We start from the raw sequence: 57,671 nt of genomic DNA, 5'->3' as shown, positions 1-57,671 counted from the left end.
ACACGACGGCCTGGCCGACGCCGGGCAGGTCGGCGAGGGCCACCTCGATCTCGCCGGGCTCCACTCGATACCCGCGGATCTTGACCTGGTCATCGGCACGTCCGGCGAATGCCAGCGCACCCTGGTCCGTCCAGTACGCCAGGTCCCCGGTCCGGTACATGCGCTCGCCTGTCACCCGGCCACCGTCCCCCGCGGAGGCGCTGTGCGCCGCCGCGTCGCGGGGGACGAACGGATCAGCGACGAACCGCTCCGACGTCAAGACCGCACGGCCGAGATAGCCCTGCGCCACACCGGCTCCAGCGACATACAGCTCGCCCACCACGCCCGGAGGCACCGGTCGCAGGAACGCGTCGAGGACGTAGGTCCGTCGCCCCGAAAGCGGTCGTCCGATCGGCAGCACTGATCCCGCCGCGTCGCCGGGTTCGAGCAGCCACCACGTGGCACACAGCGTGGTCTCCGTCGGGCCGTAGAGATGCCGCACCCGCACGTCAGGGCTGCTGCGCCGCACCCGCTCCACCGCCGCGGGCGGCACGGCGTCGCCACCGGTCAGGACCTCGCGCAGACCGGCGAGCGACTCCGGTGACTCCTCGGCCACCACCCGGAAGGTCCCCGCGGTCAGATGGGCGACCGTGACACCGCCCGCCACATATCCGGCCAGAGCCTCGCCGTCCACCGCGCCCGATCCGGCCAGCACCACCCTGGCGCCCGACAGCAGCGGCACCCACAGCTCGAACAGGGATATGTCGAAGGCGTGCGAGGCGTGCATCAACACGGCGTCATCAGGGCCGATCGTCCATCCCGGGTCCCCGGCCAGCGCCGCGACGTTGCCGTGCGACACCGCGACGCCCTTCGGTGTTCCCGTCGACCCCGACGTGTACATCACGTATGCGAGGTCGTCAGCGTGTACGTCGACGGACAGACGGGTGCACTCCGCGACCGCCTGCCGTGTCCGGGCGTCGTCCAGGACGATCGGGTCGAGCCCTCCGTCCAGCACGACATCTCGGTACGCTTCCGCGCACACCACTGCGGTCGGTTCCGCGTCCGCGAGCATGAACTTCACGCGTTCCGCCGGGTAGGCGGGGTCCACGGGGACGTACGCCGCTCCTGCCTTCCACACCGCGAGCAACGTCGCGACCAGCTCGGGTGACCGGTCCATCACCACGGCCACCCGGTCCCCGCGCTCAACTCCCCTGCCGCGCAGATAGTCGGCGAGGCGCTCCGCGTGCTCGGCCAGTTCCCCGTACGACATCGCCCGCTCGCCGTCGACGACCGCTGCCTTGTCGCGGCGGCGCTCCACCTGGCGGTCGAACAGCTCCGGGGCCGGTCGGCCCGGCGCCATGGCGGCGGTCGTACCCCATTCATTGACCACCACATCGCGCTCGGCCGCACTCGTCACATCGACTTCGGCCACCGTCAGGTCGCCCGCGTCCGTCAGCTGACGCAGAACCTCCTTCAACCGCTCGACGATGGAGAATGCTGTGGCCCGGTCGAAGATTTCCGTCAGATAGTCGAGTTTGAAGAGCATTGACGCGCCGGGGACGCAGACCAGCGTCAGCGGATAGTGGGCGGCTACCCGGCCCTGATGTATTCGAATGCCAAAGTTTCCCTCGGAGTCCGATTCGGCGGGCTTGTTGGGGAACTTTTCGAAGACGATCAAGGTGTCGAAGACCGCGCCGGGGCCAGCCGCCTGCTGTATGTCCACAAGCCCCACGAACTGGTCAGGTATGAGCGCCGACTGCCGCCTCTGCAATTCCGCAAGGAGTTCCATGACCGGCGTCGAGCCGCACAGTTGCACGCGTACCGGGACGGTGTTGAGGAACAGCCCCGCCATCTCCTCGACGCCGGGCAGGTCCGGCGGGCGCGCCGACACCGCCGCCCCGAACACCACGTCCGTCCGGCCCGCAAGGCGTGACAGGACCATCGCCCACGCGCCTTGCACCACGGTGTTCAGCGTCAGCCCATGGCCACGGGCCAGCTCGTCCAGCGAGCGCGTGAGGGCCTCGGACAGCTCGACCTCGACGCTGTCCGGCACGCCGGGGGCTCGCCCCGGATCGGCGGGCGCCACCAGCGTCGGCTCCTCGGCACCGCGCAGCCGCGCCACCCATGCCGCCAGTGCCCTTTCCTTGTCCTGCCTGCTCAGCCACGCGAGGTAGTCCCGATACGAGGTCACCGCGGGCAGGGCCAGCGGGTCGCCGCCTGCCGGGTACAGCTTCGACAGCTCGTTGACCACGACCGGCAACGACCAGCCGTCCATGATCGTGTGATGGCAGGTCATCACCAGTCGGTGCGTACGGTCGTCGAGGCGGATCAAGGTCAGCCGCAGCAACGGCGCCTGTGCGAGGTCGAATCGTTTCGTCCGATCCTCCTCGGCCAGCGCCCGCACGGCCTCGTCGGGGTCATCGAGGTGGGAGAGGTCGACCTCCCGCCACGGCAGCTCCACGTCCTTGACGACGATCTGCACCGTCTCACCCGATTTACGCTGCCGGAAGCAGGCCCGGAGCGGAGCGTGCCGGGTCAGCAGCGCCTCCCATGCCGCGCGCAGCCTGGCCGCGTCCACCGGCCCGTCAAGCTCCAGGATCCAATGGCCTATGTAGACGTCGGGCCCTTCTCCGTCGTAAACCGCGTGGAAGAGCAACCCAGCCTGTAGTGGCGACAGCGGCCAAATGTCTTCGATCCGCGACTGGGCCATCAATGTCTCCCTTAATCAGCTGTGGGCTTGACGTTGGTCGTCGAACTAAACCGTGAATTCCTCAAACTCGCCCTGAAGCAGGCCGAGGAGGTCGACGTCGAATGCGGAACGTGCCGCACGGAAGAATCATCCGCCTGATGGGTAAGCCCAGACAACATGTCCAGTCACACCAGAGGCGGTCGCTCGATCGCCGTCGCTCAATACACGCGCGCCAAACGGCGCCCGGCCGTCATACTCCACGTCGAAGGGGTCACCGGCAACGTGACTAAGTCCTGCCGGTACTTCGGGATCAGTCGGCAGGCGTACGACGGCTTGTACCGCCGCTACCAGGCCGAGGCGTCGAGGCCCTGCGGACCCGCTCGGCGGATCCTGAACCGGCGGAACACGGGCCGCGGCGGGCGCTCAGCGCTCGTGCCAGCCGCCGGCCCGCAGGGCTTCCCGCAGCGGTGCCGACATGCCGGGAGCGACGCTGACATGGACCAGGCCTGCCTGTCGGCCGGTGGCATGCTCGATGCGGATGTCCTCGATGTTGACGTCGGCGCGGCCCGCATCGGTCAGCAGACGTGCCAGTTCGCCCTGCTGGTCGCCGATCATCACGGTCACCGATTCGAACCGTTCAGGCCGCGGCCCGTGCTTACCGGAGATGCGGCTGCGGCCCGACACCCCCCTGCGCAGCATGGTCCCGACCGTCTTCATGCCACTGCTGCGCTTGGCTTCGTCCGTCGCTGCCATGGCGCGCAGCCCGGCGACCATCTCGCTCAGATCGGCGCCCAGTTCGTCCAGGAGGTCCGCCACGACCGCGGCGTTGCCGCCCAGGATGTCGAGCCAGAGCTGGGGGTCGGCTTCCGCGATCCGGGTCAGGTCCCGCAGCCCCGGGCCCGCCAGGCTCACCTCACGTTCCTCGGCGCCTTCCAGGCGCATCGCGACCAGGCTCGCCACCACGTGGGGCGCGTGGGACACCAGCGCCACCGCGCGGTCGTGCGCCGCCGCCTCCATCAGGACGGGAACAGCGCCACACAGCGTCACCAGCTCCAGTGCCGTGTTGAGCGTTTCGGTATCGGTGTCCGCCGTGGGCGTCAGCGCCCAGGTGCGGCCCTCGAAGAGATCGCCGCGAGCCTTCAGTGGACCGCTGCGCGACGCGCCCGCCATGGGGTGCCCGCCGACGTAGCACGAGGTGTCGCAGTCGAGGGCGATGACGTCGTGCTGCATCTCCGCCTTCACGCTCGCCACGTCCGTGTAGTGCCGGGCCAGGTGCCCACCCTGTGCGTCCGCCAGCACCTTGCCGACGAGCGGCGGCGGCACGGCGACGATCGCCAGGTCGACGGTTTCCGTGGGCGGCTGCACCGTACCGGCGCCCAGCGACGCGGCCGTCCGGGCAGCCGCCGAGTCGACGTCCCTGAGGTACACGGTCAGGCCACGCGCCCGCAGCGCCAGCGCCACCGACGTACCCATCAGACCTGTGCCGATCACCAGTGCGGAGTGCATCACGGCCACATCCATTCCTTCGGTTGACCAATATGAGCGGGGGTCCGGGACCGGGCATCGGACCTCCGCCGACGCAGGGTGGTAGCGCCCGCCGGGCGCGGCCGCCCACCCGTACAGAGGTGAGGGCCGCGCACAGCGTCTCGTCAGATGAGTAGGACAGGTCTCACTGGTGGTCGAACTCGGCCTCGAATGCGTCGATCTCCTCCTGGTCCAGGTCGAGGAGGTCGACGCTGGAGGGGATCTCACCGCCCGCGGCAGGGTCATCCGCGCCCAGCTCCACGATCGTCGCGATGCCCGCTGGCGTCCGGTGCTCGAACACCTCCCGCGGGCCGAAGGCCATGCCGTCGCGGTGGGCCCGCGCCGCTAGTTGCATCGAGAGGAGCGAATCCCCGCCCAGCTCGAAGAAGCTGTCGTCCGCACCGACCCGCGGCAGCCCGAGCACCTCGGCGAACAGATCACACAGCATCCGTTCGACCTCGGTGACCGGCTCCCTGTCCGAGACGCGGCCGCTGAAGTCGGGCTCCGGCAACGCCTTGCGGTCGACCTTCCCGTTCGCTGTCACGGGCAGCGCGTCGAGCACCACCACCGCCGCCGGCACCATGTACTCCGGCAACCGGGCCGCCACGCCCTCGCGCACGGCGACGGCGTCCACCGCGGCCTCCCCGGCAGGGGTCACATATCCCACCAGCCGTTCACCGGCATGGCTGGCGCGGACCACCGCCACCGCCTGCCCCACCGACTCCTGCGCAAGCAGCGCAGCCTCGACCTCACCAGGCTCGATCCGGAAGCCCCGTACCTTCACCTGGTCGTCGACACGACCGACGAAGACCAACTCCCCTTCCGGGTTCCACCAGACCAGGTCCCCAGTCCGATACATCCGCTCACCCGAGCCGAACGGATCGGCTACGAACCGAGCCGCGGTCAACCCCGCTCGGCCCAGATACCCCCGCGCCACACCCACACCGGCGATGTACAACTCGCCCACCGCACCCGGTGGCACCAACCTCATCCACGCATCCAGGACGAGCGCCCGGGTATTCGCGGTCGGATACCCGATCGGCGGAATCTCATCACCGTCCGGAATGTCCCGGCCGATCGTCATGGCGATCGTGGCTTCGGTCGGCCCATAGGTGTTGATCATCTGGCGCCCGGGCGACCATCGGTGCACGAGTTCAGGAGGACACGCCGCCACGCCCAGTACCAGGCAGGGCAGTACCGAGTCGGGTGCTGCGGGAACGGTGGCCAGCACGGGGGGCGGGATCAGCGCATGGCTGATCTCCCGGCTCGCCAGCACCTCAGCCAGCTCTCCACCGGCCACCACACCCTCGGGCGGAACCACCAGGGCCGCGCCGCCACCGACAGCCATCAGCAGTTCCAGCACCGAGACGTCGAAACTCGGCGATGCCAACGCCAGGACCCGGCTCCGTGTGGTCAGGTCGAGGCGCTCGACCAAGCTGCTGGCCAGACTGGCCAGACCGGTGTGGGTGACCACAACGCCCTTGGGCTTTCCGGTGGAGCCGGAGGTATAGATGAGGTAAGCCGCATTTTCGGGCTCTGCCCGCGACCGCACCGGGTCGGTGGGGTATCCGCTGACCGCACGCACCACCGACTCGTCCACCACGACCGCCGGTCGCGCGTCGGCGAGGATGTAGTCGATGCGCGCCTGGGGGTAGTTCGCGTCGATGGGCAGCCAGGCGGCGCCGACCTTGGTGACACCAAGGACGGCGATCACCAGTTCCAGACAGCGGGGCAACATGATCGCGACCCGGTCCTCGGTTCCGACGCCGTGGTCGATGAGCCAGTGGGCGAACTGGTTGGCCCGGACGTCGAGCTGGGCGTAGGTCAGCGACTGGTTCTCGAAGATCGCCGCGGTCGCCTCAGGGGTGGCGGCGACCCGCGCGGCGAACATCTCCGGCAGCGTCTGGGCCGGCACCTCCACCGCGGTGTCATTGAACGCCCGCAGCTGTCGCCGCTCGGCATCGGTCAGGATCGGCACCGTGGACAGCGGCACCTGCGGAGCAGCGACCAGGGCTTTCAGCACCTGCGTGAACCGATCCAGTACGGCATCGGCCTGCGCGGCGGTGACCAGCTCCGGCTGGCGTTCCAGGCGCAGTTGCAGGCCGTCGGCCGGGATGGCGGTCAGTGCCAGGGGATAGTGGGTGGAGTCGGCATCAGTCACACCCCGCACACGCAGCCGATCCGGTTCCGCGTCGGCAGCCGCGTCATCGGTCGCAGCGGGCTTGGGGTAGTTCTCGTAGACGAAGAGGGTGTCGAAGAGCTGCCCGAGCCCGACGGCCTGCTGGATGTCGGCGAGCCCGAGGTGGTGATGAGCCAGCAGCGCTGTCTGCTCGCTCTGCAGTCGCCGCACCAGCTCGGTGAAGGTGTGCTGCGGCTCCATCCGTACCCGGACCGGGACGGTGTTGATGAAGAGTCCGACCATGGTCTCGATCCCGGGAAGCTCGGCCGAGCGCCCGGACACCACCGACCCGAACACCACGTCGTCGCGACCGGTCATCGCCGCGAGGACCACTCCCCACACCGCCTGTAGCAGTGTGCTGACCGTGACGCCGAGCTCGCGGGCCTTCGCCACCACAGCCTCGAAGGACGCCTCGTCCAGCGCACCCCATATCTGTTCGGACATCTGGACCGGCACCGGCCGGTCCGCCGCGATCAGAGTCGGCTCCGGCAAGCCGGCCAAGGCGTCGCGCCATACGGTGATCGCAGCGTCTCGATCGGTTCTGCTCAACCAGGCCAGGTACTGGCCGTACGGTGTCACCGGCGCCAGCGTGAGCGGATCTGCTCCGTTGTCGTACAGCTTGAACAGTTCATCCAGCAGCAGGTGTATCGACCAGCCGTCGAGCAGGATGTGATGGGAGGTCAGCACCAGCTGGTATTGGTCCGGCCCCACCACGATCACCGCGAACCGCAGCAGCGGGGGCCGGGCGAGCTCGAACGGCCTCGCCCGTTCGGCCGCGGCCACCACCACCGCCTCGGCCTGCGGATCGGCCGATTCCGTCACGTCCACCTGGGTCAACGGCACCTCCACGGTGCCGGCGATCACCTGGTAGGGGACCCCGGCGGCGCTGTGCCGGAAGCCGGCGCGGAGGTTGGCGTGCCGGTCCAGCAGCTCGCGCACCGACTTCCGCAGCAGCCGCATGTCCAGCGGGCCGGTCAGGTCCAGCACCGCCTGTGCGGTGTAGACGTCGACGCCGTCGCCTACGTAGCCGGCGTGGAAGGCCAGGCCGTGCTGCAACGGGGAGAGCGGCAGCACCTCGGCCAAGCCACCGGCACCCGAGTGTTCGGCCTCAAGGGCCTCGATCTCGTGCTGCTCCAGGTCGACGAGAGCGAAGTCGGATGCGGTGTGTCCGCCTGCGGCAGGGTCAGCCGCCTGGCGGGCCAACCCGGACAACATGTCCAACCATTCCTGGCCCAGTCGTTCGATCTCGGCTTCGTCGAGCAGGTCGTCCGGCCATTCCAGTGTGAGCGTCAGCCGCGGACCGTCCGGCAGGTCCTGGACGATCGCGTTGGCGTCCACCGCGTGCGGCAGATCCGTGCTCGCGTCCATCGCACTGCCGATGTCCCCGGCCAGCTGCCACGCCCGGCCATCGTTCTGGTCCCCCACAGCGAACCGGCCCAGGTAGTTGAACCCGATCTGGGGCGACGGCAATGCCGCGAGGACCGGTCCGGTCTCACCGTTGAGATGGCGCAGCAACCCGTAGCCGAGCCCATCGCCGGGCACGGCCCGAGACTGCTCCTTGACCGCCTTCAGCAGGCGCCCGGCCGCCGAACCACCGGAAAGCGCATCTGCCAGGTCGATCCCCGCCACATCAAGGCGCACCGGATGCACGCTGGTGAACCAGCCCACCGTCCTGGACAAGTCCATCCCGTCGACGGGGTGACGGCCATGGCTTTCCACATCCACCAACAGCGCGTCCACGCCGTGCCACCGGGCCACCGCGCCGGCAAGACCGGCCAGCAGGACTTCATTCGCCCCGCAGTGGTACACCCCCGGAGCCCGTCCCACCAGGACCGACGTCTCCGCCTTCGGCGCGACCCACGACCGCGAGCGCACCACGCCGCCCGTGCCCCGGCCCGGGGTCAGCTCGCGCGCACCTGCCGGTTGGTCCTCCTGACCGACGATCGCCTTCCACGCCGACAACTCGCCGATCCGCTCCTCGGAGACCGCCCACTCCTGCAACAGACCTGCCCACTGCCTGAACGACACCCCCACGGGTTCCACCACCGGATCCCGCCCGGCGGCCACCGCCTCGCAGGCGGCCCGCAGATCCGGCAGCAGGACCCGCCACGACACCCCGTCGACCGCCAGGTGATGCACCACCAGCACCAGGCGGCCCAGCCGATCCGGCCCCCTGTCCACCCATACCGCCTGCACCACCACACCCGCCGCGGGGTCGAGCCGCTCCACCGCCTTGCGCGCGGCGTTCTCCACGACCTCATCCAGCGAGCGTCCAGCGGCCTCCACGCGCGTCACCAGCCCGGCCGGATCCACCGACCCGGGCTCACCCACCACCAACCGCCCCGGCTCCACCCGCAGCCGCAACATGTCATGGGAGTCCACCAGCGCCGCGAGACCGGCCGCCAGCACGTCCTCCGCCAGATCCGGCGGCGCGCCCACCACCGCCCACTGGGCGAACCCCGCTCCCACGACCCCATCCCCGAGCATCCGCATGACCGGCGTCCACTCGACACCACCCACACCGTCGGCCGCGGGGACATGGTCACTGTGCGGCAGCGGCGATTTGGCCGTCAGCCGCGCGAGCCGCTCCGGCGTCCTGCACTCGAAGACATCCCGTGAGGTGAACGTCAAACCGGCATGCCGCGCCCGCGACGCCAGCTGCATCGAGAGGATCGAATCCCCACCCAGTTCGAAGAAGCTGTCGTCCGCACCGACCCGCGGCAGTCCGAGCACCTCGGCGAAGAGGCCGCACAACACCCGCTCGGCCTCCGTGACCGGCTCCCGCCCCGCGGTCGCGGCGGCGAAGTCGGGATCAGGCAGCGCGCCCCGGTCGATCTTCCCGTTCGCCGTCACCGGCAGCGCGTCCAGCGCTATCACCGCCGCGGGCACCATGTGCTGAGGCAGCCGAGAGGCAAGCCCCTCGCGCACCGCGTGCGGATCGATGTCGCTGGGTGCGACATAGGCCAGCAGTCGGTCCGCTCGGACGGTCACCGCGGCTTGGGAGACCCGTGGGTGGTCGGCCAGAGCAGACTCGATCTCGCCGGGTTCGATCCGGAACCCCCGGACCTTGACCTGGTCATCGGCCCGTCCGGCGAACACGAGGTCGCCCTGGCTCGTCCAGTACGCCAGATCCCCTGTCCGGTACATCCGCTCGCCAGGCGCGGACGGATCAGCCACGAACCGCTCCGCCGTCAGCCCCGCGCGACCCAGATAGCCGCGGGCCAACCCGATTCCGGCCACGTACAGCTCACCGACGACCCCCGGCGGCAACGGCAGCAAGAACGCGTCCAGCACATAGCAACGGCCCCCCGCGATCGGCGTCCCGATCGGGACCACGTCCCGGCCCGCCGCCAACGGCGTACTCATCGCCGCGCACACCGTGGCCTCGGCAGGACCATAGGCGTCGATCAGCCGCAGCCCCTGCGACCAGCGATCCACCAGGCTCGGCGGGCAGGCCTCCCCCGCCACCACCACCGTCTGCAGCTCGTCCGGCAAGACGTCGACTGTGCCAAGGACCGACGGCGGAACCGTCACGTGCGTGACCCGCCACCGTTCCAGCGCCTCGGTCAACGACACCTGCGGCGGCAGATCCCGCGCCGGCGCCATGACCAGCGTCGCCCCCGACAACAACGTCATCAACACCTCGGACACCATGGCGTCGAAGCCCAGCGCCGCGAACTGCAGGACCCGTGACGACGGCGACACAGCGAACCGATCGATCTGCGCCGCCGCCAGGTTGCCGAGCCCGGCGTGGGAGACGACGACCCCCTTCGGAGCGCCTGTCGACCCCGACGTATACATCACGTACGCCGCGTCACCCGGACCCACCTGCGGCAATCCCGCGTCCGAGCCCTCCGTCAGATCGGCCTCGCCGACCACTACCAGTCGATCCGCGAACTCCTCCGGCACGGCCGACCGGGTGGTTCCGACACACACCACCGACACCGGATCGGCGTCATCCAGAATCCACTTCACGCGTTCGGCCGGATAGGCCGGATCCACCGGAACGAACGCGCCGCCCGCCAAGGAGACGCCCAGTATCCCGACCAGCCACCACGATGACCGCTCCACCACCACGCCCACCCGGTGCTCAGGACCGACCCCGCGGGCCCGCAGCACGGCGGCCAATCCCACCGCCCGGTCCCACAACTGCCCGAACGACAGCTCACCTTCAGCGTCCACCACCGCGACGTCATTCGAGCGCTCCCTCACCACCCGCCTCACCAAGGCAGGCAAGGACTCCCCCGCCGCCAACGCCGGGGCCGGCTCAGGCGTCCCGCCCTCGGCCATACCGACCCGCCCCACCAGTCCGGACGGATCAGCGACCAGTGCGGCGAGCGCGTCGACGAACCACTGGAGAGCCGACTCCGCGACGCTCTCGCGGATCTGCCCGCGCCAGTAGCTGAGCTGGATCCGGAAGTGATCTCCCGGGATGATGCCGAGAGTCAGCGGATAGTGGGTCCCCTCGACCGTGCCCAGATACGTGAACTGGCCTGCGAACTCGCGTGGATAGTTCTCGAACACCAGCAACGTGTCGAAGGTCGCGCCGGCGCCGGCCGACTTCTGGATCTCCGGCAGCCCCAGGTGCTGATGCGGGATCAGGGCCGCCTGTCGGCGCTGCACCTCGGTGAGCATGTCGATGACTGATTGCCCGCCGTCCAGAGGCACCCGGACCGGCACCGTGTTCATCATGAGGCCCGGCATCGACTCCACACCCGGGAGCTCCGCGGGACGGCAGGCGACCGTGGCGCCGAAGACCACGTCGGTCCGGCGCAGAAGCCGCGCCAGAACCATCGCCCACGCACCCTGCACCACCGTGTTCAGCGTCAGGCCGTGGTCGCGGGCCAACCGCGTCAGCCGGGTGTGGAGATCCGTCGGCAGGTGGACGACGTGGTGGTCGTAGTCCGCCACGGGGGCCGCTGTCGCGACCAGCGCCGGCTCGCCCAGACCGGACAGCTCCGCCCGCCAGGCCGCACGGGCCGCGTCCTTGTCCTGCCGGTCGAGCCAGGCCAGGTAATCCCGGTAGGAGGCCGAGCCAGCCCGTTCCGGGGGCTGCCCGCCGGCCGCGTACGCCTCGGCGGCCTCGTTGAGGATGACCGCCACCGACCAGCCATCGATGAGCGTGTGGTGAATGACGACCAGCAGGCGGTGCCGGTCCTCCGCGACGCGCATCAGCACCAGCCGGGCCAGCGGGGCCTCGGCGAGGTCGAACCGTGTCTTCTGTTCCCGTTCGACCAGGGCGTCGACGGCCGCGTCGACATCGCTCGCACCCGTCAGATCCACCTCCTGCCACGGCAAGGTGACGTGCCGGTGGACGATCTGCACCGCCTTGCCCGACGGGAGCCGATGGAAGCTGGGCCGAAGCTGGGGGTGCCGAGCGAAAACCGCTTCCCACGTGGCCCGCAGCAGGGGTACGTCCAGCGGTCCGCTCAGCTCCACGAGCCAGTGCACCTGGTAGATGTCGCGGCCCTGGTCACCGAGACCCTGGTCATCGAGGGTCGACTGGAAGAGCAACCCCTCCTGGAGCGGTGCCAGCGGCCAGACCTCCTCCGCCTCCGCATGGGCGATCGCCAGGTCGGCCTCGTCTTCCGCGGTCAGGGCGATGAGCGGCTGGTCGGCGGGGCGATCAGCAGGGACGGCGCGCGCCACGGCCGCCAGGCGTGCGGGCGTCTGCTCCTCCAGGATCTGGGCGGGTGTCAGCAGCAGGCCTGCTTTGACCGCGCGTGCCGCCATGCGCATCGCGACGATCGAGTCTCCGCCCAGCTGGATCAAGCCGTCGTCGACCCCCACTCGTTCCAGGCCGAGCAGCTCGGCGAAGAGATCGCACAGAACACGCTCCGGCTCGGTCACCGGTTCACGGCCGGTCGCGTTCGCCGCGAACTCGGGCGCGGGCAGTGCCGCTCGGTCCACCTTGCCGTTGGCGGTCAGAGGGAGTGCGTCCAGCACGATGACAGCGGCCGGAATCATGTACTCCGGCAGTTCGGCGCCGAGACGCTCGCGGATGAGGTCGGGATCGGCGTCCCTGTCCGCCACCACGTAACCGATCGGGCGTCCGTCGACCGCCACCAGCACGGCGTCGTCGACGCCCGGCTGAGCTGTCAGCGCGGCCTCGATCTCGCCGGGCTCGATCCGGTATCCGCGGATCTTCACCTGGTGATCGACCCGGCCCGCGAACAGCAGCTCGCCGTCCTCGGTCCACTGGGCGAGGTCCCCTGTCCGGTACATCCGTCCACCCGGCACCTGACCGCCGCCGCCCTCGGCAGCGCTGTCGGGTGCGTACGGATCCGCCACGAACCGCTCCGCCGTCAGACCCGGCCGGTTCAGATAGCCGTCCGCCAGACCGGCACCGGAGAGGTACAGCTCACCGACCACACCCGGGCCCACGGGCCGCAGCGACTCGTCGAGCACGTGAGCCCGGCGGCCCGGCAGCGACCGTCCGATCGGCAACGTCGGACCCATCGCGTCACCTGGCTCGAGCACATGCCACGTCGCCCACACAGTCGCTTCGGTCGGGCCGTACAGGTGCCGGATCCGCGCTCGGGGACAGGCCTCCCGCACTCGTCGCACCGCGTGCGCGGGCACCAGGTCACCACCGGTCTGCACCTCATGGAGCCCCGCGAAGGACTCCGGCGACTCCTCCGCCACCGCGCGGAAGTTCCCGGCGGTCAGATACGCCCTCGTCAACCCGGCCGCGACCAACTCCCGTAGGCGCTGAGCATCCACCGGCCCGGGCCCTGCGATCATCACACGGGCGCCCCACGCCAGCGGCACCCAGATCTCGAACATGGACGCGTCGAACGCGTACGGCGCGTGCATGAGGACCGCGTCGCCGGGTTCCATCGCCCAGCCGGGACTCTCCACCAGCTCCACAAGGCTCCGGTGCGGGATGGCCACCCCCTTCGGGGCGCCCGTCGAGCCGGAGGTGTACATCACGTAGGCCAGGTCGCCCGGGTGCACCGTGACCGCCGCCGCGTCGCACGCGCCTTCGTCCGTGGCGGCGTCCACCTCGATCGACTCGATCCCGTCCGGTACGCCGCCGCGCGCCGCGGCCGAACACACCATCAGGGACACCCTGGCATCCGCCACCATGAACGCCACCCGCCTCGATGGATAGGCGGCGTCCACCGGGACGTACACGGCCCCCGCCTTCCATACGGCGAGCAGCGCCACGAGTAGGTCGGGCGAGCGGTCCATCATGACCGCGACGCGGTCGCCGCGGCGGATGCCCCCATTGATCAGGCGTCCGGCCAGTCGGCCCGCTCGCTCATCGAGTTGCCGATACGTCAGGACCTGATCACCGGCTACGACGGCCACCGCGTCGGGCGCCCGGTCGACATGCGAGGCGAACAGCTCCAACACCGTCGGTGTGGCTTGCGCTGTGGAATTCATCGTTCTCCTTCACGGACCACCTGATGCACCGACCGGAGGGCCATGTCCGGCCCGAGCCCGGTGCCGAATTCGTCGGGCTCGGTGCCGTTGTCTCCCGGCTTGACGAACTGCGTGTGATAGAGCTCGGCGTAGAGGCCACCCTCGGCCAGCAACTCCTCGTGCGTCCCGCGCTCGCGGACCTGTCCGCCGTCGATCACGAGAATCTGGTCGGCCTCGCGGATCGTGGACAACCGGTGGGCGATCACCAGCGAGGTACGGCTGCGCAGGGCGGTCTTGAGTGCCCGCTGGACTGCGGCCTCCGACTCGGAGTCCAGATGCGCGGTGGCTTCGTCAAGGACGACGACCGAGGGCGCCTTCAACAGCAGCCGGGCGATGGCCAGTCGTTGCTTCTCCCCGCCCGACATGCGGTAGCCGCGGTCGCCCGAGACGGTGTCGAGCCCACTGGGGAGGGACTCGATCAGATCCCAGATCTGGGCCCCTTTGCACGCCTCGATCAGCTCGTCCTCGGTGGCGTCCGGGCGAGCGTAGAGGAGGTTCTCCCGGATCGTGTCGTGGAAGAGGTAGGTGTCCTGGCTGACCACCCCTACCGTCTCGCGGAGCGAGTCGAAGGTGAGGTCCCGCAGGTCGTGTCCGCCGACGCGAACCGTCCCTGAGTTCGCGTCGTACAGCCGGGACACCAGGTGGGTGAGGGTGCTCTTCCCCGCGCCGGACGGGCCGACGAGCGCGGTGAGGGTTCCGGCCCGCACGTGGAAGCTCACGTCGCGCAGGACGTCCGGCGTCACCTTCCCGCGTTCGCGATCGGACCGCAGATGCTCCAGAGACGCCAGTGAGACCTCGTCCGCGGTGGGATAGCGGAACGACACGTGCTCGAACTCGATGTCCGGCGCCACGTTCTTCGCGAGCGCGACCGCGTCGGGGCGTTCCTGGATCAACGGCTTCAGATCGAGCAGTTCGAAGACCCGGGAGAAGCTCACCACGACGGTCTGCGCGACCTGCTGCATCCCGGACAGCTGGGTGATCGGCCCGAACAGCCGCTGGAGCAGGGTGGCGATGGCGATCAACGTGCCGAGCTGGAAGGCCCCGTCGAGTACGAGTCCGCCACCGATCCCGTAGACGATCGCCGTGGCGAGCGAGGCCATCAGCGTCATCATCACGAAGGCCATCCGGCCCCAGACGGACAGGTTCACCCCGATCTTGCGGATCCTGTCGGCACGATCCGTGAGTTCGGCCATCTCCTCGTCCGGGCGGCCGAAGAGCTTGGAGAGCATCGCCCCCTGCACGTTGAACCGCTCCTGAAGCCGTCCGCCGAGGCCGGTGTTCTCGTCCATCTGCTGTCCGGTGCGCCGCTGTATCACCCGCCCCACGTGGACCCAGGGCACGATGAACAGCGGAACCAGCGCCAGCGTGATGAGCCCGACGAGCCAGGACAGGTAGAACAGCTCGGCCAGCACCACCACGACCATGACCGCACTGGTGGCCGCCATCAGCAAGCCGCTGAACTGCTGCTGAGCCATGATCAGTTCGGTGTGCAGCCGACCGACCAGCACCCCCGTCTGGGTACGCGTGAAGAACGCGAGCGGCAGCCGCCGGACGTGGTCGAGCGCCTGAACCCGCAGGTCGTAGGTGATCACCTGCCCGATCCGCCCGGAGATGTAGGCGGACACCAGCGACAACCCCGCGCCAAGGACGGCGAGGCCGGCGGCCAGGCATGCCATCAACACCACGACCCCGCGGTCGTTCTTGACGATGCCGTTGTCGACCAGCTCCCTCAGCAGCAAGGGAGTCGCGGCGACGGTAAGCGCCTCCATCGTGGCGACCACACCGAAGAGCGCCACGGTGCGGAGGTGCGGGCGAAAGTAGGCGAGCACGCGGCGCACCGTCCCCGGGTGGATCGTGGTCTGCCAGGGATCGGGATCGTCATCGCTCTTCCTCACCCCCTGGTAGCGCAACACCATTTCCACGCGGGTGCCCCTCTCAGACGACTCACGAAGTCAGCGAAGCCCCATCGTGCTGAATCACGTCGATGTCCACGAGTGAGTCCAACTGAACACTTCTGGCACTTGGACGCATCCGCCGGTGTCTGTGCCGCACGGCTGCCGCGGCACGGCTGACCACCACGGTCACCCTCCTGACCTGGGCCTCGTCGGCTTGCCGCCGCAGGGCGCAGGGGGAAAGGAGCAGCCCCGGAATTCCTGCTCGGTCATTTCTGGGGCCGCGGGCAGCGCGAGGTCCACCGGAATCCGGGCGGGTAGGTCCGCATCCGGATGGGAAGGGCCCGCGGGCACTCGCCGTCGGCTCACCGAGCCGTTTCAACCGGGCGCCGCGCGGATGCGGCCCGCCCAGGTGAGGGTGGGCCTTGGCCAAGCGATCGTCAAGGGCGTCGCCGGGCACGCGAGGGAACTCTCGCCCTCAGCCCGGGGCTGTCGGCGGGCTCTGCGTCGCGAGGTAACTGCCCGCCGCTCGGTGATCGTGATCGCACGCCGTCGGCGACGGCCTGACGCGGTAACGGGGTGGGTTCACGCCGAAGCCGCGGGCTGGACCGAGCATGTGGTCCAGGCCGCGGACGGTGGAGAAGGCGGTGGTCTCCGTCGAGGGCTCCTTCCCGACGCGTCGCGTCGGGAAGGTTCATCGTGGGCTCCGTGCACCCCGCCGAGTGGCCGCCGGTGGCGACCCGCGCGGTGCCGGTTCACCTGGGCTCACGGTCCCGCGCTGACCAGGATTCCTCGTCCTGCGTAGAACCGCTCGAAGACGCGTATGGGCAGCGACGCGGATTCTGCGTTGTGGGAGTAGCCCGACGGGTTATGGAACCGTACGATCCCGCCGCGGACCGCGTGAATCAGCACGAGGTGCCCTCCCCGTCGCGGTGCGGGGGTTCTCGGGTCGCGAATCTCAGGAGACACCGAAGCGATCAGGACCTGCCCGGGGTGCACCGCTCGGGCGGACGCTTGAAGCGGTGTCCGCTCGACCAGTTGGCATGTGAAGCCGAATTGTGAGCCGACCCAGGCCATGAACGGCCGGTATATCAGTCCGTGGACCTTGCCCTGGGGTTCCACCACGTAGCAGCCCCAGTCGAGGGCCTGCGCGAGGAGTTCGCGCATCGGCAGTCGGACATCCGTCCAGCCATGGAGCAGGGACTGCAGGCAGGCCAAGCCGCAGATTTTGCGGGACCAGAACAGGTACTCCTCGCGCGAGTGGTACCCGTCGGAGGCCCAGTCGTGCAGTTGCGACGGATCGGTGCGCCTCAGGAAGACGTCGATGCCCGAGGGGGCGGCACGCTGGATGACGACCTCGTCGTTCCGGTCCAGGCTTCCCCACTGTGAGACGTAGGGGAGGCTTCTGTCATGTGATGGGAAAGTCGAAGTAGACATCTGCATACGGCTCGCTTTCCAGCGTGTAGTGCCACCACTCGCTGTCGTAGCGAGCAAATCCACAGTCCTCCATGATGGAGCAAAGGTACTCGCGGTTTTCCGCTTCGATGGGCTTTATACCTGCTGCTCCATGATGCGAGATCGAGTCCATGAGGTCGTGGCCACCACCCATGCAAGCATTTTCTCCGGTGGCAAGGGTATAGAGCGTCAAGTCGACGGAACTACCGCGGCTGTGGCCCGACTTGGCGGCCACGTATCCCTTGTCGAAAAGCTCGGACCTCTCGATGTTGGGGTAGTGGCGCTGCTTTGTCCGACCGTCCTCCGGCTGTTCTGCCCAGCGCCGGAAGAAGTCGACGGCGCGTTGCGGACGGTATCCGTCCCAGACGAGCAGGCCGAAGCCATGGGTTGCGGCCTTTTCCTGTGCTCGTCCCAGGGCCGCGCACAAGGCTCTGGTGCCGACTATCCGATTCACCAGGTATCCGTCCACCGGCTGCCCGGTGAAGTTGTCCCAGGTGGCGTACTTGGCGTCCCAGCGGATGCCGGGCACCAGCTCGTCCAGGTACCCGAAGTCACCATTCATCGCTTTTCCCGGTCCAGTGTCATTGACACGAGCCGATCGAGGACGTCGGAAAGCGGCATTCCTGCGGCGGCCATCATCCGGGGGTAGCGACTGTAGGAGGTCATGCCGGGAAACGTGTTGACTTCGTTGAGTACCACCCGGCCGTCGTCCTGGAGGAACAGGTCCACGCGGGCGAGCCCCCGGCAGCCCAGTGTGCGGTAGACGTTCTTGGCACTCTCTTGGACGAGCTGACGCGATTCTTCGGAGATGTCGGCGGGAACGATGAACGTCGAGTTGTCCGAACCGGTCTCGGGTGAGGCCTCCTGGTGGATCCTGAAGAATCCGTGCGAGAGGGCTACGCGGTCCACCTCGCCCGCGATCAGGGCGGAGGAGTCCCCCAGGATCGCGCAGCCGATCTCGCTGCCGGTCACAGCCTCTTCGATCAGGACCTTCGAGTCGTACTGTCGCGCGGCGTCCAGGGCGCCTGGCAGGTCCTCCGCACCGGCAACCTTGCTGACGCCGAAGGACGAGCCCGAACGGGCCGGCTTCACGAAGACCGGGTAAGGAAGCTGGTCGGCGTCGACCTTCTCGTTCTCCGTGGTCACCCAGAAATTCGGCGTGGCGATGCCCCCGCTCTTGGCGACGGTGTAGGTCAGGGACTTGTCCATGCAAATGGCAGAGCTCTGGATATCGCAGCCGACATAGGGGACACCGGAGAGCTCCAACAGGCCCTGGATCGCACCGTCCTCGCCGAGTGTGCCGTGCAGAACGGGCAGCACGAGGTCCAGACGGACCACGTCGAATCGTTCCTGCTCCAGGACGAGCAGTCCGTGGACGCTTGGGTCGGGCGACAGCATGACCGGACGAGCCTCTGCGCTCTCCCAGCCCGCGCCAGGGGAATCACAGAGCTGCCAGGCACCGGACTGCGTGATGCCGATCCAGTACGGCTCGTATTTGTCGGCGTCGAGGTTCTTGGCGACCTCTTGGGCGGACTTGACGGAGACGGGGTGCTCCTCGGAAGAGCCCCCGAAGATGATTCCGATCCTCAGCTTGTTCATGCTTTCCCGCTTTCGAAGTCGAGGCAGTTGATGAGACTGTTCCTGATGGTGTCGCTCAGTGCGTGGTCGGTGTAATACGCCGTGTGCGGGCTGATGAGCACATTCGGCAGCTCCTGGAGCCGCAACAGCGAGCGGTTCCCGATGGGCTTGTTCCGGCAGTCGGTGTAGAAGATTCCTTCCTCACCGTCGAGGACGTCCAACGCCGCGCCGCCGAGTCTGCCGCTCTCCAACGCCCAAAGAAGAGCTTCGGTATCGATGAGTGGCCCGCGTCCCGTGTTCACGATGAACGCGCCGTGTTTCATCTGCCCGATACGTCGGCGATCGACGAGGTGGCGGGTTTCCGCGGTGAGCGGGGTGTGGAGCGTGACGATGTCGCTGTGCCGAAGCAGCTCGTCGATCGGCACGTAATCGGCAGAGGTCTTGGGGCGATTGTCGTAGGCCAGCACGCGGCAGCCGAAGCCTCGCAGCCGGTCGATGACCGCTGTGCCGATACGCCCCGTGCCGACCACTCCGACAGTCAAGTCGCGCAGCTCTTTGCCGCGTATCTCACTCAGTCGGTAGTCATGAGCATCGGTGCGACGGATGGTGGCTTTCGCGTGACGCACGGCCATGAGCATCAGCATGAGCGTGTAGTCGGCAACACTGTCGGGAGAGTACGCCACGTTCCCGACGGAGATACCGACACTTTCCGCGTGGCCCACGTCGATGTGGTTGTATCCGACGCTGCGTGTGGAGAGATACTCCACACCGACACGGCTCAGTGCGTTGAGCGTGGCACGCGTGACGCGCGTCTTGTGGCCGATGCTGATGCATCGGTTCCCGACTGCCAGGTCGATATTGGCCTCGGATACCGGCGCCTTCGTGATGGTCGGCACCACGTCAAAGCGAGGCGCTATTTCCCGGAAGAGAAGGGCCTCGTCCTGATCGCACCCATAGACGGTGATTCCCGTTGTCGAGACAGTCCGTGAGGTCGCCACCGGCGGTCGGGTGCGCAACGTCGTCGCTCGTGTCGGTCCGCTGGAACTCATGCCTACCAGTCAAGAGGACCTGGTGTTGCCAGCGCGTATGCGTTTTTTGATACGCCGACGATATGTTGCCGACCGCTCCAAGCGCAGGCCGATGCTTGACTTGTTCCGCAAGGGCGAGTGCCCAGCCCGTAGCGGGTGCCGACGAGGCGAATGCCCAGGCCAGCAGCACTGTTGTCGAGCCTGGCGCTCACACTGTCGGGGGTCAGGTCGACCCCACGGGGTGGGCCTCCGCAGCCGCCCAGCCGCGGCCATGCTCTCGCGGGTGTTGGTCGGCAACATATCGTCCGCGTATCGAAAACTGCATACGCGCTGACAACACCACGCTTCCTTGACTGGAAGGCATGAATTCCAGCGAACCAGCCTCTGCCGTCCGCTGCCTCGCCAGCCCGCCCCCGATCGCCGTCCCAGCGACCGGACGGTTGTTGACGTGCTTCACCGATCCTTGCGCGGTCCAGGCATGATCCCGCTCAGCCTCGGCGAGATCGCCACAGTAGTCGGTGGGACGGTCGAGGGCGACGACGCCGTGACAGTGACCGCCCCGGCCGTGCTCGACAGTCGGCAGGCCGAGCCGGGCGGCCTCTTCGTCGCCTTCACCGGCGAACACGTCGACGGCCACGACTACGCCGTCCAGGCCGGCCGGGCGGGCGCGGTGGCCGTGCTCGGCTCCCGGCCCACGGCGCTGCCGACCGTCGTGGTCGAGGACGCCACGGCCGCGTTGCAGGCGCTCGCCGCCCACGTCGTGGCACAGCTGCGCGACCGGCTGACCGTCGTCGGAGTGACCGGATCCCGCGGCAAGACCAGCACCAAGGACCTGCTGGCGGCCGTCCTGTCGAGTTCCGCGCCGACGATCGCCACGGTCGGCTCGCTCAACAACGAACTCGGCATGCCGCTCACCATGCTGCGTTCCGACGAGGCCACGCGGTTCCTCGTCCTTGAGATGGGTGTCCGCCGCATCGGCGACATCTCCAAGCTCACCGGCCTGGTCGCACCCGACGTCGGTGTCGTCCTCAACGTCGGCCAGGCCCACCTCAGCCATCTCGGGTCGCGCGAGGCGATCGCCCAGGCCAAGGGTGAGCTGGTGCAGGGTCTGGCACCCGGCGGCACCGCGGTCCTGAACGCCGACGACCCTCGGGTGGCCGCGATGCGCTCGCTCACCGACCGCCCGGTGCTGACGTTCGGCCAGGCGGAACACGCCGACGTTCGCGTGCTCGACGTGGTCCTTGACCGGCTCGCCCGGCCGTCCTTCACCCTGCGGACCGCCGCCACCTGGGCTCCGGTCACGCTGCCGCTCGTGGGCACTCACCAGGCGCTCAACGCGTCGGCTGCCGCGGCGGCGGGGCTGGCGGCCGGCGTCTCCCTCGATGTGGCCGCGACGGCGCTGCCCACGGTCGCGCTGTCGAAGTGGCGCTTGGAGCTACGCGACCTCGTCGGCGGCGCAACGCTGCTCGACGACTCCTTCAACGCCGACCCCGACTCGACCCGTGCCGCCCTGGACACGCTGGCGGCGATCGAGGGCAAGCGCCGCATCGCCGTCCTCGGCGAGATGCTCGAACTCGGCGACGACAGCGAGGCCCAGCACCACGCCATCGGGGAGTATGCCGCCTTCCATGCCGACGTGGTGCTCGCGGTTGGCGCGCAGCCGATCGCCGACGGTGCCGGAGAGCGGGCGGTGGCGCTGCCCGACAACGCCGCGGCCGTCGAGTGGCTGCGCGGTCGGCTCACCGCCGGCGATGTGGTGCTCGTCAAGGCTTCCCGCGGGGCGCGTCTCGACGAGGTCTCCGCCGCGCTCACGTCCGGGCCCCACCCGCGGTAGTTCCCTGCCATCCCAGCCCGGGCGTCGGTGAACAGTGAGTGGGGGGCGACGGCGGTGGCCCTCATCTCGTTGCCGCCACCGTCTGGGCCGGGTCGGAGGACACGCCTGGTACAGCTACAGCGCCTCCGCCACGGCCGAGAGGGAGATTCGTCAGGCCCGATCGCCATCTGTCCGTGCGTGCGCTACCGCGGCGGGCAGCTGCACCGTGACGCGGAGGCCGCCAGCGGGGCGCGGGGTGAGGGTGAGGGTTCCGTCATGTGCCTGGGTGATGGTCTTGACGATGGCCAGGCCGAGGCCGACACCCGCGTGGCTGTTGTGTATGCGTTCGGTGCCGCGCTGGAATGGCTCGGTAAGGGTCGCGACCAGCTGTGAGGTGAGCTTCTCGCCGGTGTTCTCGACAGTGAGCACAACCGTGTGGGGGCGGACGCTGGTATTCACCCATACGACGCCCTTTTCAGGCAGGTTGTGGCCGATCGCGTTGTGCAGAAGGTTCGTGGTCATCTGCAGCAGGAGCGCAGGTGAGCCGATGGTGGTGCCCACGTCGCCGGAGGTTTCGATGGTGACGCCCTGCTTTTCCGCCAAGGGGAGAAGCGTTTCCGTGGCTTCCTCCGCCAGGAGGGACAGGTCGACGGGTTCCCTGGCGAAGGACTGCTGGTTGGCGCGGCTGAGCAGGAGCAGTGCTTCAGTGAGGTCGATGGCTCGGGTGTTGACCACGCGGAGGCGCTCGACAAGCTCGCAGGTGTCGTAGTCCGGATCGTTGTGGGCCACGTCGAGAAGCGCCTGCGTGACCGCCAGCGGGGTGCGCAGTTCGTGAGAGGCATTGGCCGCGAATCGCTGCTGTTCGGCGACGTGGGCTTCGAGCTGCGCGAGCATGGTGTCGAAGGAGTCGGCGAGTTCGCGGAACTCGTCTCGGCGGCCCGCCAGGCGGATCCGGTAGGAGAGCGGACCGTTCGCCACCTTGCGTGTGGCGTCGGTGATGCGTATCAGCGGGGCGAGCATCCGGCCGGCCAGCACCCACCCGCCCACGAGACCGAACACCAGCAGGAACGCCAGCGCCATGATTCCCGCCGGGACGAAGACGACCGGGCCGAAGTTGCTCGGGTCGAAGACGCGGAGGAAGTCGGACCGATCGGGGACATTCAGGCTGTTCGACCTGCCCCTCAGAAGGAACACCCACGTGGCGGTGAGCAGCAAGGCGCCCGCGATCACGAGGAACCCGGCGTAGCTGAGGGTGAACTTGAGGCGGACGCTCAACCCTTGACGCCTATCCACGCACCGCTCCCCGGTCATCGTCGTCCGGTCCTGCGTCGATGCGGTAACCGACCCCGGGCACGGTCGCGATCAGCCAGGGCTCACCGAGGCGTTTGCGCAGGGCCGAGACCGTGATGCGCACGGCGTTGGTGAACGGATCGGCGTTCTCGTCCCACGCTCGCTCCAGCAACTCCTCCGCGCTGACGGCACCGCCTTCAGCGGCGACGAGGACCTCGAGCACAGCGAACTGCTTCCTGGTCAGCGCGATGTAGCGGCCATCGCGGTAGACCTCGCGGCGGAACGGATCCACACGCAAGCCCGCGATCTCTCGCACCGGGGGCCTGTTGTGGGCCCGCCTGCGGTTGAGTGCTCTGAGCCTGAGCACGAGTTCGCGAAGTTCGAAGGGCTTGGTGAGGTAGTCGTCGGCGCCGATCTCGAACCCGGTGGCCTTGTCGTCGAGCCGGTCGGCAGCGGTCAGCATGAGGATCGGCATGCCGCTGCCGGAGGCGACGATGTGTTTGGCGATTTCGTCACCGGTAGGTCCGGGGATGTCCCGGTCGAGGACGGCGATGTCGTAAGTGTTGGTACTCAGCATCTCCAGAGCAGTATCACCGTCCCCGGCGATGTCAGCCGCGATGGCTTCCAGGCGCAGCCCATCGCGGATGGCCTCTGCCATGTAGGGCTCGTCTTCGACGACTAATACACGCATAGCCTGATGCTACGAGCCGGTGCGTATCGTCGGTATATGGAAAACCGGATACGGGCTGGCAACATCACGCCCCCTTGACTGGAGGCATGAACGAGCCACACGTTATCCCGCCTCGGCCCCGTGACCGGCTGTTCGCCGTACTTGCGGTGGTGCTCGCCGTACTCCTGCTCCCCGTCGCGTTCGTCCGCGATCCCGGCCGCGCCCGTGAACTGGCCTGTGGCTGGGCGCTGGGGATCCGCTTTCCCGCCGAGGACCTCACCGGGCTCACCGACGGTGCCAGGGCGGCGTTCACCGCCGCACGCGCTGAGGCGCTCTGGCGTCACGGGCAGCTCATCGGCCTCACCTCGGGATACCGCGATCCCCTCGTCCAGCAGCGGTTGTTCGACGAGGAGGTGCGCCGCGTCGGCTCACCGGCCGCGGCCCGGATGCTCGTGCTGCCACCGGCGGAATCCAGGCACGTCAAGGGCACCGCGCTGGATGTGCGCCCGTTCGAAGGGGCGCGCTGGCTCGAGGAACACGGTGCCCGCTACGACCTCTACCGCATCTACGACAACGAGTGGTGGCACTTCGAGTACCGCCCGGACGTCGAGGTGCCACCGACGACCCGGGAGATCCGCGATGCTCTGCAAGCCCGTTGACGAGGGGCAGCGTGCCGGGCGACTGGAAGGGCGTCTCCAGGCCGCGAGACAACGTGCCTTCGTCGGGCGGAAGGAAGAGCTCGCCGTCTTCGAGGAGGCGCTGTACACCGGCGCCCGGGTGCTGTTCGTTCATGGCCCCGGCGGTGTCGGCAAGTCGGCGCTGCTGGGACGCTTCGCCCAGCGGGCCGCGGAAGCGGATCGCAACGTACTGATGCTGGACGGACGGATTCTCGAGGAGTCTCCCGCTGCCTTCGTGGCCGAGGCCGGGGCGGTGCTCGCCGACGAGCGCGCCGTGCTGCTGATCGACACCTTCGAGCGGCTGCAGGGCCTGGAGAGCTGGCTGCGCGAGCAGTTCCTGCCGGTGCTGCCGACCGGTGCGCTGGTGGTGACAGCAGGTCGCATATCCCCGGACATGATGTGGCGGGCAGACCCCGGCTGGGCCGACCTGGTGCGGATCATCGAGCTGGGTGAGCTGGGACGCGTGGACGCCACCGCGCTGCTGGACTCCCGCGGTGTGGCCGGTGAGTTGCACGAGCCGCTGCTCACCTTCGCCGGCGGGCACCCGCTCGCCCTGTCGCTCGGTGCCACGGCTGCCAGGGAGAGTGCCGCCGCCGTCAGCACCGCGGTGTCGGTCCGTGACAGCGGCGCCGGCTCGCGCTGGAGGCCTCCCCATGATGTGGTGGCCACCCTGCTCGACCAGATCGTCGGTGAAGTGCCCAGCCCGGCGCACCGGCATGCCCTGGAGGTCTGCGCGCACACGTACATGTCCACGCAGGACGTGCTGCGCGCGGCGCTGCCGGGCGAGGACGCGGCGACGCTGTTCTCCTGGCTGCGGCGGCTGCCGTTCGTCGAGCCGGGCCCGTACGGGTTGTACCCTCACGACGTCGTCCGTGAAGTCCTCGAAGCCGACCTGCGCTGGCGCGACCCGCAGGGCTACGCCGACATGCACCGGTGCCTCAAGGCGTGCCTCACCGAGCGGATCCGTGCCGCCGAGGACTCGGACGTGCTCGGGGCCGTCGGTTCGCTGTTCTACCTGCACCGCGGCGAAGGCCAAAGAGCAGAGCCGCACGTGTGGCGCGGTGCTGGCGAGGTGTATGAGGACGTCTTCCGTCCCGAGGACACCGAGGACCTGCTGCGCCTGGCCACCGAGCAGGGCGCGGGTGCCGTCGCCGCTGTCTCCCATTGGATGGCCCGGCAGCCGCAGGCGTTCCGTCTCTACCGGCGCGCTGCGGACGGCGAGCTGGCAGGCGCCAGCGCCTGGCTCCGCCTGGAGGGGGAGGAACAGGCGCAGGCGGACCCGGTCGTCGCCACGGCCTGGGCCACCGCCCGCGCCAACGCCCCACTGCGACCCGGCGAGCACCTGGCCGTCTACCGAAGCTGGGTGCGCGAGTGCCACCAGGGCTTTTCGCCGATGATGAATCTGATCCAGTGGCGGGCCGTGGCCTGGTTCCTGCGCTCGCCACACTTGGCCTGGTCGTTCATCGCCATGCGAACTGACGACCGTTCGAGCGGTCGCTACGAGTACTACGGCATGCACGATCTCGGGGATCACGCGCAGGAGAAGGACACTGAGTATGTCCTGGCCGCGCACGACTGGCGGGCCGTTCCGGCGCACGTCTGGCTCGACCGGCTGTTGGCGACGGGCGCGCAGGAGGTCCCGGCCCCGCACGAGCCGGAGCTGGTGGTGCTGTCACAGGAGGAGTTCAGAGACGCCGTCCGCCAGGCCCTGCGTCACCTGCCGATGCACGGGGAGCTGGCCGCCAACCCCCTCACCCGCACCAGGCTGCTCGCAGGCCGGGCCACCCCTGCCCGCGCGCTGCGCGAGCTGCTTGAGGACAACATCCGCGACCTGGGCCGGGATCCGTGGGCGGGCAAGCCGCACCGCGCCCTCGACGTCACCTTCCTGCGTGGCGCTCCCACCCAGGAAGCCGCCGCCGAGCGCCTCGGCCTGTCCTTGAGCACCTACCGCCGTCACCTGAACGCCGGTATCGAACGCATCTCCGACGACCTCTGGCGCCGCGAACTCCGCGGGGCGGGCTGAGCGCCCCGGACTTCATGGCCCCCATGCCCCCCATGGCCTCCCGGCTGACGCCCGCGCCGACGAGCAGCTCGCCTCCCTCGGCCCACCGGCCCGTACGTCATGGGCATGGCGGAGCGCATCAAGGCCCGGACCGTGCTGTACGGCCGGTCGCCGGGACCAGTAGGGGCCGAGGAGGCATCAACGTGCACCGGGAGACGTGGTGTTCGTCAAGCCTTCCAGCGAGTACGGGCTGGGTGGCCGCGCGCGTGAGCTGGCCGCATAGGGAGAGGCGTCGCCTGCGGCAGAACGCCGCCGAACGCGATCATTCTGTGGCCACAGTGGTCATCCAGTTCTCCAGGCGCTCGGCGAACCCAGTCCAGACCCGGGCGTGCTCTCTGGCGAACTCGGCGACCACGCTGTACAGATGCGGCGGGATGCGATGCAAGATTCTTTCCCACTCCCGCCCGTCGATGGAGTGCATGATGAGCATCCGCAACAGGATTCGGCCAGTCTCGCTCAGCCGCAACGCCGGATCGGCCTTGAGACGCTCCAGCATCGCGAGACGATCTCGTCCCACAGCGTTGCCGAAGTCCGGTTCCGTGCGAGGGAGTGGATGCGACTCGGTCTGTAACCTCATACTCCCGTCCCGGACCGGGCTCTCACCACGCTCCAGTCGGCCTCGCACATCCCGGACCGTCTCCGGGGAGATGCCGACCTGCTTGGCGACCTGGCGGAGCGAAAGGCATGGGTCACTGCGGATGAGTTCGGCGGCGAGTCTTCTCCGCCCCGAACCGTCGGCGGGACGGACACGCCCGTCCCGCCCGATCCTTGCCTCGATTCCGCTGTCTCCGGCGCGCCTGCGCAGATCGGCCACCGTGCCGGCGGAGAGTCCGGTCGCCGAGGCCACCCGCCGATCGGACCACTGCGGATGCGTCCCGATGATGTGGGCGGCCGCACGCTTGCGATCAGCGAGCGAGAGCGGCAAACCATGCCGTATGTTCGCCTCGACGGCTAGGACGAAGGCGTCCGATTCGGTGCCATCGACGAACCTTGCCAGGATTTTCGTATCGCCTCTGAGCCGCGCTGCCTTCAATCGGTGCAGGCCGTCGACCACCCGCATCGTTGGCCGGTGAACGAGGATAGGCGGAAGTTCTCCCTCTGTCGATAACAGTGTCTCGACGTGCTCCGGATCCTCACCCGAGGTGCGAGGCGAGGATCCGGAGGACAGCCGGGACAACTCGATTTCGACGACAGCGGGAGCGACTATGTCAACGCTCGTCGGATCCACCTGAACTCTCCCGTTCGAGTCTCTTCTTCTTGGTCAACGTTGCGGTGCGGTACAGGCCTCATGGCTGCCACTATTTACCTGATCGGTGTCAAGGGTGCGGACTCAGAATTTTCTCCGCCAAGGAAAATCGAGCACACCTTCAGAGGCCCCTCCAGGAACCCACCGGAAAATTCCCTGACCTCAAGGAATTCCGTTGGATACTGATGTTATGGGATCTCCCGTCCAACCGTTCGACCTCGGCAGTTGGACGCCACGGGCCCGTCCGCGTTGGTCGGCGCTGTGCGCTGAGTGCCGCCATCCGACGCTGACACCTGTCTGGCCGTGACGGTCGGCCGTCCGCACCGACAGCGGAAGGGGGAAGCCGAACTGACCATCCGGACCACCAGGAAGACCATGCATGCGGTTCTGGGCACGGAGGCCAACAACCCTTGCCGCAAGGCGGCGTTGACGGCACATCTGGCGTCCTCGCTGCGGGAGGGGCCGGTGGTGGCCGGAGCCGACGTGACCGTGCCCTCCCTGACCAGCAGTCCGCGCACACCCAGGCAGACCCGTGTCGGCGGGCGGGGGCAAGAGGGCCTGCGCAAAGTGACAGGAGGCCAGGCACTTGCACAGGCCCGGCGGGCACTGAAGCGACAGCCGCCTGACACCCGCCACCGGATCATGGAACGCAACCAGCGCGATCACCTCACTCAGGGCACTTGATGCACAAAGGAGCCATGAGCTTCGGATCACGCAGTGACCGAAGAACCGTCCAGCCCCCACCAGGTAGTCCACCAGCAGTTGAAGTTCGGGTTGCAGTTCGTCTAGTGGTCGATTCCGGAGCATGCTTTCACGGCAGCAAAGGATCGTCAACTGCCAGACGAGTGGCCGTAGTAGGCTTCGACTATCCGTCGCACGGGGGCGCATGGGGGCAGAGGCACGTACAGCCGCAGGAGGGCAGCATGACTGGGGCGTCAGGGCAGTCGACACTGGCCACACGCCTGGACAGCTTGTTTTCCAGGAGCCGCCCCCAGGGGAGGCGGTGGACCAACAACGAGGTCGCCAACGCGATCAAGGAGAGGCACCCTCAGATTCGCGTCAGCGGCGGCTATCTATCAGCGCTGCGGAACGGCTCTCGCACCCGCCCCTCACAGGAACTCCTGTCCGCGCTCGCGGAGTTCTTCGGCGTCTCACCAGCCTATTTCGTAGATCCCGACCACGCGGAGCGAGTCAACGCTCAGCTCGCGGGGTTGGAGATGCTGGGCCAAGCAGGTGTTCGCGGAGTCGCCCTGCGAGCGGTGGGCCTGCCACGGGACAGCCTTGAGGCGATCACGGCCATGCTCGATCAGGTGAGAAAGCTGCAGGGCCTACCCGCCGTGGAGGAGTGACGATGCCAGTGCCGCATCGGCAGCCCCGCAAGAGCGCTCTCGGGCTCTTACGGCGGCACAGCGGAAAGGCCCTTCCATCGGTTTGCTGGACGGTCGAGCTACGTGCATTCTCCACGAGGATCGCAGTCGAGAACGCGAACATCCCCGTCGCCTCGCTCACGGCAAGAGGTTCAAGTCGCCCCTGCGGCACGCGTGCCGCACATGCGGACAAGGCTGACGAGATCAGCTATGAGCCGACGCTCAGACCAGGATTGACTCGCCGCCCACTCCGAGCCGACGGATACGGCCAGGCAGCCCCATCAGCACAACCGAGCAGCGCACCCGGGCACGAGAAGGCAACGCTACGCATCTCGCCGCAACTTGTTGCTCCAGACGCCGGTGCGGCCACAACTTGATCAGGACGAGAGAAACGGGGGAAGAATGCTGAACCAGTACCGCGGAGTCCGTCCCCGGAGCCGGAGACGAGGTTGCCGCTTACGGGAACCCTCTGCGTCGGTAGAGAGCATGCCGTCTCCACCCAAAGCCGCTGGTCTTCCTTCCCTGAGGAGGCGTGCCTCGTGTCGCTGCTGAGGAGGCACAGTCAACGTCGCAACCTTGCGCGCCTGCGCCGCAGCTGTGAAGCCCGTCTGACCGCGTTGGCACTTCCCGCGGCACGCGACATTGCCGGGTTATGCGCTCTGCTGAGCGAGCGGCGTGGCCGACCACTCCATTTGGCGCCGATCGCCATGCGGGCCGAACAACCGTGCGGACTTTGGATAGCCGCAAACACAGTCGACTTCATCATTTACGAAGCCAAGACTACACGACCCCACCAGGAACACATCATCGCTCATGAGCTGGCCCACATCATTTGCGGCCACCGTAGCGGCTCCCCCCTGGATGACGCTACCGCTCGATTGGTGTTTCCCGACCTAAATCCTGCCCTTGTTCGTGACATGCTGGCACGTACGACGTATTCCGAAACCCAGGAACAAGAAGCCGAGATGACGGCGAGCTTGATCATCGCCACGCGGATCGGCTCCACCACTCCCCACCTCCCCTCCGAGCAAAGGGCGCTGGGCGGGGCCTTGGGAATCACTCAGACGGCAAGTCGGCTATGACGGCAAGTCAACTCCACAGCCTCGGGACCGACTTGGAGACAGCGGGCGTCGCCTGGATGTGGGTATCGCTGGGACTACGGGCTCCGGCCGTTTTGCGGTCAAGCAAGCAACGCCCTTTATGGCTTGCGGTCTTAGGGGCCGCAGCCGCACTCACGCTCCATCTGCCATGGTTCATCGACCTCCTGCACCAAGCCACCGGACCCACGCATCTGACCGCGCTGGCCCGGAACCTGTTCGGCGTCCTCACCTCTGCCGCTGTGCTGGACTTCATGCTTCTCGCGGTCCGCGGCCGTCACACATACGCGCTGTACGGTTTGGCCGGGCTCGTCATGGTCCTGCTTGTCTGGTTGGACACAGCCGCCGGGCCACACCTGCAGCATGCGATCCCCCCTGTCTCCCATCCCATGCCATCGACCTCGTACTGGGCAGTTCTCATCGCTGTCAATCTCAGTACCAACGTGGTGTGTGTGGTTGCCTGTTGGCGGTATAGCCGAGCGAGCCAAGATCGCTCCTTACGCGTCGGATTGCGGCTCTTCGGGCTCGGCGCAGCCTTTGCCGGCGTCTACTGGCTACTCAGTGCCGCATACGTCGGGGTTCGATACTCATGGATTCCGGCCCTCAGTCCGCTTCTGCTGGGTTGTTATGCCCTCGCAAGAGCGAGCGCGATCTTCGTGCCTCTGGGGACCGCGGTGGCCGTCGCGGTCAGGCGGATGAGGATTTTATGGCAACTTTGGCCGTTGTGGCGCGACTTGGTCAACGCGGTGCCCGACGTCAGCTTGACGCAGACCCACCAACGCGGCCTTGCTTTGCTGCAGCGTTCCGGCCCGCTGGACCTGCGCCTCTACCGGATAGTGATCGAGATTCGTGACGCGATTCTCGATCTGCGTGCCCACATCCCCCATGCGGTACTGACCGAGGTCCGGGACCACCTGGAACGCGAAGGCGCACCCTCCGCCGAGGAGGACGCCCGGGTGACCGCCTGTTGGTTACGCATAGCCCGAAGCATCAAGGCAGAAGGCACGCCGCCACTGCGCGGCGACCTGACCGCGCCGGTCATCGGGGGCGCGGACTTGCCCGGCGAAATCGAGTTCCTACGCAAAGTAGCCAAGGCGGATACGTCACCCCAGATCCGCCGAATCGCTGCTCACCTGAGTCACTCAACAGAGAAACACTGAGGCCGGAGACCTCGTCCTACATGGAATTACACGGCATCTGCAGCGACCAGTTCAGCGCGGTGCGGGAGACCTTCGCGGACTCTCTGCGCAGCGGATCGGACGTCGGCGCCTCCGTGGCGATCTACCTCGACGGCGAACCTGTCGTCGATCTCTGGGGTGGGTTCGCCGATCGAGAACGTACCGAACCATGGCAGCGCGACACCATCACCAACGTGTGGTCCACCACGAAGACAATGACCGCACTGTGCGCTCTCGTTCTCGCCGACCGTAACGAACTCGACCTGTTCGCACCGGTCACGAAGTACTGGCCCGAGTTCGGCGCCGCGGGAAAGAACCGCATCGAGATTCGGCACCTGCTCAGTCACACCGCCGGGCTTCCCGACTGGGACCAGCCGATGACACTCGACGACCTGTGCGACTGGGAGAAATCCACCACCTTGCTGGCACGCCAATCGCCCCGTTGGGAACCAGGCTCAGCATCCGGCTACCATCGCTTCACTCATGGATTCCTGCTCGGCGAGGTGATTCGCCGTATCTCCCAACAGTCAATCGGCACGTTCTTCGCCGAGCACCTCGCTGCCCCGTTGGACGCCGATTTCCACATCGGCCTCGCGTCTGAAGACGATCACCGTGTCTCCGAGGTCATCCCCGCACCGGGGCCCGCGCCTGCGTCCAACCCACGGGTGACCATTCCTGTCGGGGCATACGTGACGGCTCAGGACACCTGGAGCATCCAGTGGCACCGCGCCGAGATCCCGGCCGCCGCGGGTTACGGCAACGCACGATCCGTGGCCGCCGTCCAATCAGTACTCACCTCCAGCAGCCATAGCCCCCAATCGTCCCTTCTCTCCGAAGCCACTCGCCGCGCAGTGTTCGACGAGCAGCACCACGGCGTCGACCTTGTGCTCGGTATCCCCCTACGCTTTGGTATCGGCTACGCCCTCAGCTCAGACGACGCGCCAGTCCGCACAGCCAACCGCCACACCTGCTACTGGGGCGGGAGAGGAGGATCGCTGGTCGTCAACGACCTCAACGCGCGCATGACCATCGCCTATGTGATGAACCAGATGACCCACCTCGGCCTCACCGACCCTCGCGGCCAGAAGCTCCTCCAAGCCGCCTACAAGTCACTGGACCCTTCTCAGCCCGGGGCCGGGGAGTGATGACGGAGTCGACGCGAGAGGGGTCGTGAGCGGCAGGGCACACGAGGCGTCGAGCACAACAGCCAGGCGGCGAACAGGTCGAGGCGGGCTGGCCACGGGGCCGGGCTCGGCGGGCTTCTCCCACGGCCGCCGTAAGTCTGCGGCGGCCTCGGGGGTTCGCAGCTTCGGACGGGTCCACCTGAGGATCTGGTGGCAGACGACCAAAGCCAGTCAGCGTAGCCCTCGATGATGGGGAGTTCGCCGGTGTGGTCGATCCAGGCGGCGCGGGTGGTCAGTCGGGGGTGGATGCGGTCCCAGGCCATCGCGCGGGCGGTGCCGTACCGGTCGGTGACCTGCACGGTTGCCGCGTCCGGATCGCCCCAGGTCTCCGGTTTGGCGAAGCGGAACTCCTTGCCATGCTTCGGCGGCCTGCCGCCCTGGGGAGATAGGACGGGGCGTGCTCCTTGAGCGAGGGCTTCGGTCGCCACATGACGCGGTCGGAGCGCATCCGTCCCAACACCTCGACCGGGAGGCCGTCGAGGAGGTGGGCCATGCGCGGGGCGTCGTACCCGACGTCGAAGACGATGACGATGTCCCGGTCCCCGACGTGCCAGCGGCCCATCTCGATCAGGTCCGTGACCACCCTGCGGAGCTGGGCGGCAGTGACCTCGGCGACGTCGTCCGCGGGCCCGAGACGGACGGCGTCCAGCAGCTGGCACCGGGACGTCCGGCCCGATTCGAGGGCGGCGACGAACGACTACGGCCAGCCGGGCTGGCCTGAGGATCGGCCGCTGCGGCCGTAGACGTGGCAGAACAGCCGGTCCGCACTGGTCGGCGCGGCGGGACGGAGCCAGTTGCTGACGTCGACCGCCAGGACCAGGCACCCGTCGGCGGCCCGCGGCATCGGCAGCCCGCCCAGCACCTGCCGCAGCCGGGGCACGTCCACGTTTCCGTAGTTCACCGCTTCGTACATCGCGCCGGGCCCGCGCCGATACTCAGCCACCAGTGTGAGGTCCACCGGCGAGGTCACCGGGCCGCCCGCGCACAGCAACGCGTCGACAAGCTCGAACAGTTCGTCGCCGCGCGTGGTCAGGCAGTCGAATGGGTCCTCCCGGAAACGTGAAGCTTGCGCGAACGCTTCCCCGGGACCGGCGTCAGGCAGCAGGCTCACCTTCACGGCCTTCGTCTGGATCGGTGCACCTTGGTCGGAGCACATGACCAGACGAAGGCCGCCCCCGGCGTCCGGTGAACGCCCAGGTGGGCGGCCTAGTACGAGGCCCATTTCGACCTCAGACCATAAAGAACAAGCTAATGCCGAATCCTTCATCTGCCGCACATTGGTGACCCCTGGAGCTGTTGACCGCGTCGCTGGGGACAGTGCTGCGGGTGGCGGTGCGGGTGGGGTGCCGTCGGCTGTTGTCGTACCACTCGACAGCGGCTGGAGCGCGCGGCCGCTTCCTCGGTGCGGCAGCTCGCGCGGGTCCGGCACGGGCAGGGAACATCGGCGCCGCGACGGGTGTGGGTGGTGGCCCTGCACGCGGGCACCACAGCCGAGGAGCGGCAGTGGGCGCTGGCGGCGGGCACGGACCTGCAGGGGTGGCCGGTGGACCTGGCCGTGGTCTGCTCGACACGGTTGCTGAGCGAGGGTGTCGATGTCCCGGCCGTAGATTCACTTCTGATAGAGGCCCTAGGCCGTTTCCTTCGGATCATCCGATCGTTGGTTGGGTTGTGTCGTTGACTGATGCGCAGTGGGCGCGGATCGAGCCTCTGTTGCCGGACAGGACGCCGAAGCGGGGCGGGCGGTGGCGGGATCACCGGCAGGTGATCGACGCGATCGCCTTCAAGTACCGCACCGGTACGCCCTGGATGGACCTGCCCGAAGAGTTCGGCTCATGGAAGGGCACCCACAACCGGCTGCGGAAATGGGCGGCCGACGGCACGTGGGAGAAGGTCTTCACCGCTCTGCTCACGCAAGCCGACGCCCAGGGCGACCTCGATGGGGTCGTCGCCGTCGACTCCACGATGGTGCGCGCTCACCAGCACGCTGCCGGGGCCCGTCAAAAGGGGCCCCGGCCGACGAGCCGCACGACCATGCCCTGGGACGCTCCCGCGGCGGACTGACCACGAAGATCCACCTGGTGGCCGACGGCCACTGCCGCCCGCTCGCCTTCCATCTCACCGCCGGGCAGGCTGGGGACGCGCCTGCCTTCCTGCATGTCATGGCTCGCCTGCGCGTGCCCAGGCGGATCGGCCGCCCCCGCACCACGCCAGATGTGATCCTGGCCGACAAGGCGTATTCCTCACGAGCCATCCGAACTCATCTGCGCAGGCGAGGTATCCGCGCGGTCATCCCGCAGCCGGCCGACCAGATCGCCACACGCAAACGTCGGGGCCGATCCGGCGGCCGACCGCCGGCCTTTGACCGCGCCACCTACAAACAGCGCAACACGGTCGAGCGGGGCATCAACAAGCTCAAACAGTGGCGCGGACTGGCCACTCGCTACGACAAGACCGCGATCATCTACCTGGTCGGACTCCACCTCGCCGCCATCTTCATCTGGACAGCGACATGATCCGAAGGAAACAGCCTAGCCACCCAGGGAACAGCTTACCTGGCACAGCACATATGTGAGAGCCCGTCAGGTTCGATGCTCGCGGCCGCCCACCTGCTGACGGCGCCTCCCGTGGCGGGGGCGTACCTAACTGGGCAACCGCCCACCCCGCGAGGCCGCGCCAGAGCGTCGAACGAGCCCTGCACCGGCATGGGCGGCTTGCGCTCAGGGCGCCTCCTCCTCCGCCAGGCGCTGGGCCAGGCCCTTCAGTTGCCCGGCCATCTGGTTCAGCTCCGCGCGGGTGGTGTCCGCGCCGATGATCTCGACGTACTGGAAGTGGTCTGCCTTCAACTCGTCGTGGATGAGTTTGGCCTGGGCCACGGGGAGGTCGCCGGGGACGACCGCGAAGAGCTTCACCTTGGTCGCCGAGATCCGGACCTTGACGAGTTCCTCACCGACGTAGATCTGCTCCAGCTTTCCGATGTCGCTGGGGGACAGCCGCTCCACGTCCTTGCGGAACTGCCCGCCCGCCTCGGCGAGTTGGTACTCCTGTTGCAGGTCGAAGAAGGTCTTCTGGTAGGGCTTTCCGGTGACGCGGGCGATCTCGCGCTCGCTGCGGAACTTGTTCTTGACGAGGCTCAGGAACGTGGCCCGGTCCTCGGCGCTCTTGAGGGAGGACAGGCCGCCGCGTCCCCTGCTCAGGCCGCGGGCGGTCTGGCCGAAGCCGGCCTTGGCCTCGAAGATCGCCTCGATGTGCAGGACGCCGTTCCGGCGGATCGCGAGGATGCCGTCGGTGACCGAGCGGCCGCTCCGGTCGGAGATGAGGTGGCCGGGGATGAACTCCAGCTTCTCGCGGTAGGCCCTGATGCCCAGTGCCTGGGGGCCGGTGCGCAGCCGCAGCCACGGGACGATGCGGTTCTCGACCAGTTCCTCCAGCAACTGGCCCTTGAGGTTGTTGATGTACGGCCCTTTGGAAAGGACCCGGCGCACCGCGGGGACGTCGAGGTCCTGGAGCACGGGGTGCCGACCGGTCATCTGGCGGAGCAGCGCCTCGATCTCGTCATCGAGGTCCCCGGCCACCCGGCCCGCGCCACCGCCGGAGGCGCCGCGTCCACCGCGGAGGAGTTTGGGCAGTCCGTCGGCCGCCTCCTGGCCGAGCTTCCCCGTGACGCGGCCCTCGACGCGCAGGGCCTCCTCGGCCTGCCGCACGGAGTGGACGGCCGGGCCGTTGACGGCCATCCGGTCGGCCGTGAGGACCAGGCGCCGCCAGGCGGCGCCGTCGTGGCCGTACAGCCGGGCGAGCCGCGATTCGGTGTACATCACGCGGCCCGCCTTGACCATCCGGCCCGCGAACGGCAGCAGGAGGGTCGCGAGCAGGACCGCGCGCTCGATGTCGCCGAGCCGGTAGCCGAAGAGGTCGCGGCCCTCGTACGCCTCGTACGCCGCGAGCATGCTGCCGACCAGGGGCAGAGAGCCGACCGCGGTCTCGAACAGCTCGGCCTCCAGCGGCGGTTCGATGGGGATCTCACCGCGCTCGACGTCCGGCAGCAGCCGCTGCGCGGCCCGCAGCAGGGCGACTACGTCGGGGCGCTGGGGCAGGAAGACCGCGTAGTAGCCAGTTTCCGCCGACAGTTGCAGGAAGGCGGTGTCGTACGGCTGGGCGCGGAACCAGGTCATCAACTCGTCGGCGACGGCGGTCATGTACAGCTTCGAGGTCTTCTCGTTGGGTGTGATCAGGTAGTCGACTCCGTTGCGCGGGTCCTTGGTGTAGGACTGCTGCACCGCCACCTGGGTGCGCAACCGGTTCGCAAAGGCGAGGTACTCCAGGTGCTTGCGCGCGAGCAGATCGGCGTCGACCGGCCGGTTCACCTCGCGGCCGGCTCGCTCCAGCACGGCGGCGTGCCAGCGCTCCGGGCCGCTGAGGCCGGTGGCGCGGCCCCGCCCGCCGCCCGCGTACGCCTGTGCCAGGGCGGGGCCCGTGGCCACGTCCTCGCGCATGATGTCCACCGTGCGGCGCGCGACGGCGACCTCGTCAGCGGGCGTGCGCGGGCGCAGCAGGTGCTGGAACAGCCGCAGCTCCGCGGCGGCCAGCTGCTCCAGGAACGGCCTCGCGTTCACCGGCATCGACGGTCTCCTCCCCTGTCCTCGTGTCGTGTTCCGCGCCCCGCCCGCCGCTGGTGTGCCGCTGCCACGGCGCCGGTGGTGGTCCTTCGCCCCGGTGCTGCCTTCAGTCCTCGACCCACTCTCCCGAGCCGTCCTTGTGCCAGGTCGGGAGCTTGTCGTCCTGCCGCAGCTTGACCAGGGTGGTCGGGATGCGGACCCGCCAAGGGTCGCCCTGGGGCACCTCGGCTCCCGGGCGGTCGAGGCGCTCGGCGATCTCCTCGGCGATGGGCAGGTAGAGCGGGCTGGTGATGGGAGGAAGCGGGCCGCCGTTCCACAGTTCGCCGAAGTTCATGTAGTGGTCGATGGCCCCCTCGAAGCCAGGGCGCACCGGCACGGTCACCCGGCAGTAGCCGGCCTTGAGGAACTCGTTGAACTGCGGGTCCGGGTCGTCGTAGCTCAACCGCTCGTCCCATTGGCCCTTGCGGCCCCAGAAGTACGGGTACGCCACCCAGGTCAGGTGCTCCCATTCGATGGCCTGCTCGAAGAAGCGCACGTACGCGCCCTCGGCGGCGGCCTCCTGGACGTCGATCTGCGGGACGGGAGAGCCGTCAGGGCCCCGCTTCACCTCGATCGCACCGAACAGGTCGAAGTGCTGGTCGGTGAGGATGCTGACACAGTTCTTGCGCAGTTCGTCGGCGATGAGGAGCTGGTTGGCCCGGGGGTTGCGGCCGTGGATCGGCACCCCGGCTTGGAGCTGGAGGGCGGCGAGCTTCTCCTCGTACTCCGCGAGCCGGGCCCGGTAGGCGTTGGTGAGCTTGGCGTGGGTGTCCAGCGCCCACTTGTGCATGGCCCGCTCGGTGCGCTGGCATTTCACCTCGATGCCGACGGCGATCTCGGAGATCCGCCAGGTCTGGATGGCGACGGGCACCGAGTCGCGCTCTTCGGCCAGCGAGGTGGTCCACAGCCAGTGGTCGCTATTGCTGAACCGGTGTGTGCGGTTGCCCACCAGCACGTCGATGCAGCAGCCCTGCTCCCACAGGTTGAACACCACTCCACAGGAGACCTGCACGGCCATGTAGCCGTCGTCGATGGCCACCTGGCCCGATTGGGTGTAGTCGGTCTTGCTGTCGCCGCCACCCGCCTTGTAGTCGAAGGACTTCGTCCGGTACGGCTCCGGCGGCGGGGAGACGTCCGTCGCGCCGTAGAGGTGCACCCACTGGGCGTAGTTCAGCTCGGTGATCTGGTCGGGGCGCAGATCGAACTGCCGGGGCTTGTCCAGGTCCACGGCGCTGGCGTGCGCCGATTGCAGCGTCTCCACGAAGTACGCGGCCGGCTCGGGAATCATGAAATCGAACATGGTGCGCAGGCCGTAGTTGTACATCTGGGCCTCGTAGACCTTGTTGACCCACTGGTACACCCCGGAGATGTTGTTCAGACCGGTCCGGTTGTCCAGGCCATGGCTGTTCTTCTCCGTCACCTCGGTGGTGACGCGCAGCGAGGTGCGCTCCAGCACCCGCTCGGAGATCCGGTTGGCGCTGCGCTGCGTCACGTCCTGGGCGAACACCGCGGCCGACTTGGTGGCCTCCTCCTTGTTCCGGGACTGCGACCCCTCGGCGGAGGCGTTGAACTCGACCGTGGGACCGTACTTGCCCGAGACCGTCAGACCCGCCTTGAGCTGCGCGTCCTCCTTGATGACCGTGCTGGCCTCGCGCGTCATCTCATAACGGTCGGTGGACTCCAGCTCCCGCTCCTCGGTGGTGGTGACCTCCGACTCCCTGACGGTGATCTGCTCGGTCTCCTGGCGGCGGGTGTGCTCCCGCTGCTTGCTCTCGCCCCGCAGCACGTTCTCGATGTGCGCGATGTCCGCGCCCTCGTACCCGACCAACTGCTGGCGGACCAGGATGAGGTCGGCGACCCCGGAGGGGGCCACCGTGCCGCGGCTGCGCGGAACGCGGTCGTCCTCCAAGGGGATCTGCTCCGGCGGCGGTGTCGTACCGACGACCAGGGCCGTCCACGGGGAGGGCAATGGGGTGGAGACGGTGACGAGGGTGTCGCCCACGCGTTTGACGCTGCGCCTGGTGGGCCGGCCCACCAGGGTCTCCAGTTCGCCGCCGATCACGTCCTGCTCGTCCCTGAGCGTGTCCACGATGCGGTCCAGCGGCTGACCCACCGGGCTGATGCCCCGATCGGCCAGCACGGTCTTGGTGCCGGGACTGAGCTTGTCGGCCGCCGCCTGGTGCAGCCGGAAGCCGAGGTCGGACAGGGCGGACGGCTTGAAGGGCGGGGTTCCGGAGAGCAGGTCGGGGCGGGCGCCGAAGAGCTGGCCCGCTAGGTGGGCCGCTCCCTCCACGGGCGGAGGGGGCGGGGCCGGGGGGTCACCCTCACCGGCCGCGGCGGCGCCCGGCGCATCGCCGGAGGCCGAAGTCGGCCCCGTGTCGCCGTCCGTACGGGGTTCCGCACCGGCGCTCGCCGAGTCCGGCCCGTCGGCCGGACGCGCCCCGTTCCCGGAAGCATCGGCTGCTGTCGCCAGGGGCACGGGCCCGCCGAGCGCCCGTAGATTGGCCTCGCCGAGCCTGTTGTGGAAGTTCACCTGCCGGGTCAGCGCGGCCGGCGGCTGGAACTCCTCCGGAGGGACGGAGCCCACGCCCGGGCTCTGCTGGGTGGACAGCAGGTGCTCGCCGCCGAGTCCGGTCAGCTCGCCCACCGCCTCCCGCAGCCGCCGGTGTGCGGTCAGCAGCGTGGCGGCGCGCTCGCGGCGGGCCGCGGCGGCCTGGGCCTCCCGCTCCCGCTGCCGCTGCTCGGCCGCCTTGGTGGACAGCTCGGGTTCGAGCCCGGTGGGGCGTGGTAACCGCAGGGGGCGACGCAGTGTGCGATGGGCGTCGTCCGCCTTCGCGGGGAAGGACGTGTCGGTCGCCAGCCGGGCGATCAGGTCCAGGTGGCGCAGCTGCTCAGCGAGGGCGGCCAGCGGTCGGCCGTGTTCCCCCGGCAAGTACTTGATGGCCAGCAGGCTGTCCCGGAGCTTGGTGACGGCGTCCAGGTAGGGCTGGGACGCGACGAGGGCGGACGGCTCGGAGCCGTAGGTGTCGCGTACAGCCTTGACCGTGGCCGTACGCAACGCGCCGGGCTGGCTAGGCGGAGCCCCCAGCAGCCGACCGAGCGCGGCCGTGAAGGCGGTTGTCTGCGCGGCCAGCGGAGTGCGCGACGGATCGCCGACGAACCCGGCCGACGCCACGAACTGCGCCGCGGCCTTGCGTGCCTCGACACGCGGCTTCGCGGAGGTGGCCGCGGAGGCCAACGCGTTTTGGAATGCGGACTGTTGAGAAAGGTCGATGCTTGGGCGATCCCCGTCCTGGCTCACCGCGGGACGGACCAGTGACATACGGAACAACGGCTCCATAAAGCCCCCTTGAAAGTGTGTAGGCAAGAACTCGACTCAAGGCAGGCCTGAACGCACTAGCCACAAATCGACAGCAAGTTCTGATATGTCGAAGACAGCGTTGCGGCACACTGGAAACCCAGACAACTCCCGTTCCGCTGAGCGGAACACGCAGCCCCAGCGCCAAGGCCCCCATCATGTGCAGACGACTTCAGCCGCCGGGCGCTGCGCGGAGCTCGCCCAGAGGACCGAGGCAGCACCTGGACGAGGCCGGGCCGCTGGTGAGCGAGGACGGCGGCACCGCGTCCACGACACCTACCGACCCCGCGTCGGCAGCATCCGCGTCCAACACGGACGGCGCCTCAACGCGGTGCGCTCCCGCCATCCCACCCACCCTCCCCAGCTTCGGGCCCTCGCACTTCCCTGGGCCACCCCGCCTGGCAGCGGCAGCGCGCAGTCGGGCGGCGGGGAAGGGACCTGAAGCGTGCAGGGGGCATCGTCTTGAGGCTCGCGGGACCGGCGCGGATCCAGCGCGGCGCCCCTGGGCGGGCTCGCTCTGCAGCCCGATGAGGCACACCCGGACACGTGTGGTCCAGGTGCGCCTCATCGGGCCGTTGGGAGTGGTGGTCCTAGGCGGTGGAGCCGTCGGCAGGCGGACAGCCGAGGCATGGCAGTGGCCGACACACTCGCCACGGAAATGAAGGGCGCCGCCTCCGACGCGGGTTCGTGGGCGTTCTTCTCCGACCCCCGCGACGAGTTCGCCGGAAAGGCCATCTGCGGTGCCCCGGAAACCGTCCACGGCATCGTCATGACGGGCCGGTCGCAGGCGGACAACGACCCGCCGGCCCCGTCGATGCAGTCCTTCCACCCCAAGCCCGCCGGAGCACGCCTGTACGCGGACTCCCTGGAGCACACGCTCCAGGGCAAGGGCTGACCGCTTTTCTGGCCAGAGGGCCCCACGTCGAAATGACGGCATACTGGCCGTCATCGTGACCCTCGTCAACATCGTGATGTGCTTTACGCAGGCTACGGCTACGTCCTGTCCGGACTGTCCTTCGCGGCGCCGAGACCACAAGAAGTACATGACGCAGTGGCCGAACGTGAGAGCGTTCTGTGGTTCCTGGCCTGGCTGGCGGGCGGCGGCTTCTGCCTCGCCTCGGTGTTCCGGTGCTGGAAGACCGCCGCGACTCACTTGATCATCGTTGTGCTGTCGCTCCTTGTGGGTTTGGGGTTCCAGGTGGCGAACTCACACTCGGCCACCGGCGCCAGCTGGAGCGGCTTGCCCTTATGGCTCTCGGCGGCCAAGACGTTGTCCTATGTGGTGAGACGGAGTAGTCGCTTGTAGCAGCACAGGGCAGCGGCGAGGTCGAGGAAGTGGACGTTCGCCGCCGAGATCCCGACGACCAGGGGCAGTCCGTTCGCGCCGGAGGCCGCCCGCCAGGCGGCGCACACCCTCACTCTCACTGCGGTCAGGGGAGTGTCGGCTCACCCGGCGGGTGGCTGTTCGCCGTGCCAGGTTCGCCAGAGCGCGGCGTAGGTGCCGTTGGCCGCGACGAGGGCGGTGTGGGTACCGAGTTCGGTGAGGCGGCCGTTCTCCATCACGGCTACCCGGTCGGCGTCGTGCGCCGTCTGCAGGCGGTGTGCGATCGCGATGACGGTCCGGCCTTTGAGGACGGCGGCCAGGGCCTGCTCCGTGTGGCGGGCGGTGCGCGGGTCCAGGAGCGCGGTTGCCTCGTCGAGGATCAGCGTGTGGGGGTTGGCCAGGACTACGCGTGCCAGGGCGAGTTGCTGTGCTTGGGCGCCGTCGGGCCGGTGTCCCTCGTGGCCCAGGTCGGTGTCCAGGCCCTCGGGTAGTTCGTCGGTCCACTGGGCGCCGACGGCGGCGAGTGCGGCACGCAGCTCGGCGTCGGTGGCACGGGCGGAGGCTATGTGCAGGTTGTCGCGGACTGTGCCCAGGAACACGTGATGTTCCTGGGTGACGAGGACGACGTGTCGGCGTAGTTGGTCGGGGTCCAGGTCGGCGACCGGGATCTGCCCCACGGTCACCGAGCCCGTGTGCGGGGTGGCCATGCCGGCCAGGAGTCTGCCCAGCGTGGTCTTGCCCGCACCGGAGGGGCCCACGATCGCCAGTCGCTCGCCGGGCTGGACGGTCAGGTCGACGCCGTGCAGGACGTCGCCTCCTTCGTCGTAGGCGTAGTGGGCGTCGGTCACTTCGATCCGGTCGTCAGCTGGTGTGGCGGTAGTGGTCGGCGGTGCGTGTGTGGCGGCGCCGAGGCCTTCGACGCGGGCGAGGGAGGCACGGCTGCTCTGTAGTTGCTCCATCTGCTGGAGGATGGTGTCCAGGGGCTGGGAGAGCTGGCGCAGGTACAGGGCCGAGGCGACGACCGCGCCGAGGCTCATCCTGTCGTGGGTGTACAGCGTGCCTCCGATCAGCAGGACGCTGGCCACGGGGAGGACGTACGAGATGTCCACGGCCGGAAACAGGACGCTGCGCAGGAACAGTGTGTGGTTCCGTGTGGTCCGGCAGGCTTCGATGTGCTTGTGGCATTCCGTGATGCGGTGCTGTTGCAGGCCGAATGCCTCGACGGTGCGGGCTCCGGCGGCGGTGGCCGCGAGTTGCTCCGCGAGGGCGGAGTTGGCGGCTCCCTCGGCGAGGTACGCGGTGAGCGCCCGGCGCAGGTACCAGCGGGCGGCGAACCAGATGCCGAGCAGGCCGACGACTGCGCAGGCGCCGAGCAGCGGGTCGAGTGTGAAGACCGCTCCGAGGATGAACACCGACTGCACTCCGGCGATGAGGACCTGGGGGCCGGCGTCCCGGAGAGTAGCGCCGATCGCGGCGACGTCGGTGGTGCCACGGGTCATCAGGTCGCCCGTTCCGGCGCGTTCGATCACGGCAGCGGGCAGGGAGAGTGCCCGGTCGGCGAACTGCTCGCGGATGCGCGCAAGGGCCCGCTCGCCGAAGCGGTGTCCGATGTAGGCGGCGTAACGGGCCAGGACGAGCTGTGCCAGCGCGCAGACGAGGATGAGGAGCGCGAGACGGTCCACCGAGGCCACGGGGGCCCCGTCCTTGACCTCGTCGATGATGCGGCCGAGCAGCCACGGGCCGACGAGTCCGGCACCGGCGGCCAGCGCGTTGAGGACGATCATGGCGGCGAAAGCGCGGCCGTCCTGGCGGACCAGCCGGAGTGCCGCCCGGCGTACGCGGGACGGTTCGGCGACGGGCAGGAGGCGGGCCGTGGGCTGCGTGGATGGTGCGGATGCGGCGGTCATCGCTCGGTCCTGCGGCACCCGGGAGCCGTTCGGTCCTCTGTGCGGTCGCAGTCTTCACGATCTTCGTCGTGTACGCCGTCCGCGTCGGGGGCGCCGCGGGAGACCAGGAGACGGTAGCCGGGTCGGCGGGCTATGAGTTCACGATGGCTGCCCGAGTCCGCGACGGAGCCGTCGATCAGGTAGTGCACGGTGTCGGCCTGATCCAGCAGGAGCGGTGAGGTGCTGGTGACCACCGTGGTGCGGCCGGACCGCGCGGTGTGCAGCCGGGTCGCGATGGCTGCCTCGGTGTGTGCGTCGAGCGCCGAGGTGGGCTCGACCGCCAGGAGTACTTCGGGGTCGGCCAGCAGGGCCCGGGCCAGGCGGAGGCGCTGCCGCTGACCGCCGGAGAGGTTGCGGCCCTGCGCGCCGACGGGTGAGTCGAGGCCGTGCGGCAGGGCGCGGACGATGTCCTGCGCCACGGCTGCGTGGAGGCATCGGCCGATGGTCTCCTCATCTCGGTCCCACGGGCCGCAGATCACCTCGCGCAGCGGGCCGGCGAACAGATCGGCCTCGTTGTCCGCGACGAGGATCCGCTGGCGGATCTGTGTCAGGTGGATCTCGTCGAGGCGTATCCCGCCCCAAGTCACCGACGATTCGACGAAGCGGCTGAGACGGTCGATGACCATCGCCGACTCCGCGGGCCGGGCGCTCACCAATGCGGTCAGCCTGCCGGGCCTCGCCTCGACGCCCGATGCGGGATCACGCAACACGGCCGCGCTCCCGGGCCCGTCCGAGGTCGCCTCCCCGCCGAGGGGATCGGGCTTCATGGCCAGGAAACGTACGACTCTGCGGGCGGCGACCAGTCCGCGGCTGAGGTCGTATCCGCCCTCTACGAAGAAGGTGACCGGTACCACCAGCACCGCCGCATAGCCGTAGACCGCGACCAACTCGCCCACGGTGATGTCCCCTTGTGCCGCCATTCGGGCCGCCAGCCAGGTCACGGCACCGAGGAACAGAGCGGGGAGACCGACGCTCAGGGCCTGGATCCAGCTGGTCACCGCGCCGACGCGGTACCCCGTGGCCTGCAGCTCCTGCGAGCCGCGTCGGTAGCGCTCGGCGTACACCTCTTTGCCGCCGATGCCGTTGAGGACGCGCAGTCCTCCGACGATGTCCGTGAAGCGGGCGGCGAGTCTGCCCTGCTGTTCACGGTAGGTCGCCTCCGCGCCCTGCAACCGCCCCAGCAGCGGGCCGACCACCACCGCGAGCAGCGGCACACCGAGCAGGACCAGCACGGCGAGCAGCGGCGACACGCTCAGCAGCAGTGCGGCCACGACGGCGTAGGCGAGGACCGCGCCGACACCGGGGCCGGTGATGGTCAGCGTGCTCGCGATCACCGCGACATCGCCGTACCCGATCGTGACCACATCCCCGGCCATGACCCGGCGCGGCAGCGTCCCGCCCAGCCTGGTCGCCTGACTGACCACCACCCGCACCGACCGGAAAGCGGCGTCCATCCGCACCTTGGTCATGGTGCGGTGCCGCATGACGGCCAGCCACGCGTTCAGCACCCCCACACCCACCAACGCCGCGACCCAGCCGGTGAGCACGGACAACTGCCCCCGCTCCAGCCCGTCGTCGATGGCGCGTGACAGCAGGTACGGCGGCAGAGCCAGACAGACCATCCAGGCGCTGCCCAGCAGCGCGCCGACGGCGACCCGGCGGCGCTGGCTGGTGATCAGCCACCACAGGTACCGCGCGGCACTACGGCAGTCCGGGGTCCCCGGATCCCATTCCGAATTCTTCATCTGCCGCACGTTAGTGATCGCTGGCCGATTCGTTCAGGGGACCGAGCACCGTGCTGATCACCCCAGGAAAGGCACACACTCGAGCAGGATCCGGCGCCCGAGGTCGCGGAGGAGCCCGGGGTCGTGGTACGGCTGGAGCTGGAGCGGCGGCAGTGGCGCCGCGATCGCGACGATCTGCACGCCCTGGTCGCCGAACTCGGCCCCGAGGAAGGACTGTCCGTCTGGCGTGCGCGGCCGCGGCGAGTGTCTGCGGACCTGGCCGCTCTGCTGGGCGAGTACGGGTTCGTGTAGGAACCACGGGCCTCAGCCCGGCAGCTCCTGGTCGAGGCCGCGCGGGAGTACACGCACCGGTACGGGCATTTGCTGCCCGGGGGCGAGGACACCATCAGCGTGGGCGGGCAGGAGGCCGCTGAGCGAGTGCCGCAGGCATTCTTGGGGCGCGCGTCAGGAGGAGCGTGAGGTCGCCCAGGCGCTGGACAGGCTCGGTTTCTGGCGAGTACGGGAAGACGTGCCGTGGAACGCCGCCTTCGAGCGCAGACTCATCCTCCTGGATGCCTTCCACGCCGAGGGCGGGCACGGCGGCGAACTCCTCACCGGGAGCCGGGGCTTCCGCGGGGACGATCTCGGGAAGTGGCTGTGCGATCAGCACCAGCGATGGCCCCAGCTGCGGGACGAGCAGCGCGGGGCCCCGCTGGAGCTGCGGATGGGACCGGCCACGGGTGACCGGCGGGTCAAGACACGGGCGCGGTGCGCGTGCCGCGCTCCCGTACGGAACGGCTGAGGGAGCTCGTGACTGCCGCCCGCCAGCACCTGGACGAGGTCGGGCCGCTGGTGGGCAAGGACGGCCAGCGCTGTGTCCACGACACCTACCGGCCCCGTGTTGGCGGCATCTCCGTCCAGCTCCGCAGGCGCTTGAACGCCGCACGTGCCCGCTGCCCCACCTACCCACCCGAACACCAGGCCTTGTTCGCGGGCCTCGGACTCCCCTGGGCCCCCGCCAGACGACCGGGAACGACAGGGATAGCAGCAGGCGGACCGTCCGAGTGGAGCTATGCGTGTGAGCCGAGGCGGCTGAAGGCCCAGCGGAGCACTTTCTTGAACGTGAACGCGGCACGCCGTGGAGCAGGTTCCACACGTCCCGACTCCCGCGCGAGAGCGAGCCGGTGCCATGCCGTGTGCCGTGACACACCGGCCGATTCCATCGCAATCGCACAGGCACCGGATGCACCGCCGGGCGCGCAGCTGTTGTCAGCGGTCGGTCGCGGGCAGGTGGTCCAGGCCGGTGTCGCGCAGAAACTGCTGGACGGTCTCGTCCAGAGTGCTGGTCGCGCCGATCACCGTCTCCTGGCCGCCGGGCAGCAGGTCGCGGTCCCTGTACCAGTCGCGCAGATGGTGTTCGGTGACCTGCGCCAGATACTGCGGATCGGGCTTGGTCGCGTGACGGGCCAGCGTCGCCTCCAAGGGGATGTCCAGGTAGTAGCACCGTGTGACACGCCGATGGCTGCGCACCAGGTCCTGCAGCATCGAGCCGTAGCGGTCCGCGTACAAGATCCCCTCGACGACCGTATGGAATCCATGATCGAGTGCGTAGGAGGCAACCGAGCCGATCAGGCCGATGTTCGCGGCGCCTGGCCGGTCGCGTTCGCGCAGCACCGTGCGGCGCAGGTTGTCCTGGGCCACGAGGGCCAGGTTCCCGCCGCACTTCTCGCGCAGGCCAGCCGCGATGGACGACTTTCCTGAGGCGCTGTTGCCGCGTAGTACGACCAGACGCGTTTCGTTGGTTCCGACCACGTCCGGCACCTTACGGGGGGCCACTGACACGGCCTTACCCGCCCGGCGCTGACCCGTTGTGATCACCGCGTATCAGCGGGGACATGCCGAGGCAGCCGGAGCAGCCCTGTCAGCCGGGCCGAACGATCTGCCCTTCGCCACCCGCCTGATCGACTCGCATGATGACCGGAACCGAGGACGGTCGGCGCCCCAGCACACGGATATCACCGCAGCGGAGGTCAAGGCCGACCTGGACTGGATCGAGTCCTTCACCGCCGCGCTGCCGACGCTCCCGATGCCCGTCCGCGGCGAACGCCCGCGGACGCGACAGCGCGCCACGCCATCCCCGGCGGTGTGAGCCGCCCGAGCCGCAGTACGCACGGCGCAGCGGCCGAGCCGGGGCACGCGCCAGAGTTCCTGAACTGACCGCCTCAGACAGAGTGCAGCCCCGCCCGCGGGACGTCGGCAGAGACCACCCACTGGGTCAGCCCCGCAGGAACCGGCCAGACCGGCGCACCGTCCGTCGTCACCGCGGCGGCGGGCTGCGGATGCCCCCGGCATCCCGTCCCGGGTCACGACGGCGGCAGGGTCCGTCACCATCTCCGCGATCGGCCACACCAGGACCGTCTGCACTCACGCCAACTGCAAAGCCGCGTCGTCCTCTTCCTGTGAGCGGCCCTGCGGGAGCAGGAAGCGGGGCACGGCTGCGGGCAAGGCAGCAGCGATCCGGGACCACGGACTGGTTGACGGACTCGCGGGCCGCCGCGTCCAGCGTGAGCCGGTCCAGAGCAACCCAGAGGGTGTCAGCTACTGAAGGCAGGATGGGACAAGGCCGCACGGGCCCACTTCTTGGTCACACTCGAAGAACTCGTGCGACCGTCCCCACGTCACGGCCAGTGATCGCGCTCATTCCTGGCGGGCAGAACGGAAGTTGTCCTCCAAGAACACCGAAACCGCCTCGGTGAACGTCTCCGGCGCTGCGTGGTGGATCAGGTGTCCCACCGGGATGGTGACCACTCGCCCGCCGGGGATGCGGCGGGCGAGCTCGGCGACGCCGTCCTGGGGAACATGGCTGTGAGGGCCGCCGGCGAACACGAGGGTCTTGGCGGTGATCTGGCTGAGTCGCCCGAGCCACCTGGGGTTCGGCGCGTCGATCTGCCGCCTGACGGCCAGCCCGTCTCCCAGTCGAAGGTCAGGGCGCCGTCCGGCTTGGTCGGGGTGGTCTGCTCCCGGGGACGCGGGATGGGAACGTCCTCCAGGATGAGCCGGCTCACCCGCTGCGGATGGTCCTGCGCGAGCAGGTAGGCCACGATCCCGCCCATGGAGTGCCCGATCAGATCCACCGGGCCAAGTCCCAGTGCGTCCAGGAAGCGGAGCACATCAGCCTGCATGAGTTCGAGCGAGTAGTCTCCCGGCCAGTCGCTTCGGCCGTGACCGCGAAGATCGAGGGCATACGCCCGTCGACTCCGGGCGAGGGCGGGCACAACCGCCTCCCAGTCAGTGGCATCCTCGCCCAGTGCGTGTAACAGGACGAGCGGCGGAGCATCCGGCGGACCCGACATCTGATAGGCCAGCTGGACCCCGCCAACGTCGACCGAGCGTTGATCCCCCACGTCCGCAGGATATGCGGACTATTCCTGCCGGAGGACCGGCGTTCACCAGCGGCCGAATCACCATCCCCGGTCAGCACCTCGCACCGGGATCAAGGTGCCGTCCACGATCCACAGCCGGTCGACAGTATCCGCCGGACGCTTGATCTGCTCCAGCGTCAGCAGCGGTCCCAGCTTCTGGATCACCCGGCAGACCGTCGCGGGCGAGACGCCGAACAGCGGCGCCAGCTGCCGCATCGTCAGGTTGGTGCGGTAGTACACCGCCACCAGCAACACCCTCCCGGCCAGCGGCAGACACCACGGACGCCCCAGCCCGGTACCGTTGCCGCCCCGCTCGCGGACCACCTTCAGCAGCCGCTGGAAGACAACGAACCGCAGCCCGGTGAACGTCTCCACCCACAACGCCTCAGCCCGCAACACCCCACCCATACAAGAAAAATGCCCAGCTCACAGCCTTCTGCAACAGGCTTTAGGCCGGGTCCGCGCAGGCTGAGGTCCCGCCCACTACGGCAGCCGCCAGCAGGTGGCCTAGCCTTCAATTCTTCTCGGGCGCGCAGCGGCCCCGGTTCCCGCTTTCGGGATCCGGGGCCTTGTGGCCTGGCGTCTTGACTGCTCGGCCGGAGTTGCCTTCTCGGCGGCTGCAGTCAGTCCTGAGGGCTCACGAGCCGCTGCGGCGGGCCAAGCCTACGTGTTGGTGATGCGCGGGTGGGCGGCGGCGATGCGGGACAGCAGGGTCACCCCGGCCTCGGTGTCGGACACGCTCGCGGCCGTGACCAGGACAGTCAGCAGCAGGCCCAGGGTGTCGCAGCCCAGGTGCCGCTTGCGCCCGATGATCCGCCTTCCGGGGTCGGTGCCCTGGTCGGCCAGGTGCACGTTGGCCGACCTCTTGATGGTCTGGGAGCCCAGCACGCAGGCCGACGGTTCGCCGTCGCGTCCTTCGGCCTCCCGGACCATCTGCCGCAGCAGCCCGGTGAGCTGGGCGAAGACGCCGTCCTGCTGCCAGCAGGCAAAGTAGTGGTAGGTCGTGGGCCAGGGCGGGAAGTCGTGCGGCAGGTAGCGCCAGGGGACGCCAGTGCGGTCCACGTGCAGGATCACGTTCATCAGCGCGCGCAGGTCGTGTTCCGGCGGTCGGCCGATGTCCAGGCCGCGGCCGCGGCGCTCGGCCCACCAGGCGGTGAGCACCGGCTCGATCAGCTGCCAGCGTTCGTCGGACAGGTCGCTGGGGTAGCCGCTGTGGGCGGTCATGTTTCAGATGTACTGCGCGGTGGCCGCCCCGGCTAGCGGCCAAAGCCCACCGGGCGGGGCCGGGTTGGGATCAGACAGGAGGCATCGGGATCAAACAGCCCTCTGCCGTCTCACGGCGAACGGGCGGCCCGTCTCTCACTTCAGTGCCGCCCTGTCAGCCTCCTCGAACCAGAACGTAACAGCTTCAGATAGGGCGAAACGCTCAGTGAGTCTTCGAGCACGCGGCCGCCTGGCACGAGTCTACGAAGCCCCCCGCAAGGCGAATTCGAGGGGCCTTCGCCCATCCGGGCGTTCCTGCCGAGCACAGGAAGCCCAGCGGGCAGCTCACACGGACGACCACCAAGAAGAACCGGGACAACCGTGAGGGTGAGCCGGTCGATTCCCTGACCGTCTCAGTGGTCGGGCCGCCCCGCTGCCTCCCGGCGGTGCTCGACTCGTGGTTCTGGTGTGTGCCTCGCGCCCTCCCCTCAGGCTGCCAGCAACCGCTCACGCACGAGATCCGGCCAGCCCTCCTCGTCCAGGCCGTGTTGACACAGGAACGCGTACGCGAAGCACTCCAAGCCGAACGCGACACATCCTGTGTGGGCGACGGAGCCGTCAGGCGTGGTGAGAGAGAAGGCCTCACCCGGCTTTTCGACGATAACGGCCTTCCCCGAGCTGACGGCGACGAGCGCGTCGTCGACCTGGTGCTCGGGCGGGGTGCAGACCACGACGGCGTCGATGTCGGCGCGGCCGAGCACGTCGCCCAGGTCGTTGCCGGTCCTTATGGCTACCGGGCCCGGGCTGGTGTCGGCGTCCGGCCAGCTCGACGACCGCGAGACGAGCGCGTGGAGGGAGATGCCCGGCGTGCGCTGGGCGACGCGCAGCCAGCGGCGACCGCTCCACCCCATTCCGGCAATGGCCAGGCGCAACGGCGGCCCCTCGTGCGCAGCCGTCACGGGCGGGGCTCTATCGTGAGGACGTCACCCGGCCGCAGGCCTCGTTCGTATCCGGTGTGCGGTGCGTCGACGGCCCGGAAGACGATGTTCATGTGATTGGGCAGGTGGGTGTCGTCGAATCCCAACAGCTCAGCGACGCGGTGGCCGTTCCACAACAGGGTGTCCCCCACGACCAGCAGACCCGCGTCGAAGCTGGCGAAACCGAGGTAGCCGACGTCGTTGATCGGCTCGCTGAGGTCGGCCGCGGGGTCGACGACGAGGAGTTCATGCACCTCGCCCTGGTTCACCGCCCGGGTCTGCCAGGGCGCGAGGGTCAACTCCCGATCCACGCGTCGGTGGTGCAGGACACAGACCGTCGTGGCGGGCAGGGGCTCACGCAGCCAGCCGGGCGAGGGCCGCGCCGTGTCGGCGCCGGGCGTTCCGGTCAACGCCCGGATCTCCTCGCGGATCGCCTCGGGGTGGCCCCGCAGCCTGTGTGAGGGCGCGGCGGCCAGGGCACGCAGGGTCGCGGCCATGCGTGTGGTCAGCTCGTTCGTGCCGCCGGTCAGGGCCCGTAGCCACCCCGACCCGTCCGGATCGGGGATCAGCACGCTCTTCTCCACCCCCGCGAGCACGTCGTCCTGTCGGGGGGCCTCCACTTCCGCCTGCGGGTCGTCGCCGTCGAAGTCCAAGGTGGGCAGGAAGACATGGTCGACGACGGCGTGGTCCGCCACGGTCACATCGAGGATGTCCGCGTACTCGCCCACCGTCAGCTCCAGCTTGTCCTCATGGGCGAACTGCCGCTCCAGGGGCAGCACCGCGGCGTCGAAGTGGTCGAAGTAGTGCAGGTGCCGACGCAGCTTCGGGTGGTTGCGCAAAGTCCCGCCGCCGAGCCTGACGGACAGCGCGTAAGGCCGCAGTTCGATCCGGCCGTCGGTGTCGACCCGGGCCAGCAGACGGTCGTTGGCCAGGTACTCGAAGCCGTGCTCGCCCAGCATCTTCAATGCGAGGGTCGTCTTTCCGCTGCCCTTGTCGCCGACGAAGACCAGCGCACGCCCCGAGCGGGCGACGGCGGAGGAGTGCAGGACCACCCAGCCGTCGGACAGCAGCCCGTCGAGCAGCAGCTCGCGCGTCTGGCGGGCCAGATCGCGGGCGTTCACCGCGCTGGGAACCCCGAGGGAGACGACCCTGCCGTGGGTGTCGTCGACCACGTACAGATGGTCGTCGCCCGTGTCGTGAACGCAAGTGAAACCCGGTACGCGTGCGACTGCGGCCCGCTTGCCGAAGTGGATCGCGATCGGCTCGTCCTCCCAGGGAAGGCTGGCGACTGCCGCGTGCACCGTCGCCGGGGTCGATGAGCAGAGCGGTCAGTTTCGCGTCGGCGGTCGTGTCCGACTCCGCGAAGGAGAGGATCGGCTCCAGGTAGAGGCGGGCCCAGGTCAGCGCCCGCTCGTCGTTACTGGCGGCCTTCATGGAGACGGTGCCATAGCGGACGTCCAAGGCCGTGGCGGTCACGCCGCTCGCCCGGACGAGGCCCGCGAGTCCTTCTTCCTTCAGCAGGCTCGGAACGTTGAACTCCACGAGTTGGCTGGTCATGTACGGCGTCCTTTCCGCGTTCTGTACCTCGGGGCTCGCGCTGGTCAGCAGGGGGCGAGGGCTAAGATCGCCTCGGTGAGGTCCGGCAGGTTGTCGGCCGCGCAGTCCGCGCGGAAGCCGTGCGCCAGGGCCGACGGCTGGCTGCCCGAACCTGGTCGGCGCAGCCAGGCGGTTCGCATTCCCTGACGGGCGGCGGACCGCAGGTCCGGGTCGCACGTGTCGGAGACCATCAGGTAGGAGTAAGCGCCGCGCCAATGGCCGCCGAGGAAGGCAGGCCACTCGTCCTTGCCCACCCCTGCGGCCTCCGAGGTGCAGATCGCGTCGAAGGCGGAGCCGATGCCTACCCGGGCAGCCCGGCGGGTCTGTACGTCGGTGGCGCCCATCGTGCACAACAGGAGCTTGTCGTAGGGGGCACGCAGGGCATCGAGCAGTTCCCGTGCGCCGGGCAGAGGGGTTACCGAAGCGTACCGGCATTGCCAGTAGGTGCGCTCGCATGCCTGGACCAGGCGTTCGTCCGGGGGTGCGGAGGCCGGGACGGCATGCCACAGGGCCCGGCGCAGGCGGTCCGTGTAGCCCTCGGCGCAGGGTAAGGGGTACACCATCCGGGCCTCCACCTTGGCCCGCCGGTAGTGGATGCGCCAGGCGTCACGCTCCATGTGCGGCAGGTGCTGTGCCCACACGGTATCGCGTGCGAGGTTTTCTTCCCAGCGGTAGTCGACGAGGGTGTCGTCCATGTCCACGAGTGCGACCCGCATGCTCTGGGGCCCCGTTCACCGCGGGGCGGGCGCGGCGGCCGACTCCGCGCGGATGCGATCCAGGCGGTAACGCAGGTACTCCGTACGCGACATGGCGCGTTCCCGCGTGGTCTTGCCGAGGTCACCTACGGGCCGCACGCCGGTGTACGCGGCGGGCCGACCGCGGTCGCGATCAAAGATCAGGATGCGGTCCGTAACGCTGCCGCCCCGGTAGATGAGAGAGACGCAGTGGCGCGGGAAGGGGTTGGCCACCGCGTGAACCGTCTCGGGGGCGATCAGGTAGCAGGTGCCCGCTCCCAGGATGCGCCGCCCCGTGGGAGACAGTTCCTCGGCCTCCTCGTGATAGTCGTAGTCGTCAGAGAGGTACGCCCCCGCGATCAGGCTGCTCACCATGTAGCGGCGGTGGCCGTGCACGTTCTCCAGGTAGGGTTCCTGGCCCGGCGGGGGCGGAGTCCAGATGTGCAGGCGCACCGACAGGGCTTCCGTCCCGGTGAGGCGCAGTCGTAGGCAGCTCTCCTTTTCGTCGTAGCCGTCAGCGAGCTGCCGGAACACATCCGGGTCCTGGCTGGCGTCCAGGAAGTCCGCGAGGAACCGCTCGCTGTCGATCTGTGTGCAGGCGGCCAGGACACGGCGCCAAGTGTCGCGGGCCGGCGCGGCTCCGTCCAGGTGGGAGACGGCGTCACGCAGCGCATCTCCCGCTTCCCGGCTCATGGTGGTCAGGATGTTCGCCACGTTTCCTCTATTCCGTTCCTCTGTTCCGGAGCGTGTGGTCCAGTCCCTCTGTACCGGTGGGGCAGGTTCAGCGTTCCGCCAGGTCGCCAAGGGTGCGGTGCCAGGTGGTGAGCAGTGCCGCACGACGGGCCATGGCGTCGGAGCCGGTCGTCAGGCGATGTGCGCGGTCGAGTTCGCCGATGTGGTGTGAGAGCGTGGTGGCGCGCTCCTCGTCGTCCGCGGCGAACCTGATGTGCAGGCGTTTGGTGTGGATCACATGGGTGGACGCACGGTAGTCGTGAATGGACTGCAGGTCGGCGGGAACGGTGTCCCAGTAGGCCGTGAGGTCGGGCAGGGCGGCGCGGAGACCGTCGACGAGCGCAATCTGGTCGGTCATGTCCCGCTGCAAGAATCGCAGGTGGGACAGGAACTTCGTGTTGCTGCCCACCAGCCGGAGTGCCGCCGAGTCTGGCTGGCGCAGCTTGCGCCCGCCCCGGTGACCAGGCCCGTAGGCGTCGTCTTCGGCCGTTTCGCTGATGAGGACGCTGAAGTGCAGGGGCACGCTCGCGCCGAGGCACCGTCGGGCCCGCTCGCCGAAGAGGACGAAGTCTTTGCCGGTGGCGCTGTTGCTGTCCAGGAAGACGACGCGCTCCACGCGATGCCGGGCGCGGCGCAGCAGCTTTCCGAAGTCCCTGACCCACAGGGACGAGGAGCGTGCGTAGGCGGCGCAGCTGTCTGCGAGGGTCTCCTGGTCATCAGCGCTGAGTGTGACGAAAGGGTGGCGTGACAGCGGCAGGGCCAAGACCATGGCACCCAGGGCCTCGGCCCGCCGCCGAACCGTCTCGGCGAGCAGCGCACCGCTCATCAGGGGCAGGACGACCAGGTCGCCGGAGCGCAGCACGGCCTTCACCAACCGGTCGCAGTTCGCGGCGATTTCCTCGACGCCGAGGACGCGGAAACCCAGCGCGCCGAAGGCGGCACCCACCGCCGCGTCGTAGGCCCGTGGCGTGTCGTACCAAGGATGGCTGTCGATGACTAACAGCGGCTCGTGCACGGCTTCTTGTATGTGCTCCGTCATGTCATGAGACCTTCCTTCGTGGGGGCTTCGGGGCCGTGCCGAGACGGTCGAGGAGGGGGTGTCCCGTCAGACCGGCGGCCTCAAGCAGTTCGAGGTACGCGCCGGAGCCGGGGTCCTCGGGCACGCCGAACGCCCGCACACGCCTGGCGAAGTGAGCATGTGCGGCGCGTATCCGGTCGGCCAGGCCGCCTTCCGGGCGGTGCTCTTCGACCACGCTGACCCGCCGGGCCCTCCTCAGGTGTGCGGCGAGTCCTGCGGGCAGGGGCTGGAGCCGCACCACCTCGACCACGTCGGCGGCGGGGGCGCGGGCTTCCAGGGCGGGCAGGGCGGCGGCAAGGGCCGGACCGTATCCGACGACGAGGTCCCGGCCTGTGCCGCGCCGCAGCACGCGCAGGCCGCCGGTCACTGGGCCGCCGTGCGTGTCGCGTACCGGCTGGCGGGCCAGGCGTACGTAGGCGGGTTCCCGCACGGACAGCAGGTCCTCGACGGCCCAGCGGGCGGCAGCCCGGTCGGACGGGGCGTAGACGCGGATGGCAGGCATGCCGCGCAGTACCGCCAGGTCCTCAAGGCAGTGGTGGCTCACCCCGTCCCGGCCAGCGGACAGCCCCGCCATACCGGCCAGGACTGTGACCGGCGCGCGTTCCGCGGCCACGAAGGTGCGCAGGGCTTCGGTTCCGCGCAGCAGGCCGAAGGCGGCAAAGCAGGCGGCGGGCGGCGCCATCACGAGTGCACCAGCGGCGGAGGAAGCGACCCCGCCAAGAGGAACGAATCCCCTCCCCTGAGCTGGTCGGGTGCGCCGACCGCCGCGAAGAGCTACGCGATCGTCATGCGCGATCTCGACAACTCCAACCTCATCCACTGGGTCATCTACGACATCCCGACGAGCGCGACCTCACTCCCCCCAGAACGTCGACCACGCCTACCGGCCCTCGGCCCCGGCGGGGGCCAGGCAGGTCTACTACCGCGGCAGCGCGAGCCTCTACGGCTACCAGGGGCCGTGCTCGCCCTCCACGGTGAACACCTACGAGTTCGTCGTCCACGCGCTGAACCAGGCATCGCTGACCAACCTGAACTCCAGCTCGTCGACCCGGACCGCCGCCCGGGAGATCGCCGCGGCGACGATCGGCACGGCCAGGATCACCGGCGAGTCGTAGCGCTGCCCGGCCTGGATCTCGTTGTCCGAAAGGCCAGGAGCGGCCGCGAGGCCGGTGACGGCCATGGCGGTTCCCACCCGGCGATGCGCGGCGGTGCGGATCCGCCCCCGCGCCTCCCGCCCGCCGTGGGCACTACGCGGCACGCTTCACCGCCTCCACCAGAAGGTGGTATCCGAAGTGGTTGAAGGGAGGGACTTCTGCCAGGAAGCGCTCCGCCTTACTGACGAAGGAACGGACGGCTTCGTCGCGTAAGACTTCGTCGGCCAGCCATACGGCGATGGGCGAGTTGCCCCGCAGCCGTGTGACCGTCATGCCGACGGCGGCGAAGAGCGTGGTCAGATCGCGGGGGCTGAAGCTGTACCAGGGAGCGACGTACTCCTGGCCACTGCGGGTCTTGGTGAAGAGAAGCCGTTTGCTCTCCACGTCGGTGACGTCCACCGAGGCGAAGCGGTCACCGGTGAACATCTCCTCGAACACGGAGTTCTTCACACCGAGCAGCATCCTGCCGCCGGGGCGCAGGACCCGGTGGACTTCGGCGAAGACCGCTGGCCTGTCCTGGAGGGGAATGTGCATCAGGGCCAGCATGCTGGTGACGGTGTCGAAGGAAGCGTCGGCGAAGGGCAGGTGAGCCATGTCGCCCTCGCGCAGGTCGGCGCTCAGGCCGCGCTCACGGAGCTTCCGTTCGGCCACGTCCAGCATGGGCCGCGAGATGTCGAGTCCGCTGACATCGGCACCCTTGTCGGCCATGGGGACGGTGAACCGCCCGGTACCGCATCCGATGTCCAGGACCTTCTCGCCGGAGCGGATGCTTTCGAACAGGAATTCATGCTCGGATTGCGTGAAAAGGTCGTCACAGGCACCGGCGCCGGGTATCCGCTCGTCGTACTCGGCGGCGACCTGCTCGTAGACCGTCCTGACGGTGTCCTTCTGCTCTTCGGCGTGAAGGTGTCGGTTCGACACGTTCGTCGGCTGCTGGAATGTCGTCACGTTGCTTCCTTCTCTCGTTGCGAACGTTCCCTGTCGCGGGAAGGGGTGCCTTGTACGGGGTGCCCCGCATGCTGAGGCATGGCGAAGTGCTGCCGGCTCGTTCAGCGGCCTGCGGCAGGTAAGGGGTCGCGCACCAGCGGGCATGACAAGCAGTGCGGCCCGCCTCTGCCGCGTACCAGCTCGGCGCTGGGGATGGTGAGCACGTCGATGCCGGCCGCGCTCAGCCGGTCGTTGGCCAGCGCGTTGCGGTCGTAGGCGATGACCGTTCCCGGGCGGAGCGTGAGGACGTTGGCGGCGTCGCTCCACTGTTCGCGGCGAACGGCGAACGCGTCGTCACCGGTGTCGATCAGCCGGATGCTGCCCGCTCCCAGGGCGGTTGCCAGAGCAGCGAACCGACGCGGGTGATCCAGCCTGTGTCGAAGGCGTGGCGGCACAGGGCGGCGCCGACCGCGCCGGCCAGGTGAGGGCGGCGTTCGGTCCAGTCCAG

General features: G+C 68.9%; 39 protein-coding genes and 5 pseudogenes (1 of these 44 running past the window's edge). 14 read left to right on the top strand and 30 right to left on the bottom strand.

What is annotated here, in order from left to right:
* The 8 genes from ACIG3E_RS37470 to vanH all read right to left on the bottom strand — a co-directional run.
* Positions 1 to 2,689 carry the 5' end (the start) of an amino acid adenylation domain-containing protein gene (locus tag ACIG3E_RS37470; protein WP_399624942.1) on the bottom strand. 9,683 nt of this gene lie to the left of the window's left edge, so the window shows 2,689 of its 12,372 coding nt (coding positions 1–2,689); it begins with the start codon at positions 2,687 to 2,689; its stop codon lies beyond the left edge, outside the window.
* Between the two features lie 402 nt (positions 2,690 to 3,091).
* A complete protein-coding gene (locus ACIG3E_RS37465) occupies positions 3,092 to 4,189 on the bottom strand; it encodes a prephenate dehydrogenase (protein ID WP_399624940.1) in 1,098 nt (365 codons plus the stop codon).
* A gap of 148 nt (positions 4,190 to 4,337) precedes the next feature.
* Complete coding sequence (locus ACIG3E_RS37460) at positions 4,338 to 13,760, bottom strand: amino acid adenylation domain-containing protein (protein WP_399624938.1); 9,423 nt, start codon at positions 13,758 to 13,760, stop codon at positions 4,338 to 4,340.
* A complete protein-coding gene (locus tag ACIG3E_RS37455; protein WP_399624936.1) occupies positions 13,757 to 15,637 on the bottom strand; it encodes an ABC transporter ATP-binding protein in 1,881 nt (626 codons plus the stop codon). The genes ACIG3E_RS37460 and ACIG3E_RS37455 overlap by 4 nt, the downstream gene beginning before the upstream one ends.
* An 819-nt stretch (positions 15,638 to 16,456) precedes the next feature.
* The gene (locus ACIG3E_RS37450) at positions 16,457 to 17,134 is read right to left on the bottom strand and encodes a hypothetical protein (protein ID WP_399624934.1); all 678 of its coding nucleotides are present in this window, start codon (positions 17,132 to 17,134) and stop codon (positions 16,457 to 16,459) included.
* Entirely contained in the window at positions 17,100 to 17,708 is a 609-nt protein-coding gene (gene vanX / locus ACIG3E_RS37445) for a D-Ala-D-Ala dipeptidase VanX (protein ID WP_399624932.1), read from the bottom strand. The genes ACIG3E_RS37450 and vanX overlap by 35 nt, the downstream gene beginning before the upstream one ends.
* The gene (gene vanA, locus ACIG3E_RS37440; RefSeq protein WP_399624930.1) at positions 17,705 to 18,745 is read right to left on the bottom strand and encodes a D-alanine--(R)-lactate ligase; all 1,041 of its coding nucleotides are present in this window, start codon (positions 18,743 to 18,745) and stop codon (positions 17,705 to 17,707) included. The genes vanX and vanA overlap by 4 nt, the downstream gene beginning before the upstream one ends.
* On the bottom strand, positions 18,742 to 19,773 hold the full coding sequence (gene vanH, locus ACIG3E_RS37435) for a D-lactate dehydrogenase VanH (RefSeq protein WP_399624929.1): 1,032 nt from the start codon (positions 19,771 to 19,773) through the stop codon (positions 18,742 to 18,744). The genes vanA and vanH overlap by 4 nt, the downstream gene beginning before the upstream one ends.
* A gap of 457 nt (positions 19,774 to 20,230) precedes the next feature.
* Here vanH and murF point away from each other — a divergent pair, with 457 nt between their 5' ends.
* Positions 20,231 to 21,586 (top strand): UDP-N-acetylmuramoyl-tripeptide--D-alanyl-D-alanine ligase, encoded by a 1,356-nt coding sequence (gene murF, locus ACIG3E_RS37430; RefSeq protein ID WP_399624927.1) that lies wholly within the window; start codon positions 20,231 to 20,233, stop codon positions 21,584 to 21,586.
* Positions 21,587 to 21,736: 150 nt separating this feature from the next.
* Here murF and ACIG3E_RS37425 read toward each other — a convergent pair whose 3' ends face one another.
* Positions 21,737 to 22,858 carry a sensor histidine kinase gene (locus ACIG3E_RS37425; RefSeq protein WP_399624925.1) on the bottom strand — a complete coding sequence of 374 codons (1,122 nt, stop codon included), beginning with the start codon at positions 22,856 to 22,858 and terminating at the stop codon, positions 21,737 to 21,739.
* Positions 22,851 to 23,546: a response regulator transcription factor gene (locus tag ACIG3E_RS37420; RefSeq protein WP_399624923.1), complete on the bottom strand. Its 696-nt coding sequence runs from the start codon at positions 23,544 to 23,546 to the stop codon at positions 22,851 to 22,853. The genes ACIG3E_RS37425 and ACIG3E_RS37420 overlap by 8 nt, the downstream gene beginning before the upstream one ends.
* A gap of 86 nt (positions 23,547 to 23,632) precedes the next feature.
* On the opposite strand from ACIG3E_RS37420, the gene vanY-N reads away from it, so the two are divergent.
* Entirely contained in the window at positions 23,633 to 24,184 is a 552-nt protein-coding gene (vanY-N, locus tag ACIG3E_RS37415; RefSeq protein ID WP_399624921.1) for a D,D-peptidase/D,D-carboxypeptidase VanY-N, read from the top strand.
* Positions 24,165 to 26,225: an ATP-binding protein gene (locus tag ACIG3E_RS37410; protein WP_399624919.1), complete on the top strand. Its 2,061-nt coding sequence runs from the start codon at positions 24,165 to 24,167 to the stop codon at positions 26,223 to 26,225. Before vanY-N ends, ACIG3E_RS37410 begins: the two co-directional genes overlap by 20 nt.
* Before the next feature lie 301 nt (positions 26,226 to 26,526).
* Here the strand turns inward: ACIG3E_RS37410 and ACIG3E_RS37405 are convergent, their stop codons facing one another.
* Positions 26,527 to 27,492, bottom strand: coding sequence for a ParB/RepB/Spo0J family partition protein (locus tag ACIG3E_RS37405; protein WP_399624916.1), 966 nt, complete (start codon positions 27,490 to 27,492; stop codon positions 26,527 to 26,529).
* A gap of 393 nt (positions 27,493 to 27,885) precedes the next feature.
* Between ACIG3E_RS37405 and ACIG3E_RS37400 the strand changes: the two genes are divergently transcribed.
* From ACIG3E_RS37400 to ACIG3E_RS37380, 5 genes are all read left to right on the top strand, one after another.
* Complete coding sequence (locus ACIG3E_RS37400; protein WP_399624914.1) at positions 27,886 to 28,194, top strand: hypothetical protein; 309 nt, start codon at positions 27,886 to 27,888, stop codon at positions 28,192 to 28,194.
* Positions 28,195 to 28,433: 239 nt separating this feature from the next.
* Entirely contained in the window at positions 28,434 to 28,859 is a 426-nt protein-coding gene (locus tag ACIG3E_RS37395; protein ID WP_399624912.1) for a helix-turn-helix domain-containing protein, read from the top strand.
* 557 nt (positions 28,860 to 29,416) lie between these two features.
* The gene (locus tag ACIG3E_RS37390) at positions 29,417 to 29,959 is read left to right on the top strand and encodes a toxin (RefSeq protein WP_399624910.1); all 543 of its coding nucleotides are present in this window, start codon (positions 29,417 to 29,419) and stop codon (positions 29,957 to 29,959) included.
* 32 nt (positions 29,960 to 29,991) lie between these two features.
* Positions 29,992 to 31,134 (top strand): MAB_1171c family putative transporter, encoded by a 1,143-nt coding sequence (locus ACIG3E_RS37385; RefSeq protein WP_399624908.1) that lies wholly within the window; start codon positions 29,992 to 29,994, stop codon positions 31,132 to 31,134.
* A 20-nt stretch (positions 31,135 to 31,154) separates the two neighbouring features.
* Entirely contained in the window at positions 31,155 to 32,297 is a 1,143-nt protein-coding gene (locus ACIG3E_RS37380; protein ID WP_399624907.1) for a serine hydrolase domain-containing protein, read from the top strand.
* A 271-nt stretch (positions 32,298 to 32,568) separates the two neighbouring features.
* On the opposite strand, the pseudogene ACIG3E_RS37375 reads toward ACIG3E_RS37380, so the two are convergent.
* Positions 32,569 to 33,492, bottom strand: a pseudogene (locus tag ACIG3E_RS37375) (transposase).
* A 512-nt stretch (positions 33,493 to 34,004) separates the two neighbouring features.
* On the opposite strand from ACIG3E_RS37375, the gene ACIG3E_RS37370 reads away from it, so the two are divergent.
* Positions 34,005 to 34,849, top strand: a protein-coding gene (locus tag ACIG3E_RS37370; protein ID WP_399624905.1) for an IS5 family transposase whose coding sequence is annotated in 2 segments (ribosomal slippage) — positions 34,005 to 34,335 and positions 34,335 to 34,849 — 846 coding nt in all. Because the reading frame shifts where the segments join, the coding sequence is not laid out codon by codon here.
* Positions 34,850 to 35,053: 204 nt separating this feature from the next.
* On the opposite strand, the gene ACIG3E_RS37365 is transcribed toward ACIG3E_RS37370, so the two are convergent.
* Entirely contained in the window at positions 35,054 to 36,952 is a 1,899-nt protein-coding gene (locus tag ACIG3E_RS37365; RefSeq protein ID WP_399624903.1) for a hypothetical protein, read from the bottom strand.
* 103 nt (positions 36,953 to 37,055) lie between these two features.
* Positions 37,056 to 40,226: a hypothetical protein gene (locus tag ACIG3E_RS37360; protein WP_399624901.1), complete on the bottom strand. Its 3,171-nt coding sequence runs from the start codon at positions 40,224 to 40,226 to the stop codon at positions 37,056 to 37,058.
* Between the two features lie 748 nt (positions 40,227 to 40,974).
* Here ACIG3E_RS37360 and ACIG3E_RS37355 point away from each other — a divergent pair.
* The gene (locus ACIG3E_RS37355; RefSeq protein ID WP_399624900.1) at positions 40,975 to 41,241 is read left to right on the top strand and encodes a hypothetical protein; all 267 of its coding nucleotides are present in this window, start codon (positions 40,975 to 40,977) and stop codon (positions 41,239 to 41,241) included.
* 380 nt (positions 41,242 to 41,621) lie between these two features.
* Here ACIG3E_RS37355 and ACIG3E_RS37350 read toward each other — a convergent pair whose 3' ends face one another.
* The 3 genes from ACIG3E_RS37350 to ACIG3E_RS37340 are packed head-to-tail and all read right to left on the bottom strand — an operon-like array spanning position 41,622 to position 45,361.
* Positions 41,622 to 41,771, bottom strand: a complete 150-nt coding sequence (locus tag ACIG3E_RS37350; RefSeq protein ID WP_399624897.1) for a hypothetical protein — start codon at positions 41,769 to 41,771, stop codon at positions 41,622 to 41,624.
* Positions 41,772 to 41,792: 21 nt separating this feature from the next.
* Complete coding sequence (locus ACIG3E_RS37345) at positions 41,793 to 43,577, bottom strand: ABC transporter ATP-binding protein (RefSeq protein WP_399624895.1); 1,785 nt, start codon at positions 43,575 to 43,577, stop codon at positions 41,793 to 41,795.
* Positions 43,574 to 45,361, bottom strand: a complete 1,788-nt coding sequence (locus tag ACIG3E_RS37340) for an ABC transporter transmembrane domain-containing protein (protein ID WP_399624893.1) — start codon at positions 45,359 to 45,361, stop codon at positions 43,574 to 43,576. Before ACIG3E_RS37340 ends, ACIG3E_RS37345 begins: the two co-directional genes overlap by 4 nt.
* 123 nt (positions 45,362 to 45,484) lie before the next feature.
* On the opposite strand from ACIG3E_RS37340, the gene ACIG3E_RS37335 reads away from it, so the two are divergent.
* The gene (locus ACIG3E_RS37335) at positions 45,485 to 45,652 is read left to right on the top strand and encodes a hypothetical protein (RefSeq protein WP_399624891.1); all 168 of its coding nucleotides are present in this window, start codon (positions 45,485 to 45,487) and stop codon (positions 45,650 to 45,652) included.
* A gap of 217 nt (positions 45,653 to 45,869) precedes the next feature.
* Positions 45,870 to 46,142, top strand: a complete 273-nt coding sequence (locus ACIG3E_RS37330) for a hypothetical protein (protein ID WP_399624890.1) — start codon at positions 45,870 to 45,872, stop codon at positions 46,140 to 46,142.
* A gap of 467 nt (positions 46,143 to 46,609) precedes the next feature.
* Here ACIG3E_RS37330 and ACIG3E_RS37325 read toward each other — a convergent pair whose 3' ends face one another.
* The 10 genes and pseudogenes from ACIG3E_RS37325 to ACIG3E_RS37280 all read right to left on the bottom strand — a co-directional run bounded on the left by ACIG3E_RS37325 (position 46,610) and on the right by ACIG3E_RS37280 (position 55,764).
* Positions 46,610 to 47,152 (bottom strand): AAA family ATPase, encoded by a 543-nt coding sequence (locus ACIG3E_RS37325; protein ID WP_399624887.1) that lies wholly within the window; start codon positions 47,150 to 47,152, stop codon positions 46,610 to 46,612.
* 968 nt (positions 47,153 to 48,120) lie between these two features.
* The gene (locus ACIG3E_RS37320) at positions 48,121 to 48,693 is read right to left on the bottom strand and encodes an alpha/beta fold hydrolase (protein ID WP_399625015.1); all 573 of its coding nucleotides are present in this window, start codon (positions 48,691 to 48,693) and stop codon (positions 48,121 to 48,123) included.
* A gap of 129 nt (positions 48,694 to 48,822) precedes the next feature.
* A pseudogene (locus tag ACIG3E_RS37315) lies at positions 48,823 to 49,170 on the bottom strand (transposase family protein); the annotation flags it as partial.
* A gap of 264 nt (positions 49,171 to 49,434) precedes the next feature.
* Positions 49,435 to 49,986: pseudogene (locus ACIG3E_RS37310) on the bottom strand (IS5 family transposase); the annotation flags it as partial.
* Positions 49,987 to 50,453: 467 nt separating this feature from the next.
* A complete protein-coding gene (locus ACIG3E_RS37305) occupies positions 50,454 to 50,924 on the bottom strand; it encodes a Gfo/Idh/MocA family oxidoreductase (protein WP_399624885.1) in 471 nt (156 codons plus the stop codon).
* Positions 50,921 to 52,243, bottom strand: a complete 1,323-nt coding sequence (locus ACIG3E_RS37300) for a DUF6917 domain-containing protein (protein WP_399624883.1) — start codon at positions 52,241 to 52,243, stop codon at positions 50,921 to 50,923. Before ACIG3E_RS37300 ends, ACIG3E_RS37305 begins: the two co-directional genes overlap by 4 nt.
* A gap of 300 nt (positions 52,244 to 52,543) precedes the next feature.
* Positions 52,544 to 53,254 (bottom strand): HAD family hydrolase, encoded by a 711-nt coding sequence (locus ACIG3E_RS37295; RefSeq protein ID WP_399624881.1) that lies wholly within the window; start codon positions 53,252 to 53,254, stop codon positions 52,544 to 52,546.
* Between the two features lie 15 nt (positions 53,255 to 53,269).
* Positions 53,270 to 53,986: a hypothetical protein gene (locus ACIG3E_RS37290; protein WP_399624878.1), complete on the bottom strand. Its 717-nt coding sequence runs from the start codon at positions 53,984 to 53,986 to the stop codon at positions 53,270 to 53,272.
* Positions 53,987 to 54,053: 67 nt separating this feature from the next.
* Entirely contained in the window at positions 54,054 to 55,019 is a 966-nt protein-coding gene (locus ACIG3E_RS37285; protein ID WP_399624877.1) for a hypothetical protein, read from the bottom strand.
* A 25-nt stretch (positions 55,020 to 55,044) separates the two neighbouring features.
* On the bottom strand, positions 55,045 to 55,764 hold the full coding sequence (locus ACIG3E_RS37280) for a transketolase C-terminal domain-containing protein (protein WP_399624875.1): 720 nt from the start codon (positions 55,762 to 55,764) through the stop codon (positions 55,045 to 55,047).
* 57 nt (positions 55,765 to 55,821) lie between these two features.
* Between ACIG3E_RS37280 and ACIG3E_RS37275 the strand changes: the two are divergent.
* Positions 55,822 to 55,887, top strand: a pseudogene (locus ACIG3E_RS37275) (YbhB/YbcL family Raf kinase inhibitor-like protein); the annotation flags it as partial.
* A gap of 169 nt (positions 55,888 to 56,056) precedes the next feature.
* On the top strand, positions 56,057 to 56,197 hold the full coding sequence (locus ACIG3E_RS37270) for a hypothetical protein (RefSeq protein WP_399624873.1): 141 nt from the start codon (positions 56,057 to 56,059) through the stop codon (positions 56,195 to 56,197).
* Between the two features lie 132 nt (positions 56,198 to 56,329).
* Here the strand turns inward: ACIG3E_RS37270 and ACIG3E_RS37265 are convergent, their stop codons facing one another.
* The 3 genes and pseudogenes from ACIG3E_RS37265 to ACIG3E_RS37255 all read right to left on the bottom strand — a co-directional run.
* Positions 56,330 to 57,184, bottom strand: a complete 855-nt coding sequence (locus tag ACIG3E_RS37265) for a class I SAM-dependent methyltransferase (protein ID WP_399624871.1) — start codon at positions 57,182 to 57,184, stop codon at positions 56,330 to 56,332.
* A gap of 101 nt (positions 57,185 to 57,285) precedes the next feature.
* Complete coding sequence (locus ACIG3E_RS37260) at positions 57,286 to 57,618, bottom strand: arginine deiminase family protein (protein WP_399624869.1); 333 nt, start codon at positions 57,616 to 57,618, stop codon at positions 57,286 to 57,288.
* Positions 57,573 to 57,671 (bottom strand): annotated as a pseudogene (locus ACIG3E_RS37255) (transcriptional regulator); the annotation flags it as partial. The pseudogene ACIG3E_RS37255 and the gene ACIG3E_RS37260, both read right to left, overlap by 46 nt.

Source organism: Streptomyces sp. NPDC053474, assembly GCF_044544845.1.
In the GTDB taxonomy this organism is placed as follows: Bacteria; Actinomycetota; Actinomycetes; order Streptomycetales; family Streptomycetaceae; genus Streptomyces.
The sequence above is the reverse complement of the archived record's forward strand: the minus strand, read 5'-3'. Positions and strand labels throughout refer to the sequence as shown.

Excerpts from the sequence above, each read along its gene's own strand:
- ACIG3E_RS37400 (WP_399624914.1), top strand. The coding sequence starts at position 27,886 with ATGCATGCGGTTCTGGGCACGGAGGCCAACAACCCTTGCCGCAAGGCG.
- ACIG3E_RS37420 (WP_399624923.1), bottom strand. The coding sequence starts at position 23,546 with ATGCGTGTATTAGTCGTCGAAGACGAGCCCTACATGGCAGAGGCCATC.
- ACIG3E_RS37355 (WP_399624900.1), top strand. The coding sequence starts at position 40,975 with ATGGCAGTGGCCGACACACTCGCCACGGAAATGAAGGGCGCCGCCTCC.
- ACIG3E_RS37450 (WP_399624934.1), bottom strand. The coding sequence starts at position 17,134 with ATGCAGATGTCTACTTCGACTTTCCCATCACATGACAGAAGCCTCCCC.
- ACIG3E_RS37295 (WP_399624881.1), bottom strand. The coding sequence starts at position 53,254 with ATGCGGGTCGCACTCGTGGACATGGACGACACCCTCGTCGACTACCGC.
- murF (WP_399624927.1), top strand. The coding sequence starts at position 20,231 with ATGATCCCGCTCAGCCTCGGCGAGATCGCCACAGTAGTCGGTGGGACG.
- ACIG3E_RS37340 (WP_399624893.1), bottom strand. The coding sequence starts at position 45,361 with ATGAAGAATTCGGAATGGGATCCGGGGACCCCGGACTGCCGTAGTGCC.
- ACIG3E_RS37460 (WP_399624938.1), bottom strand. The coding sequence starts at position 13,760 with ATGAATTCCACAGCGCAAGCCACACCGACGGTGTTGGAGCTGTTCGCC.
- vanA (WP_399624930.1), bottom strand. The coding sequence starts at position 18,745 with ATGAACAAGCTGAGGATCGGAATCATCTTCGGGGGCTCTTCCGAGGAG.
- ACIG3E_RS37345 (WP_399624895.1), bottom strand. The coding sequence starts at position 43,577 with ATGACCGCCGCATCCGCACCATCCACGCAGCCCACGGCCCGCCTCCTG.
- vanH (WP_399624929.1), bottom strand. The coding sequence starts at position 19,773 with ATGAGTTCCAGCGGACCGACACGAGCGACGACGTTGCGCACCCGACCG.
- ACIG3E_RS37395 (WP_399624912.1), top strand. The coding sequence starts at position 28,434 with ATGACTGGGGCGTCAGGGCAGTCGACACTGGCCACACGCCTGGACAGC.
- ACIG3E_RS37365 (WP_399624903.1), bottom strand. The coding sequence starts at position 36,952 with ATGCCGGTGAACGCGAGGCCGTTCCTGGAGCAGCTGGCCGCCGCGGAG.
- vanX (WP_399624932.1), bottom strand. The coding sequence starts at position 17,708 with ATGAATGGTGACTTCGGGTACCTGGACGAGCTGGTGCCCGGCATCCGC.
- ACIG3E_RS37380 (WP_399624907.1), top strand. The coding sequence starts at position 31,155 with ATGGAATTACACGGCATCTGCAGCGACCAGTTCAGCGCGGTGCGGGAG.
- vanY-N (WP_399624921.1), top strand. The coding sequence starts at position 23,633 with ATGAACGAGCCACACGTTATCCCGCCTCGGCCCCGTGACCGGCTGTTC.
- ACIG3E_RS37410 (WP_399624919.1), top strand. The coding sequence starts at position 24,165 with ATGCTCTGCAAGCCCGTTGACGAGGGGCAGCGTGCCGGGCGACTGGAA.
- ACIG3E_RS37320 (WP_399625015.1), bottom strand. The coding sequence starts at position 48,693 with ATGTCGGGTCCGCCGGATGCTCCGCCGCTCGTCCTGTTACACGCACTG.
- ACIG3E_RS37465 (WP_399624940.1), bottom strand. The coding sequence starts at position 4,189 with ATGGATGTGGCCGTGATGCACTCCGCACTGGTGATCGGCACAGGTCTG.
- ACIG3E_RS37280 (WP_399624875.1), bottom strand. The coding sequence starts at position 55,764 with ATGGCGCCGCCCGCCGCCTGCTTTGCCGCCTTCGGCCTGCTGCGCGGA.